This window comes from Nocardioides terrae, from assembly GCF_900112345.1.
In the GTDB taxonomy this organism is placed as follows: Bacteria; Actinomycetota; Actinomycetes; order Propionibacteriales; family Nocardioidaceae; genus Nocardioides; species Nocardioides terrae.
Window position 1 is genome coordinate 1 of the sequence record NZ_FOLB01000003.1, and the last position, 55309, is coordinate 55309.

Here is a 55309-nt window from a genome sequence, read left to right on the forward strand (position 1 = left end):
GGCCGCACGGCGGAGGACCTCGTTCTCCTGCTCCAAGAGTCGGATCCGCTTGTTCGCTTCACGCAGCTGCTTGCGCTCGTCCTCGGTGATACCGGGACGGTTGCCGTCCTCGATGTCGGCCTGCTTCAACCAGTTGGTCAGCGAGCCTTCGGAGACGCCGAAGTCCTTCGCGATCTGTGCCAGCGGCGCCTGGCCCTTGCGGGCCACGGCCACGACGTCGTCGCGGAACTCCTTGGGGTAGGGCTTTGCCACGGGGACATCCTTCCGCCTGAGGCCGAAACCTCAGAGGTCAGGTGTCAACCAAACTCGGGGCAGACCCGCAGGAGACCTACGTGCCCGTCACTGCAGCAACGCACGCCCGACTGCAGGCCATCGCCCGGCACAGACTCCGCCCGTCCGTCCCACTGCCTGGCACCGATCAGCCCGACGGACGCTGGAGCCGCGCCGAGATCCAGGCCGCTCTTATCCATCGACCGTCACATCGGAACGCGCCCAGATTGTAGGTCGTTCCTAGGGGGCTGAGCTTGGCCGTTGGCAGCACCTATTGATGCCCACCTACGTCAGCGGTTCACCGACCAGACCTGCAAGCAGGTCATTGGCCCGTTCGACAGCTTCGTAGCCTGCCTCAACCGCAACGTCCTGCTGGCCCGCGTCGCCGCCTTCGAGTAGGTGGACCACACGACACCGACAACGGGTTCGCCTGCCACGCGCGTCCGTTCGAGCTGCGCGACGATCTTCTGGAGCCGACATAGTCGCGCACCCAGTCGGGTGCAATCCTCACGCGCAAATGCGTTGAGTCGACTTCGGGAGGCCTACTCCCGCCCGGCCATGAATCGCCGTGAGAGCGTCGACCACTTGCTTGACCGTGGCCGGGTGGTCGAACCAAGCCACCTCGCCGTTGCCGACAGGTCGGTACTGCAGACCGATGTGGACATCCCGGGGCGCCGCCGACTCGACATCGCGGGTGCTGACGCCCGAGTAGCGCCGATCTGCTGCAGCGGCCACGAACAGAGGACGCGGGTGGCCTCGCTTGGCCTGCCGTGTGCACCTATGCAGTACGACCACCCCTCAAACGGAAGACCCAGATCATGCGCAAGGCACCCGCCGACACGGCCACGAACCCGTACCTGTCGCTCACCGACGCCGCCGAGATCGTCGGCCAGTCCGTGAAGACGCTCCGCCGTCGGATCTCGGCCGGCACCTTGCCGGCGTACCGCTTCGGACCCCGCTCGATCCGGGTCCGCTTCAACGACCTCGAGGCCACCGGCCACCGGATCCCGAGCGCCCGGACCGGCGAGTGAGCCCAGGTACATCCGATGCATATCCGATGCAAGGTCCAACGAGAAGGGCCTCCGACTTGCGTTTCCGCAGGTCAGAGGCCCTTTTCTTCGGTGGGCGATACTGGGTTTGAACCAGTGACCTCTTCCGTGTCAAGGAAGCGCGCTACCGCTGCGCCAATCGCCCAAGTCTTGAATTGTTGTTCGGGTTGGAGGTGGGTACGGGATTTGAACCCGTGTACACGGATTTGCAGTCCGTTGCCTCGCCTCTCGGCCAACCCACCGCGGAGGCTGTGCACCTCAGAGCGGACGACGAGACTCGAACTCGCGACCCCAACCTTGGCAAGGTTGTGCTCTACCAACTGAGCTACGTCCGCATGCTGCCGTTCGGCCCTTGCGGGCTGTCCTGGCAACGACGAGAACACTAGCGGACCACCCAGACGCCGCCAAATCGGGGTCGGCGGGGGCGTGATCCACGCTCACCAACCCCACCGGCCTCGACCGAAACAGCAGCCCCACCTCACTAGAGTGAGGGCCATGCGCGCCTGGCTCGACGGACACCTGCTCGACGACCCGACCTCCCCCGCCCTCCGCGTTGACGACCATGGGGTGACCGTCGGCGACGGCGTCTTCGAGGCGCTCAAGGTGATCGACGGGCTCCCGTTCGCGCTCGACCGGCACCTGGAGCGGCTGCACCGCTCGGCCGCCGGCCTCGGGCTCGGCCCGGTCGACGACGCGGCGCTGCGCCAAGGCGTCAAGGAGGTCCTGCTCGACCCACTGCCGCTCGGCCGCATCCGGATCACCGTCACCGGCGGACCCGCCCCGATGGGCTCGGGGCGCGGCGACAGCGCCCCGACGGTGATCGTCACGGCCGACGTACTCACGCCCTTCCCGCCCGAGACCTCCGTCATCACCGTCCCGTGGCCGCGCAACGAGCGCGGGGCGCTGGCCGGCCTCAAGACCACGTCGTACGCCGAGAACGTGATCGCGCTCGCCGAGGCCAAGCGCCGGGGCGCGACCGAGGCGGTGTTCGCCAACACCGCGGGCAACCTGTGCGAGGGCACCGGCACGAACGTGTTCTACGTCGTCGACGGCGAGCTGCGCACGCCGTCGCTGGCGAGCGGCTGCCTGGCCGGGGTGACCCGCGGCCTGATCATCGAGTGGTACGGCGCCCGGGAGGTCGACGAGCCGATCGAGGTCGTCGACCGCGCGAGCGAGGTGTTCCTGGCCTCGACCACCCGAGACGCGCAGGCCGTCGTGCGCTGGAACGAGCGCGAGCTCGCGCCCGGCCCGGTCACGCAGGCGGTGCTGGACGTCTGGCGGAACCGGGAGCCGGAGCTCCTCGGTCACTGAGCGGGCAGGGGCGCGAGTTCACTCGGCGTCAGCGCCGAGCAGCGCCGCGATGAGCCCGTCCATGTCGAGGTGCTTGTCCTCGGCGCCGACCGGCACGAGCTGGAAGGTGCGCGCGAGGAACGACTGCAGCGCCAGCGAGTCGGCCTGCGCGATCAGCCGGCCGTCCGGCGAGCAGAAGTCGAGGATCGTGACCGCGCGGGCGTCCTCGTCGATGCTCGGGTAGACCTTGACGTCGCCGTCGCCGGTCGGTGCCGCGAGGCCCTGCAGCAGCAAGGTGCGCGACACGACCCACTCGACGTCACCGGAGGCGGAGTGGAAGACCAGCGAGACGGCGTAGGGGTCGTCCGGGCGGTAGCCGAGCGTCGTCGGCACGTCGACGACGCGGCCCCACGGGTCGATGCAGGAGAGCATCACCGGCCGGGTCAGACCACTGTCGGTGCGGTGTATCGGCTGCTGCGTCATCTCTACTGATCCCCCTTGTTGGTTTCGCCCTCGCTCTGATAACGAGACGGAAGCCCGGAGGATCCGGGCGGAAAGTCACCAGTTTTCGTCCTTGAGTGGCGCGGCACAGGACAGCGGTACCCAAGACCGGCCGGAATGTGAGTCCCGCGCGGCGATGCGCTAGTGTTACCGACCGCATCACCGGTCCCACCGATGACGCGAACGATGGGTGATTGGCGCAGTGGTAGCGCGCTTCGTTCACACCGAAGAGGTCACTGGTTCGAACCCAGTATCACCCACAACACAGCCCCCTGACCTGCGGAGACGCAGGTCAGGGGGCTCTTTCGCTCCGTCAGCCGAGGCGCACCCGGGGCCCGAGCGGCAGCGCCGGCGTGGCCGCGGAGACCTGGCCGGCGTCGACCGCGCCGACGTCGGCGATGTCGATGGTGCCGTCGGCCTCGGCCTCGTCGGTCATCGGATCGAAGTCGTCGTCCGCCATAGTGGCGACCATCGACGGGGTCGTGATCAGGGCGGCACCGGCCTGGGCCCAGCGCGGGGCGCCGAGGCAGCGGCGCGGGATCACCGCCATCACGAGGCCCTTGGCCGGGCGGAACCGCATCCACAGCCCCGGGCAGGCGACGATGTCGGCCTCCCCGCGGGTCATCACCGCCATCCGCATGCCGATGTCGGCGGTGCCGTTGAAGAAGTACGTCGGCCCGGTCGGCCCCGTCCTCACCTTCGCGATCATGACCGCCTGCTCGAGCGACAGGTGGCGGGCCTGGATCCTGATCCGGACGTTCTTCGCGCCGTGCGAAGTCGTGACGGAGACGATGTCGCCGTTCGGGCCGGCGACCTTCGTCGGCGTCTCGGCGGTGAGCGAGTAGACGTCGTCGGTCGTGTCGCGGACCGTCTTCGAGGCGGCGGAGGCGGCCGGGGTGCTGGTCAGGGCCACGCCGACGACGCAGGACAGGACCCCGAGGGTGCGCGCGGCGCTGGCGCGCAGGGAGGTGGGCATGACGCGGACCCTAGTGACTCACCGGGCTCCGCGGCGGCGAACACTCCGCATCCGGGGCCTCAGAGCCGCAGGACCCGCCCGGCGATCACGAGGTGGACCTCGTCGCAGACCGCCGCCACCTGCTGGTTGACGGTGCCGAGCAGGTCGCGGAACAGCCGCCCGGAGCGGTACGCCGGCACCACCCCGAGGCCGACCTCGTTGGTCACCAGCACCACGTCGTGCCGCGCGCTCGCGACGGCCGCGCCGAGGCGCGCCAGCTCCTCATCCACGACCGCGGCGACCTCCGCCGACGGCGCCTCCCAGAGCCCAGCCGCGTCGATGGTCGCCGTGAGCCACGTGCCCAGGCAGTCCACCAGCACGGGGCCGACGGCCGCCGCGATCACAGTGGCCACGTCGGTCGTCTCGTGGGTCGTCCAGTGCGCCGGCCGCGCGGCGCGGTGGGCCGCCACGCGGGCGGCCCAGTCAGCGTCGTCGGCAACGGGCGACGGTCCCGGGGCGACGTACGCGACCGCGGCATCGGGCGGCAGCAGCGACTCCGCGTGCCGTGACTTGCCGGACCGCACTCCCCCGGTGACCAGCGCCCTCATCCGCCCAGCCCCCACTCGGCGAGCGTGCGGCAGCCGTGGTTGGCGTACCACTGCAGGCTGATCCGGTCGGCCCGGCACCGCGCGGGCACGAGGTCACCGAGCGCGACGCGCGTCTCCTCCACCGTCACGCCGCCGAGCAGGTGGTCGAGCGTGAGGTGCGGGACCGGCTCGAAGGCGCCGTCGTAGGGCGCGCACTGCGGGAAGGCCGCGACCAGCTCGGCGGTCAGCGCCGCGAACGGCGGGGCGGGCTGCGGCGTGAGGTGGATGGTGCCGCCGGCGAAGACGTCGAGCTCGGCCAGCACGAAGTCGAACGGCCCGGTCGCGGCGGCCAGCTTGGCCACCCGGTCCAGGTCGTCGTCGCTCGGCTCAGCCAGCCACGGCGCCAGCAGCGTGATGTGCGCGTGCACGAACGACGGGTCGGCGGAGAGGAACGAGTCGTCGTAGTGACGGGTCCGCTCGACGACGTACGGCTCCAGCTGCGGCACGGGCACGACGAGCACGCTGTGCCCCTGCTCCCGACCCATGGACGACAGCCTAGGGTCACCTCTCGTGACGCAGACGCCCGCCGACCTGCCCCCCGATCTGCTGAGCCACGCCCTGGCCGCGACCGGATTCATGCCGCCGGAAGAGGGCGAGCTCCTGTTCCGGTACGCCGTCCAGCGACTCCCCCACGGCCCGGCGCTCGAGGTCGGCACCTACTGCGGCAAGTCGGCCGTCTATCTCGGCGCGGCGGCGCGGGAGGCCGGCGGGACCGTCTTCACCGTCGACCACCACCGTGGCTCCGAGGAGAACCAGGCCGGCTGGGAGCACCACGACCCGACCCTGGTCGACCCGGAGACCGGGCTGATGGACACGCTGCCGGTCTTCCGGCGCACGATCCAGCGCGCCGGGCTCGAGGACGTGGTCGTCGCCATCGTCGGGCGGAGCACCACGGTCAGCCGCTGGTGGGCGACGCCGCTGTCGCTGCTCTTCATCGACGGCGGCCACGGCGAGCAGCCCGCGCGCGACGACTACGCCGGCTGGGCTCGCCACGTCATGCCGGGCGGGCTCCTGATGATCCACGACGTCTTCCCCGATCCGGAGGACGGCGGCCGGCCGCCGTACGAGCAGATCTACCTGCCGGCCTTGGCCAGCGGCGACTTCGAGGAGGTCGAGGCGCTCGGCTCGATGCGGGTGCTGCGGCGGCGCTGAGGCGTGAGTCGACGCTGTCGAGCGATCGCGGGACAAGCATCGGGGCGGCTGCCTAGCCTGGGCACATGTCGGGATGGACGGGCTCCAGCGGTGTGGAGCCGCGCGACGCCACCCTCGCCTCCGACGCCGACCGCGACCGGGCCGTCCAACAGCTCTCCGAGGCGTTCGCGCAGGGCCGGCTCGCGACCGCCGAGCTCGACGAGCGCACGAGTCGGGCGCTCGCCGCCCGCACCTACGGCGACCTCGACCAGGTCCTCGCCGGCCTCGGCGGCCTCGAGCTCGCGACGAGGCGACACCCGGCGCGGACCGTCGTGCTGTGGCTCGCGACCGTGCTGTTCTCACCGTTCGTGCTGCTCAGCGGGCTGTTCGTGCTGTTCGGCGGCGACATGACCACCCGCGTCATGGGCATGATCTTCCTCGCGCTCACCGGCACGCCGCTGTACTGCGTGTGGCGCTGGTCCCGCGCCACGCCCTGACGCTCAGCGCTCCTGCGCCACCGACGCGCAGCCGCACTCCAGCGCCAGCTCGGGGAACGCCGGCGCCAGCGAGGTCCCGCGCATGATCCCGGAGCCGGGCGTGCAGCCGCCGTACCGCTCCCCCAGCGCGTCCACCGCGAGCACCACCGCAGCGGCGGTGAAGGTCGTCTGCTCCTGGGGCCAGTAGACGTCGGGGTTGTCGTTGGCGTAGCCGGGCTCCTCGAAGACCCAGCCGGTCCAGTAGGAGCCGTTCTCGTGGCGCAGGTGCTGCATCTCGCGCAGCAGCCCGAGCGCCCGCTCGTGCTCGCCGACGTTGTCCAGCGCCATCGCGAGCTCGGACGTCTCCGCCCCGGTGACCCACGGGTTGGTGTGGACGCAGCGCGCGCCCAGCCCCGGCACCACGAACCGGTCCCACTTCGAGGCGATCAGGTCACGACCGTCCTCGCCGAGCACGGCGCCGCCGAGGACCGGGTAGTACCAATCCATCGAGTACGTCGACTTGTCGGCGAACAGGTCGGCGTGCCGCCTGATCGCATGACCCAGCCGCCCGCCCGCGAGCTCCCAGTCGGGCTGCGGCTCGTCCACCAGGTCGGCGAGCGCCACGCCCGCGCGCAGCGAGTGGTGGATCGACGAGCAGCCGGTCAGCAGGCAGAAGTCGTCGACGGGCGTCCAGGCGATCCCGCCGAACGGCTGCTGCAGCGAGACGACCCAGTCCAGCCCGGCACGGACGGAGGGCCACAGCTCGTGCACGAGGCCGAGGTCGCGCCGCACCAGCCAGTGGTGCCACAGGCCGACGGCGAGGTACGCCGACATGTTGGTCTCACCGCGGTCATCCTCGACCTCGCCGGCCACGATCTTCATCGGCCACGAGCCGTCCGGCTTCTGCAGGGTCGGCACCCAGCGCAGTGCCCGCTCGGCGGCCTCGACCTCGCCGCCGACGAGCAGCGCCATCGCCGCCTCGACGTGGTTCCAGACGTCGACGTGCCCGCCGGTCGTCCACGGGATCGCACCGGACGGCTCCTGCACGGCCGCGATCGAGGCGGCCGTGCGGGCGACCTGCTCCGCGGACAGCACGCCGTCGACGTACGGCACCGCCACCTGCTGCGTCACGAAGCGTCCGGCTTGTGGAAGTAGAGGACCATGCTCTTGCCGATGAGCGGGTCGAGCACCTTGCCGGCGAGCTGGAGCGCCTTGGGGTTCTTCATGATCTCCCAGACGAGGAGCTTGTGGTACGCCTTGGCGAGCGGGTGGTCGTCGTTGCGGACGCCGACCGCGCACTTGATCCACCAGTACGGCGAGTGCAGGCCGTGCGCGTAGTCCTTGCCGTCGAAGACGAGGCCGGCCTTGACGACCTTGTCGCGCAGCTCCTCCTCGGTGTAGATCCGGATGTGGCCGCCGGGGTTGTTGTGGTACTCCTCCGACAGCTTCCAGTTGACGATCTCCGGGAACCAGCGCGGGACGCTCACCGCGAGCGTGCCGCCCGGCCGCAGCACGCGGACCAGCTCGGCGATCGCCTGGATGTCGGCCGGGATGTGCTCGAGCACCTCGGCGGCGATGATGCGGTCGAACTCACCGTCGCCGAAGGGCAGCGCCAGGGCGTCGCCCTCCTTGACGTCGGCCTCCGCGCCCGCGGGGACCTCGCCGGCGTCCTTCATCGCGGCGAACCACTCGCGCACCTTCCCCAGCTCGTCGGTGTCCTGGTCCAAGGCGATCACGTCGGCGCCCCGGCGGTAGGCCTCGAACGCGTGCCGTCCGGCGCCGGCGCCCATGTCGAGCAGCCGCTCACCGGGCTGCACCCCCAGGCGGTCGAAGTCAACGGTGAGCACGGGTGGCCTCCTGGGAGTCGGAAATGAGGTCTTCGAGTACGGCGGCGGTCTGCTCGGCCACCGCGCTCCAGCTGAACAGCTCGCGGACCCGCAGCCGGCCCGCCTTCCCCATGGCGGCCCGTCGCTCGGGGTCGTCGAGCAGCGCGGCGATCGCGGCGCCCAGCGCACCGACGTCGCCGGGCTCGACGACGTCGGCGCAGAGCCCGTCGGGGCCGACCACCTCGGGGATCGCGCCGGCCCGGGACACCACCAGCGGCGTCTCGCAGGCCATCAGCTCGGCAGTGGGCAGCGAGAAGCCCTCGTAGAGCGACGGCACGCAGGCCAGCTCGGCCGACCCCATCAGGGTGACCAGCTCCTCATCGGTGAGGCCGCTGGCGAAGCGGACCCGGTCCGCGATGCCCAGCCGGTCGATGAGCCGCTCGGTGACCCCGCCCGGCTTGGGCTTGGTCACGAGCACGAGCTCGAGGTCGCGCTCGGTGACGAGCTTGGCGAAGGCCTCGAGCAGGACGGAGATGCCCTTCAGCGGCGCGTCGGCGCTCGCCATCGCGAGCAGCCGACCCGGGACCCGCGGTCCGGCCGGCGGGGTGAACCGGTCGTCGACGCCGAGCAGGACGGTGGTGATCCGGGCCTGGTCCACGCCGAACTCGCGCACGACGTCGTGGCGCGACGACTCCGACGGGGTGATCACCGCCCGCATCCGCGGCGCGACCCTCTTCTGCATCCGCAGGAAGCTGTACCAGCGCCACACGCCCAGCTTCTTCATGACCCAGGGCGCCGCCCGGAGCTCGATGCGCCGGTCCATGGTGATCGGGTGGTGGATGACCGAGGCCAGCGGGAGGCCGAGCCGCTCCACCTCCAGCAGCGGCGTGGCGAGCGTCTGGTTGTCGAGGACGACGTCGAAGTCGTCGACGCGGTCGCGCAGGAGCCTGACCACCCGGCGGGCGAAGGTGAGCGGCTCCGGGAACGCGCCGCTGCGCATGCGCAGCCACTCCTCGACGTCGACCAGGTCGCGGAACTCGCTCGGCCGGGGGTTCCGGAACTCGTCGCCGGGCCGGTAGAGGTCGAGGCTCGGGACCTTGGTGAGGGCGACCCCGTCGTCGAGCTCGGGGTAGGGCTGACCGGAGAAGACCTCGACGGTGTGCCCCTGCTCGACGAGCGCCCGGCTCAGCCGCTGGACATAGATCCCCTGGCCACCCACGTGGGGCTTGCTGCGGTAGGACAGCAGCGCGATCCGCATGTCGACCCTTTCACGGCCCCGAACGAGAACGGGTTGTCTACTAGCAGGTAGCCAGCGCGGCCAAGCGTAGCTGCGGCGCTGTCACGCCTCGCTGGAGTGTCCGGGGAAGACGTGCGCCGCCGGGTCGATCACCGCGGCGGCGTTGTTCACGGCGGTGGCGGCCTCGCCGAAGCCGACCGCGATCAGCCGCACCTTGCCCGGATAGTCGGTGACGTCCCCGGCAGCGAAGACCCGCGGCACACTGGTGTGCATCGCGTGGTCGACGACGATGTGCCGCTTCGACGTCTCCATCCCCCACTCCTGCAGCGGCCCGAGGTCGGCCACGAACCCGAGCGCGGCGATCACCGCCTGCGCCTTGCGGGTCACCGGCTCGCCGGCCACGGACAGGTCGACCTCCTCGACCACCGGGTCGCCGCGCAGGGCGGTCACCTCGGCGTGGGTGATGATCTCGACGCCGGCCGCGCGGACGGCCGCGACGGTCCGCTCGTGGGCGCGGAACGCGTCACGGCGGTGCACCAGCGTGACCGAGGCCGCGACCGGCTCGAGGTGCTGCGCCCAGTCGAAGGCGGTGTCGCCGCCGCCGACGATGACGACGTCCTTGCCGGCGTACGGCGCGAAGGAGGGCACGAAGAACTCCAGCCCGCACCCCAGCCAGCCGTCGCCGGCCGGCAGCGGGCGCGGCGTGAACTTGCCGATCCCCGCCGTCACGAGCAGCGCCTTGGCGACCACGACGCCGCCGTCGTCGAACCCGACCCGCAGCTCGTCCTCGCGGTGGTCGAGGCTGGTCGCGGTGCGCCCCAGCAGGTACGTCGGCTCGGCCGACGCGGCCTGCTCGACGAGCGCCTCCACCAGCTCGCGGCCCCTGATCGACGGGAAGCCCGCGACGTCGAAGATGGCCTTCTCCGGATACATCGCGGTGATCTGGCCGCCCAGCTCCGGCAGCGAGTCGGCCACCGCCACCCGGAGGCCGCGGAACCCGGCGTAGTAGGCGGCGAACAGGCCGGTCGGTCCGGCTCCGACCACGAGCAGATCGGTGTCGACGTGGGGGCCAGGCCGATCGGAGGCGGTCACCTTCGCGATCCTGCCGTTCCCGCGTCCGCGGCTCAAGGGGCTGGGGATCTAGGGTTGGCCGCGTGGAGCAGTCCAGGACGAGGCACGCCGGGCAGGTCCTGCGCGCCCACCCGTCGGCGATCCTGCTGGCCGGCCAGCTGGTGGTGGTGCTGAGCTGGCCGTTCCTCGACGGATCGACACCGGGCCGCGCGTCCCTCGGCGTCATCCAGCTCCTCGTGGTGCTCAGCGCCGTGGCCGCCGTACGCCTCACCCCCGCGCTGACCTGGGTGGCGCTCCTGCTCGGCGCGCCGGCGACGGTCTTCGCCGTCTGGGAGGCGGTCTCCCCCGGGTCCGACTGGGTCGTGCTGACCTCGGCGATCTTCCACGTGCCGTTCTACGGCTTCGTCTCCTACGCGATGATCCGCTACCTCTTCGACGACGACCGGATCACCCGCGACGAGATCTTCGCGACCGGCGCCGCGTTCACGGTCGTCGCGTGGGGCTTCGCCTATCTCTACGCAGGCGTCCAGGTCGTCTGGCCGGGCTCGTTCGGCCCGCACCGCGACTGGTACGAGCTGCTCTTCCTGTCCTTCAGCACGATGAGCAACACCGGCCTGTCCGACCTGGTGCCGAGCCTGGGCCACGCCCGCTCGGTGGTGATGGTCGAGATGGTCGTCGGCGTCTTCTACATCGGCCTGGTGATCGCCCGCATCGTCGGCCTCGCCGGCCGGCCGCGGGCCTGACCGCTCGGCCGGCTCGGCGGCGGGATCGGCGGCGGGATCGGCGGCGGGATCGACGGCGGCTAGCATCGACGTCCGATGGGCGGCGAACGGACGCGGGCGCAGGGTCTCGCACTGGTGCTGGGCGTCACCGTCGTCGCGAGCGTCGTCTTCCAGCTCGCCGGCCTGCCGTCGGCGGTCATGTTCGGCTCCCTGCTCGGCGGCATCGTCCATGCGTTGACCTCCGAGACCGACCTGCGGCTGCCGCCGTCCTCCTTCCGCCTCGGCCAGGCGTTGGTCGGCGTGATCGTCGGCTCCTCCGTCAGCCTCGACGCGCTGCGCGCCATGGGCCACCAGGCGGTGGCGATCGGGCTCGTCACGGTCGGCACGACGCTGATCAGCCTCGCGGCCGGCGCCCTGCTGGCGCTGCGCCGCGACGTCTCCCGCGTGACCGGCGCGTTCGCGATGATCGCCGGCGGCGCCTCCGGCGTGGTGGCGCTCGCGCGTGACCTCGGCGCGGACGACCGGGTGGTCACGGTCGTGCAGTACCTCCGGGTCCTGCTCGTCCTGCTGATGATGCCGCTCATCACCACCGTCGTCTTCCACCCCGAGCACGGGGTCGGGACGCTCGGGACGGAGCAGACGCACCTCGGCCCCGACCTCGCGTACGTCGTCGCGACACTGGTCGTCGGCGTCGCCCTGGCCCGGCTGATCCCGATCACCAGCTCGATCCTGCTCGCACCGCTGGCCGTGGGTGCGGTGCTGGCGTCGTCGGGCTGGCTGGGCACGGTCGAGGTGCCCGTGCCGCTGCAGTGGCTGGCCTACGCGCTGATCGGCGTCCAGGTCGGGCTGCGGTTCACCCGGTCGAGCGTCGCCTCGATCACCCGGATGCTGCCGGTCGTCGTCCTGCTCATGGTCGGCATGATCGTCGCGACCGCCCTGATGGGGTCGCTGCTCGCGCTGCTCACCCCGGTGGACGGGCTGACCGCCTACCTCGCGACCACGCCGGGCGGGCTCTTCGCCGTGCTCGCCACCGCGGCAGACTCCGGGTCCGACACCACCTACGTCATGGCGGTCCAGCTGGTCCGGCTCCTGGTGATCCTGGCCTTCACGCCGCTGCTGGCCCGGATGCTCGGCCGCGGGGTGCGGGACTGAGCCGGTCGACCGGACCGGTCACGCCTCCGGCGTACGCGCCGTCGTGACGAGCGACGAGCGGGAGATGACGGCTCGGGTGCGGCGGCGGTAGCGCACGATCTGCGCCAGGCCGACGGCCCAGAGCAGGTATTGCAGCGACATCGCCCAGCCGAACGCGTCGGGGGTGTAGGCCGAACCGCTGCCCGGGGTGCGCCAGTCGAGGACCCAGCCGATGGCGAGCACCAGGAGCAGGGTCGCGATGAAGCCGCCCTGGTTGACGATGCCGCTGGCGCTCGCGAGCCGGTGGCCGGGGTTGACCGTCCGCGCGACGTCGAAGCCGATCATCGACGCCGGCCCGCCCGTGCCGACCACGATCACCAGCAGCGCGATCAGGCCGAGCGGTGCGTCGCCCGGCCACAGCAGCACGGCGGTCCAGACGACGACCTCGCCACCGATCACCCACAGGCTCAGGGTCGAGCGGTGCCACGGCTCGCGGCCGATCGCCCAGCCGAGCAGCGGCCCGACGAACATGACCGTGAGCGTCATCAGGGTCAGCAGCAGGCCGGCCTCGTGGTCCGTGCGCCCCTCCCCGCGGACGAAGAACGGCAGCCCCCAGAGCAGGCCGAGCGCGTTGGCGCTGAAGGGGGTCGCGAAGTGGATCCAGAAGCCGAGCCGGGTGCCTGGGTGGCGCCACGACTCACCGAGGCCGCGCAGGATCTCGCCGAGGGTCTGGCTGACGCCGCGCACGTTCGGCCGGCCGGGTGCGTCGTGCAGCAGGAAGAGCCCGACCAGCGCCACGACGGGGCCGGCCAGCGACGCGCCGACGTAGGCCTTCGTCCAGCCGAGGTTGCTCAGCGCCCACGTCATCGGGATGGCCGCGACGATCGCGCCGAGCTGGCCGACCGTGCCGCACAGGGTCGTCATCAGCGGGATCCGCCGCAGCGGGAACCAGGCGGCGATGATCCGCAGCAGGCAGATGAAGATCATCGAGTCGCCGATGCCCACGCCGATGCGCGCGACGAGCGCCAGCGAATAGCTCTCGGCGAACGCGAAGCCGCTCTGCGCGACCGCCATCACCAGCGTCCCGGTCAGCATGACCGTGCGCGGCCCGAACCGGTCGACCAGGATTCCGACGGGGACCTGCATGGCGGCGTAGACGATCAGCTGGAGCGTGGTGAACGTCGCCAGCTGCGCGGCCGAGATCCCGAACCGGTCCGCCGCAACCAGGCCGGCGACCGCGAGCGAGGAGCGGTTGAAGACGGCGAGGAAGTAGGCCGCGATGGCGATCCCCCACACCAGCCAGGCACGCCGTCCGACGGTCTCACTCACTCCCGCGAGGGTACGCCGGTGACGCGCCTCACTCGGCGGCGCGTCCGGGCGTAGTCTCGCGACCATGGCCGAGCCGGTCGAGGAGGGGCGCCGGGCGTACGACGCCCGCCTGTGGCCGACGTGCGTCGCAGCCCTCTCCGAGGCCGAGCAGGAGTCCGCGCTCGAGCTGTCGGACCTGCGCCGGCTCGCCGTCGCACTGTTCCTCACCGGAGACCCCGTCCGGAGCCTGGACGTTCTCGCGCGTGGGCACCGTGCCGCGCTGGCCCAGCGCCAGTGGACGGCCGCCGCGGAGACGGCGTTCTGGCACGCGTGGACGCTCTACATCGCCGGAGAGCACGCCCGCGCCGCGGGCTGGCTCGCACGCGCCTGCACGATCGCCGAGGAGCACGACGTGGATGAGGCGGTGGCCGCGTTGCCGGCCACCGTCGAGGCGCGCCACCTCGTCGAGACGGGGAGGTCGGAGGAGGCTCTCGCGCTCGCGACGCAGGCAGTGGCATCAGGTCGTCGGCTCGACGCGCCGGACCTGCACGTCCTGGGGCTGCTGGGGGCGAGCATGGCGCTCATCCGGCTCGGTCGCGGCGCTGAGGCGATCCCTCGGCTCGACGAGGCGATGGCGACCGTCGAGGCCGACGAGCTGACGCCCACGGTCGCCGGTCTGGCCTACTGCGCGGTCCTCGCGGCCTGCCTGGCCCTGCATGACGTCCAACGCGCCGCGCAGTGGACGACCGCGCTCGCCGGCTGGTGCGAGACACAGTCGGGCCTGGTGCCCTACCGCGGCCAGTGCCTCGTCCACCGCACCCAGGTGCTCACCCTCGAGGGGGCGTGGCCGGCGGCCGACGCCCAGGGTCGGATGGCCTGCGCCGCGCTGGTCGGGCCACCCCAGGGCGACGCGTGGTACCACCTCGGCGAGCTGCAGCGGATGCGCGGTGACTTCACGGCGGCCGAGGACGCCTACCGTCGGGCGAACACCGCGGGCCGCCAGCCCGAGCCCGGGCTCGCCCTGCTCCGGCTCGCCCAGGGCCGGGCCGAGGTGGCCGCTGCCGGGACCCGCCGGCTGATGGGGGAGCCAGGCCGCCTCGACCGGCCCGACGTCCTGGTCGCGCACGCCGAGGTGATGACCGCCGTCGGCGACCTCGACGCCGCCCGGGAGGCGGTGGAGGAGCTGGCCGCACTGGCCGGGCGGCTGGACTCGCCGGTGCTCACCGGGCGTGCGGCCGCGCTCCAGGGCGCGGTCGTGCTCGCCGACGACCAGCCGGCGCTCGCGCTCACCTGCTTGCGCAAGGCTGTCCACGTCTTCACCGAGCTCGGGCTCCCCTACCTCGCTGCACGGGTGCGCCCCCAGATCGCCCGGGCCCTCGACCTCCTCGGTGACCCCGAGGCCGCGGCCTTCGAGCGCGACGCCGCCCGGGCCGTCTTCGAGTCGCTCGGTGCGGCGGCCGACGCAGCGGCGCTGCGCGGTGAGGAGAGCCGCCCGGACGGTCTGACCGCCCGCGAGGTCGAGGTCATCCGGCTGATCGCCTCGGGCCGCTCCAACAAGGCGGTGGCCGAGACGCTGGTGCTCAGCGAGAAGACCGTCGCTCGCCATCTCGCGAACATCTACACCAAGCTCGCCATCTCCTCCCGCTCCGCCGCCACCGCCTACGCCTACGACCACGGGCTGGTCGGGTGACCCTGCACAATTCGAACCATCGGGCCCGTGGCCGCAATGGGCATCCCGGCCGACGCGGTGGGTGACCCGCCGCTCCTAGCGTCCCCTCATGGATATCGACACCCGACACGTTCAGACCGTCATCGTCGGAGCCGGCCAATCCGGCCTCGCCACCGCCCACCACCTGCGGCGCCTCGGCGTCGAGTGCGTGCTCGTCGACGGGCACGCCCGTGTGGGAGACCAGTGGCGGGAGCGCTACGACTCGCTGCTGCTCAACTCGCCCGCCTACCGCGACGGCCTGCCCGGACGCCCCTTCCCGGCGCCCAAGTGGTCATACCCCAGAGGTCGCGACATGGCCGACTACCTCGAGGCGTACGCCGAGGGGATGGACCTCCTCCTCGGGACGACCGTGACCTCGGTCGAACGCCGCGAGGACGGCGGCTTCCGTGTCGACTGCGGCGACACGGTCCTCCTGGCCGACGCCGTCGTGATCGCGACGGGCGGCGAGCGCAACCCTCGGGTGCCCGAGGTGGCAGGAGCCCTCGATCCCGGCATCCGCCAGCTCCATGCCAGCCAGTACCGGGCCCCTGACCAGCTCCTCCCCGGCCCGGTCCTGATCGTCGGCGCCGGTCAGTCCGGCGCAGATCTGGCGCTGGAGGCCGCCGCTGCCGGCCATGAGACCTGGCTGTCCGGGCCGATCCGGAAGGAGGTCCCGGTCGACATCGGCACCTTGGGGTTCCGCCGCATCTTCCCGGTCCTGTGGTTCGTCTGGAACCACGTCCTCACCACAGCCACCCCGGTCGGCCGCCGTGCGCAGCCCAAGGTCCGCAACGGCGCCGCCCCTCTCGTGCGGGTGAAGTCCAAGCACCTCCGGGCGGCCGGGGTGCGCCACCTGCCCGCGCACACGACGGCGACGACCGATGGGCTCCCCACGCTCGAGGACGGCACGGTGGTCGAGGCGGCCAACGTGCTGTGGTGCACCGGCTACCGGCAGGACTTCTCCGTGCTCCGCATGTCCGTCACCGGGCCGGACGGCTGGCCCACCGACGTCAACGGTGTCATGCGTGACCTGCCCGGGCTCTACTTCATGGGCCTGCTGTTCCAGCGGGGCTTCTACTCGATGCTCATCGGTGGCGTCGGCCGGGACGCCGAGCGGATCGCCGCGCACATCGCGGGGTACGTGCGGGGCACTTCGTCGCCGAGGCTCACTTGGTCGCCTCCATCATCTGCCGCAGCTCCTTCTTGAGGTCGCCGATCTCGTCGCGCAGGCGCGCAGCGACCTCGAACTGCAGCTCGGCGGCGGCGTTCCTCATCTGGTCGGTCAGCTCCTGGATGAGCTGGGCGAGGTCGGCGCTGGGCAGCCCGACGAGTCCGTGCTCGCGGGCCTCGGCGGCGGCGTCGCCGAGCACCGGCGTCGGCGACTTCTTGCGTACGCCGCCCGCTCGGCCCTTCGCCTCGGTGCCGGCCCAGGTCTCCAGCAGCGCCTGGGTGTTCTCGTCCTCGCGGGCCAGCATCTCGGTGATGTCGGCGATCTTCTTGCGCAGCGGCTGCGGGTCGATGCCGTTGGCCTGGTTGTAGGCGATCTGCTTGGCCCGGCGCCGGTTGGTCTCGTCGATCGCCGCCTCCATCGAGCGGGTGATCCGGTCGGCGTACATGTGCACCTGGCCGGAGACGTTGCGGGCCGCTCGGCCGATCGTCTGGATGAGCGACTTGTCCGAGCGCAGGAAGCCCTCCTTGTCGGCGTCGAGGATGCTCACCAGCGACACCTCCGGGAGGTCGAGGCCCTCACGGAGCAGGTTGATGCCGACGAGCACGTCGTACTCCCCCATCCGCAGCTCGCGGAGCAGCTCGATGCGGCGCAACGTGTCGACCTCGGAGTGGAGGTAGCGGGTGCGGATGCCGGCGTCGAGGAGGTAGTCGGTGAGGTCCTCCGACATCTTCTTGGTCAGCGTCGTGACGAGGACCCGCTCGTTGCGGTCGGTGCGCAGCTTGATCTCGTGGATGAGGTCGTCGATCTGGCCCTTGGTCGGCTTGACCACGACCTCGGGGTCGATCAGGCCGGTCGGTCGGATGATCTGCTCCACGACGTGCGGCGCGGCGGAGCCGCCGACCTTGTCGAGCTCGTAGTCGCCCGGCGTCGCGGAGAGGTAGATGGTCTGCCCGATCCGGTCGAGGAACTCCTCCCACCGCAGCGGCCGGTTGTCCATCGCGCTCGGCAGCCGGAAGCCGAAGTCGACCAGGTTGCGCTTGCGGGACATGTCGCCCTCGTACATGCCGCCGACCTGAGGCACGGTCACGTGGGACTCGTCGATGACGAGGATGAAGTCCTCGGGGAAGTAGTCGAGGAGGCAGTTGGGCGCGCTGCCGCGCGGGCGGCCGTCGATGTGCATGGAGTAGTTCTCGATGCCCGAGCACGACCCGACCTGCCGCATCATCTCGACGTCGTAGGTCGTGCGCATGCGCAGCCGCTGGGCCTCGAGCAGCTTGCCCTGCTTCTCGAAGTTGGCGAGCTGGTCCTCGAGCTCGAGCTCGATGCCCTTGATCGCCCGCTCCATCCGCTCCGGGCCGGCGACGTAGTGGGTCGCCGGGAAGACGTGGAGCTCCTCGTCCTCGGTGAGCACCTCGCCGGTGACGGCGTGCAGCGTCATCAGCCGCTCGATCTCGTCGCCGAAGAACTCCACCCGCACGGCGTGCTCCTCGTAGACCGGGAAGATCTCGAGGGTGTCGCCGCGGACGCGGAACGTGCCGCGCGTGAAGGACATGTCGTTGCGGGTGTACTGGATCTCGACGAGGCGACGCAGGATCGAGTCGCGGTCGTGCTCCTCCCCGACCCGCAGCCGCAGCATCCGGTCGACGTACTCCTGCGGCGTGCCGAGACCGTAGATGCAGGACACGGTCGACACCACGATGACGTCGCGGCGGGTGAGCAGGCTGTTGGTCGCGGAGTGCCGCAGCCGCTCGACCTCCTCGTTGATCGAGGAGTCCTTCTCGATGTAGGTGTCAGTCTGCGGGACGTAGGCCTCGGGCTGGTAGTAGTCGTAGTAGGAGACGAAGTACTCCACCGCGTTGTCGGGGTAGAGCTGGCGCAGCTCGTTGGCGAACTGAGCGGCGAGCGTCTTGTTGGGCTGCAGGACGAGCACCGGGCGCTGGACCTGCTCGGCGACCCAGGCGACCGTCGCGGTCTTGCCGGTGCCGGTCGCGCCGAGCAGGACGATGTCCTTCTCACCAGCCTCGATCCGCCGCGAGATCTCCTTGATCGCCGCGGGCTGGTCGCCGCTCGGCTGGAAGTCGGAGACCACCTTGAAGGGCGCGACACGCCGCTCGAGATCAGTCACAGGTCGCATGGCGTCGAGCCTACGTGGGGCCGCCGACAGTCCTGCGCGTGTGCCGCTAGCCTGTCACCGTGCGACGGCCCTCCCCCTTCACGGTCGACCGGCTCGTCACCGTGCTGCGGCGGACGCTGCTGGCCATGTTCGGGATCCCGATCGTCCTCGCGATCGTGATGTCGCTGGTCGACTCCTACCGCCGCCGCGGTCGCCGGCCCAAGCCCTTCCCGACCACCCGGCCGCGCACCATCGCCGTCGGCGACGGCGAGCTGACGACGTACACGTTCGGGCAGGACCTGTACGACGACATGATCGCCGCCATCGAGAAGGCCGAGCGACAGGTCCTGCTGGAGACCTACATCTGGAAGGCCGACGCCGTAGGCGAGCGGTTCAAGCGGACCCTCATCGCCGCCGCCGAGCGGGGCGTGGACGTCTACGTGATCGTCGACAGCTTCGCCAACCTCGTCGTGGCGCCGCGGTTCATGCAGTTCCCGCCGTCGGTCAAGCTGCTGCGCTTCCCCGTCTACCCGGCCGGCTGGCGGTTCTTCGACTTCTCGCGCTACGGCCGGGACCACCGCAAGATCCTCGTCGTCGACGACACGGTCGGCTTCGTCGGCGGCTACAACATCGGGTCGACCTACGCCACCGAGTGGCGCGACACCCACCTGCGGATCACCGGCCCCGGCGTGTGGGACCTGGAGCGGGCGTTCGCCGACTTCTGGAACCTCAACCGGCGCAAGCGGTTCCGCGACAGCGCCCGCCCGCTGCTGCTGGAGACGCCGTCGGTGTGGGAGCCGCGGATCCGGTTCCACCGCAACGTGCCGCGCCTGTGGATGTTCCCGATCCGGTCGATGTACCTCGAGGCGATCGCGCGGGCGACGAGCAACATCTACCTGACGACCGCCTACTTCACGCCCGACCAGGACTTCGTCGACGCGCTCAAGGAAGCGGCGGGACGCGGGGTCGACGTCCGCATCCTGGTGCCGCTCAAGTCCAACCACATCGTCACCGACTGGATCTCGCGCGGCTACTTCTCCCAGCTGCTCGAGGCAGGGGTGCGGATCTTCCGGTTCAGCGGCGCGATGATCCACGCCAAGGCGGCGACCGTCGACGGCACGTGGGTGACCATCGGCACGGCCAACATCGACCGGCTCAGCCTGACCTTCAACTACGAGATCAACGTCGAGATCATCGACGAGGCGCTCGCGAAGGTGCAGGAGGAGATCTTCGAGCTGGACTCCTCCAACTCGCTCGAGATGACCCGCGCCGAGTGGGAGGCGCGCGACATCCACCGCAAGTTCACCGAGTTCGTGCTGCGGCCGCTGCGTCCGCTGCTGTAGCTCTCGTTCCGTCGCCGGTCAGCGCTGGTCAGCGCTGGTCAGCGCGGGTCAGCGCCGGTCAGCGCGGCAGGTGGACGCGCGGCGCCATCCGCGGTCCGCGGCGGGGCCGGCGGGCGCCGATGATGCCGAGCAGCGCGACCACGCGACCGCGGTGCGGGCGGAACCGCTCGAGGAACGCGGCCATCTCGTCGTCGTCCCACGGGCGGCCCTCGATCGCCCAGCCGACGTCCTTGGCGATGTGGTAGTCGCCGAAGCTGACCGCGTCGGGGTCGCCGTGGGCGCGCTGGCGCACCTCGGCCGCGGTCCACACGCCGATGCCGGGGAGGCTGGTCAGTCGGCGCTCGACCTCCTCGCCCGGCAGCCCGATCGTGCGCTCCAGGCTGTCGGCCACCCGCGCCGCGGTCACGACGGCGCGCGAGCGGGCCGGGTCGACCGGCATCCGCAGCCACTCCCAGGACGGGACCTGCCGCAGGGTCTCCGGCGCCGGCTGGACGAACAGCGTCTCGTGCGGGCCGGGCGCCCGCTCGCCGTACCTTCGGACCAGGCGACGGAAACCGGCGAACGCCTCCTGCCCGGTGACCTTCTGCTCGATGATCGCCGGCACCATCGCCTCCATCACCAGCCCGCCGCCGCCGAGCCGCACCTCCCCCACGACCCGCGCCGCCTCGGCGAGCACGGGGTGGTCGGGGACGAACCCGCTCGGGTCGTCGAGCTGACCGAGGAGGCGGGGCACGGAGTCGAGCGCCCACCGCGCGCCGGGGCCCCACGCCTCGCCGTGCACGAGGCCGTCGCGGTCCTGGTGCAGCACGAGCGCGGCCGGGCCGTCTGGCGTCCGCAGGCCGCGCCAGTGGCGCGCCCGGTCCCCCACACCTTCCAAGCGGTACGTCGGGTCGCCGGCGCCGCGCCGGCGGCCGAGCAGCATCCGGCCCAGCGGGACCGGGTGGGCCAGCCACCAGGTCTGCGTGAGGCTGGGCTCGGTCACGATGCGACGGTACGGCACGGCGCCGACGTCGACCGAGTCGTCCGGCTCGCGCCGGGTGGTCCGGGGCCGTCGGTGCCGCGGTGTTCACTGTTCCCATGCTGCTCGCCGACCTGGTCGCCACCTCCGCTGCCGTCGCGGCGACGCGCTCGCGCAAGGCCAAGACGGCCGCGATCGCGGAGCGTCTGGCCCAGGCCGATCCGGCCGAGCTCGAGGTGGTGACGTCCTACCTCGCCGGTTCGCTGCGGCAGCGCCGGACCGGCCTCGGCTGGCGCTCGCTGGCGACGCTGCCCGCGGCGGCCGCCGAGCCGTCGCTCACCGTGCTGGAGGTCGACGCGGCCTTCCGGCGGATGCAGGCGCTGAGCGGGCCCGGGTCCGCTGCTGCTCGCACCGCGGCCGTGGGCGAGCTCTTCCGCCGGGCGACCCCTGACGAGCAGGGCTGGCTGCGCGGCGTCGTCACCGGCGAGGTGCGCCAGGGTGCGCTCGACTCGCTGGTCCAGGAGGCGCTCGCTCTTGCTGCGGGTGTCCCCCTCGCCGACGTCCGGCGTGCAGCGATGCTGGCCGGCTCCACGGTGGCCGTCGCCGCCCGTGCCTTCGCCGGGTCGGACGCCCTCGCCGAGGTCGGGCTCGAGGTGGGCCGACCGGTGCTGCCGATGCTGGCCTCGAGCGCGCCGACCGTGGCCGAGGCGGTCGCCAAGGTGGGCGGGCGGGTCGCCGTGGACACCAAGCTCGACGGCATCAGGATCCAGGTCCACCGGGACGGTGACGAGGTGGTCGTCGCGACCCGGACGCTCGACGACATCACCGGCCGGCTCCCCCAGGTGGTCGACCTGGTCCGATCGCTGCCGGCCGAGCGGCTCGTGCTCGACGGCGAGGCGATCTCGATCGGCGACGACGGTCGGCCGCGGCCGTTCCAGGAGACCGCCTCGCGCACGGCGACCCGCACCGGCGTCGGCACCCACGTGTCGGCGTACTTCTTCGACCTGCTGCACCTCGACGGGCGCGACCTGCTCGACCAGCCGCTGGCCGAGCGGCTCGCCGCCCTCGACGCTCTGGTCCCCGAGCCTCATCGGGTCGCCCGGGTCATGACCGAGGACGCCGACGAGGCGGCGGCGTTCGCCGCGCGCGTGCTGGAGTCAGGGCACGAGGGCGTCGTCGTGAAGAGCCTGGCCGCTCCGTGGGAGGCCGGCCGGCGCGGCGCGGGTTGGATCAAGGTCAAGCCGGTGCACACCCTCGACCTCGTCGTGCTGGCCGTCGAGTGGGGCTCCGGCCGCCGTCGCGGCTGGCTCTCCAACATCCACCTCGGCGCGCGCGACCCCGAGACCGGCGGCTTCGTCATGCTCGGCAAGACGTTCAAGGGCATGACCGACGAGATGCTGCGCTGGCAGACCGAGCGGTTCACCGAGCTCGCTGTCGACGGCACCGACGGCTGGGTCGTCCCGGTGCGGCCCGAGCAGGTCGTGGAGATCGCGCTCGACGGGGTGCAGCGGTCGACGACCTACCCCGGCGGCGTCGCCCTGCGGTTCGCGCGGGTCCTGCGCTACCGCGACGACAAGCCACCGCACGAGGTCGACACGATCGGCACCGTCCAGGCGATGCTCGGCGGCTGACCCCGGCGCTGTTCACCCAGGACACCTGACCCCTTCACGGCGCGCTTTCTTTACTTTAGCGAGAACTCACCTAGGGTGCCTGCATGCCTCGTCGACCTCTCGCGGCCCTGTTCACCCTCGCCCTGGTACCCCTCGCCGGGGCCGGACTGGTCGCCGGAGCATCTCCGGCCTCGGCCAAGATCGTGCACGTCCGGGCGCCGCACGTGTCCGGCGCGCTGCCGATCGGGAACGAGCCGGTCACCATCAGCGGCAACCTCGGCCGCAGCGTGGTCCGCACGGTCCGCCTGCAGCGCCTCTACGGCGGCGGGTGGCACACGGTGTCCCGAGCGACCGCGGGTGCGCGGCACGGGCACTACCACTTCCGCGTGGCCACGCCGGGCCCGTCCTCCCGCTGGCGCGTGACGGCTCCGCCGGTCAACAGGGACGGCAAGCGCTACCAGCGCCGGCTCACCGGCAGCATGCGCCTCAACACCGCCGTCCAGACCGCGAGCGTCTCGGCCGCCCGCTCGGTGCGGATCGCGACGCCGCTCGCCGTCTCGCTCGCGTTCGCGCCGGCCCGGCCGGGTCGCGGCGCGGCCCTCGAGATCAACGACGGGTCGGGTTGGCGCTCGCTGGCCGGCCTTGCGCAGGACGGCGCCGGCCACGCCGCCTTCAGCTACACGCCGCCGGCATCGGGCGTCGTCCAGCTGCGTGCGGTCGCGGCCGCCTACCACGGAGCCGCGGCAGTGGCCGGCCCGCCGACCACCCTCTACATCCTGCCGGCCAAGCGGATGAAGGTCGCGGCGCACCGCGGCTACTCCGGCTACTACCCGGAGAACACGCTGGCGGCGTACACCGGCGCACTCGACCAGTCGGCTCCCTCGGCTCCCGCCGACTGGCTCGAGACCGACTTCCAGAAGACCGCGCCCACCCCCGTCGACCAGACCTGCGACGACGGGACGGCGACGGTGGCGGGCAAGTCCTACTGGGTCGCCCTCCACGACGCCGACCTCGCCCGCACCACCAACGTGGAGTCGGCCTTCCCGCGGGCCACCAACCCGACCAAGTACGACGCCCAGGGTCGGCCGCTCGTGGGCCTCTTCACGCTCTGCGAGATCAAGAAGCTCGACGCCGGGTCGTGGAAGAGCTCCAAGTGGGCGGGGACGCGGGTTCCCACCCTGGAGCAGACGCTCGACCTGCTCGTCGGTAGCAGCGCGACAGACACCCAGCTCCTCGTCGAGCCGAAGCACGCCACCCCGACCGAGGCGATCGAGCTCTACGACGCGATCAAGGCCTACGACACCGCGCACGCCGGACCCGGCTACCAGGAGCTCCTGCCCGCCGACCCCGCCGTCCACACCGACCGGGCCGTGTTCAACACCTTCAACGACGCCGTCGTCGCCGCGCTCAACGCCCAGCGCCCGGGCGCCGAGGTCGCCATGGTCGCCGACGAGCCGGGCGAGGTGGCCCCGCGCACCGACCGGACGACCATGGGCATCTTCCTCCGCGACGACCTGGCCACCCAGGCGAACATCAACCTCGTCCACGCCGCCCACCAGCAGGTCTTCGTCTGGACCGTCAACGACCGGGACCGCTGGCTCGAGCTCGATGCCCGCGGCGTCGACAACCTGGTCACCGACGCCTCCAAGCCCGCCCGGGAGCAGCTCACCGGCACCGAGTGACCGGCCGGTTCTGCAACTGACAGTTACACACGTCGTACCCTGGGATGCATGACCACCCGCGCACCCGAGACCGACGGTCGCCGGTCCGCCGCCGCTGCGCGGCGGCGGGCCCGGGAGGCCGAGATCATCGCGGCCACCCGGCAGCTCTTCGACGAGCGCGGCGTGCGTGACGCGCAGATCGAGGACATCGCCCGGGCGGTCGGCATCAACCGTGCGATCGTCTACCGGCACTTCACGGGCAAGGAGGAGATCTTCGCCCTGACGCTGGTGGGCTACCTCGACGAGCTGCGCGAGCAGCTCGCGGCCGCGCAGGAAGGGCGGACGGAGCCGCGGGACCGGCTCAGCGCAGCCGTCGGCGCCTTCGTGGAGTACGGCGTCGCGCACCCGGCCTTCACCGACTGCGCCCTCGCCCTCATGCGCCGGAACTGGACCGAGCTGCTCGACGAGATCTCCGAGAGCGCGCTGCTGCGGCTCGGCCGCGCCATCACCGGCTGCCTCTCGATCCTGGTGACGATCCTCGAGGACGGCAACGCGTCCGGCGACTTCGCCGTCGCCGACCCCTCGCTGCTGGCCAACACGCTCTACGCGAGCGGACTCGGCACGCTCCAGCTCGCCCGGGTCGGCATCCTCGTCACCGAGGCCGCGCCGGGCGTCCCGCGCGTCGGCGAGGTCTCGGTCGAGCAGGTCCGCGACCACCTGGTGACCGCGGCGCTGGCGGTCACCCGCTGATCAGTGCCGCTTGCCGTGACCCTTCCCCTTGCCGTGGGTCTGCGGCCGGTGATGGCTCTTCGCATGGGCCGATCGAGTCGCGTGGCGCACGCGGACGTGGCGGCGCGCATGGTGGGTGACGCCCCGTGGCGCCGGTACGGCGAGCGGCGCCGTCGGAGTCGCGACGGGCGCTGACGCCGGGGCGCTCACCGACGCCGCCTCCGTGGTCGCGGCCGTGGACGCGAGCGCCGCCCCCACTGCCGCACCCGCCCGGGACGACGTGTTCGCCCCCGCCGCTGCCGGCGCCGGGCCCGGTCCGCCGTCACCGACGACCAGGCAGACGCCCAGCACGGCCACCGCGGCCACGACGGCCGCCGCCAGCCAGCGCCGCCGCCGGTGCTCCGGCCCGGGCTCGGCGAGGGAGACCGTCGCGCCGATCGCGGCGCGGGCGAGCCGGGCCGCGGTGGCCGCATCGGCCGGTCGCCGGCGCGGGTCGCGGGCGGTGAGCCGGTGCACGAGGTCACGCACCGGCTCAGGGAACGTCCGCGGGAGAGCCGGGACGTCCTCGTTGACGTGCGCCAGCACCGTCGCGACCTGGGTGTCCCGCCGGAGCGGACGCTCGCCGGTCAGGCACTCGTAGGCCACCAGACCGAGCGCATAGAGGTCCGAGAGCGGCGTCGCGCCGGCGCCACCGGCCTGTTCGGGGCTGATGTAGTCGACGGTGCCGACGATCGTTCCGGTGAGCGTGACCGGGTCGATGTCCTGGCTCCGGGCGATGCCGAAGTCGATGAGCGCGACGGTTCCGCTGGGTCGCACCAGGATGTTGCTCGGCTTCACGTCGCGGTGGACGATCCCGACGGCATGGGCCACGGCGAGCGCGTCGGCGAGCTGCGCGACGATGCCCATGACCCGGTCGGGCGCCATCGGTGCCTGGTCGTGCAGCACGTCGCGCAGCGACGCGCCGTCGACGTACTCCATGACGAGGTACGGCGCGACCTGCCCGCCGATCTCCTCCTCGCCGAAGTCGTGCACCCGGGCGATGCCCGGGTGTGCGAGCAGCCCGGCGAGGCGTGCCTCGATCCGCAGCCGCGCATGCGCGTCGGCGTCGGCACCCGGCCGCATCGTCTTCACGGCGACGACGCGGTCGAGCACGCGGTCGTGGGCGCGGAAGACCGTCCCGGAGCCGCCGGCGCCGATCTGCTCGCCCAGCTCGTATCGGCCGGCGACCACCGCACCCTCGACGTCCCTCACGCGGCCGCTGGTACCCCCAGGGGCAGGGCGACGAACGCCGCCCCGGCGGGTCGCCCCTCAGCAGCGCCCGGCGCTCAGCGCTCCAGGATCGCGACGACGCCCTGGCCGCCCGCGGCGCAGACCGAGATCAGCACGCGTCCCGAGCCCTTGGTGGCGAGCAGCTTCGCGGCGTTCGCCACGATGCGGCCACCGGTGGCGGCGAAGGGGTGCCCGGCGGCCAGCGACGAGCCCTTCACGTTGAGCCTGGTGCGGTCGATCGACCCCAGCGGCGCGTCGAGCCCGAGGCGCTCCTTGCAGAAGATCGGGTCCTCCCACGCCTTCAGCGTCGCGAGCACCTGGGAGGCGAAGGCCTCGTGGATCTCGTAGTAGTCGAAGTCCTGCAGGGTCAGGCCGTGGCGGGCGAGCAGCCGCGGGACGGCGTACGCCGGCGCCATCAGCAGGCCCTCCTTGCCGTTGACGAAGTCGACCGCGGCGACCTCGGAGTCCACGAAGTAGGCCAGCGGCTCCAGACCGTGCGCCTGCGCCCACTCCTCCGAGGCGAGCAGGACCGCCGAGGCGCCGTCGGTCAGCGGCGTGGAGTTGGCGGCGGTCATGGTCGCCGCCTCGCCCTTGCCGAAGACCGGCTTGAGCTTGGCGAGCTTCTCGACGGAGGAGTCCGCGCGCAGGTTGTTGTCGCGCTCGAGCCCGCGGAACGGCGTGACCAGGTCGTCCTGCCAGCCCGCGTCGTACGACGCCGCCAGCTTGTGGTGGGAGGCGACCGCGAGCGCGTCCTGGTCTTCGCGGGCGATCTGCCACTCCACGGCGGTCAGGGCCTGGTGCTCCCCCATCGACAGGCGGGTGCGCGGCTCGCCGTTCGACGGGACGGCGAGGCCGATGTCGCCGGGCCGGACCGAGGCGAGCACGGCCAGGCGGTCCTTCATGGTCTTGGCGTTGTTGAGCCGGATCAGCTTCCTGCGGAGCTTCTCCGAGATCGCGATCGGCGCGTCGGAGGTGGTGTCGACGCCGCCGCCGATGCCCGACTCGATCTGGCCGAGGGCGATCTTGTTGGCGATGTAGTTGATCGCCTGGAGGCCGGTGCCGCAGGCCTGCTGCAGGTCGACCCCGGGCGTCTCGGCGGCGAGCCGGGTGCTGAGCACCGACTCGCGGACGAGGTTGAAGTCGCGGCTGTGCTTGAGGACCGCGCCGCCGGCGACCTCGCCGAGACGCTCGCCAGCGAGGCCGAACCGGGCCACGAGGCCGTCGAGCGCGGCGGTGAGCATCTCCTGGTTGGACGCCGCGGAGTAGGCGCCGTTGGAGCGGGCGAACGGGATCCGGTTGCCGCCGACCACGGCGACGCGTCGGGGGGTCCCACCGTTGGAAGCAGTCATGGGCTCATCCTTGCCTCGAGCGCGGGCGGAGAGAAGGGTATGAGAGCGACACCACGAAATGTGGACACCGAGTTACACGTCTAGTTACATCGTCTGTCGGACACCGTGGCGACGACCAGGGCCCGACACCGGCGGCTGCTGCGCCCCACCAGGACAAGGACGGATCACAGGCATGAGCGACAAGTACCTCACCTTCACGAAGAGCGCGATCGGCCGGCTGCTCGTGAAGAACCTCGGCCTCCCGGAGCCCGTCGCGCTGGAGCGGTACGCCGACGGCGACCCGCTCGTCACGGGGACCGTCCTGCTCGGCGGCCGCGGCCGGCTGGCCGAGTCACTGGCGGGCATCCTCGGCACACTCGGCGTCGAGACCGCCGACGGCCGGACCGACGGCACGCGCTACAAGGGCCTCGTCTTCGACGCGACCGGCCTGACCTCGGTCGACCAGCTCGTCGAGCTGCAGGAGTTCTTCACGCCGGTCATGCGCAGCCTGGAGACCTGCCCGCGCGTCGTGGTGATCGGCACGCCGCCCAGCCAGGTCGAGGGTCCCGAGCGGATCGCCCAGCGGGCGCTCGAGGGCTTCACCCGGAGCGTGGGCAAGGAGATCGGCCGGGGCGGCACCGTCCAGCTCGTCTACGTGGCCGCGGGCTACGAGTCGTCCCTGGCCTCGACGCTGGCCTTCCTGCTGAGCCCCAAGTCGGCGTACGTCTCGGGGCAGGTCGTCCGGGTCGGCACCCACGCCGAGGAGAAGGCGGCGACGGTCACCGACTGGACCCGCCCGCTGGCCGGCAAGGTCGCCCTCGTCACCGGCGCCGGCCGCGGCATCGGCGAGTCCATCGCCCGCACGCTGCACCGCGACGGCGCGACCGTCGTCGGCCTCGACGTGCCCCAGGCCGCCAGCGAGCTCACGAAGGTCATGGGCGAGATCGACGGCGACTGGCTGACCCTCGACATCACCGCGCCGGACGCGCCGCAGCGCATCGCGCGGCACCTCGCCGAGAAGCACGGCGGGGTCGACATCGTCGTGCACAACGCCGGCGTCACCCTCGACAAGAAGCTCGCCAACCAGAGCCCCGACCGTTTCGGCAAGGTCATCTCGATCAACGTCGACGCGCCGCAGCGGATCACCGCCGAGCTGCTCGCCCAGAAGGTCGTCAACCCCAACGGACGCATCGTCGGCGTCTCCTCGATCGCCGGCATCGCGGGCAACCTCGGGCAGACGAGCTACGCCGCCTCCAAGGCCGGCGTGATCGGCTTCGTCGACTCGCTGAGCGACGAGCTGACCGACGGCATCACGATCAACGCGGTGGCGCCGGGCTTCATCATCACCCAGATGACGGCGGCCGTCCCGTTCGCGACCCGCGAGGTCGGACAGCGGCTCAACGCGATGTCGCAGGGCGGCCTGCCGATCGACGTCGCCGAGACCATCGCGTGGTTCGCGAGCCCCGGCTCGACCGCCGTCAACGGCAACGTCGTCCGGGTCTGCGGCCAGATGATGCTGGGCGCCTGAGATGGCGTTGCCCGTCCTCGTGAAGGCGGCGCTGCCGTCGCTGCCCGGTCTCAACCAGCTGCCCGGCGTCAAGAAGACCGCGACGACGCTCCCCGACGTGACCCTGCACCGCGACGACGTGGCGGTGGAGCGGTCCGAGGTCGAGCGGTACGCCGCGATCTGCGGCTTCCCGAATCGCGACGTCGCGCCGGTCCCCTACCTGCACATGCTCGCGTTCCCGCTGCACATGGAGCTGATGACCGACCCGCGGTTCCCGTTCCCCGCCATCGGCTCGGTGCACCTGGAGAACACGATCGTCCAGCACCGCCCGATCGCCGTCGGCGAGCGCGTCTCGCTGGCGCTGCGCGCCGCGAACCTCAGGGCCTCGACCAAGGGCCGCGCCTGGGACATGGACGTCACGGCGACGATCGGCGACGAGGTCGTCTGGGAGTCGACGTCGACGTACCTGCGGGTCGGCAGGGGCGACCCGGACAGCCGAGCACACGGCGACCCGGGGATGCGGCTCGACAGCGTGGACGTGAAGGGCCCGGTCTGGAGCCTGCCGAGCAACCTCGGCCGGGCCTACGGCGCGGTCTCCGGCGACCGCAACCCGATCCACCTCTACCCCGTGACCGCGAAGGCGCTGGGCTTCCCGCGCCACATCGCCCACGGCATGTGGAGCAAAGCACGCTGCATCGCGGCGCTGGAGAACAGGCTCCCCGACGCGGTGAAGGTCGAGGTCGCCTTCAAGAAGCCGATCTTCCTGCCCGGCAAGGCGCAGTTCGGCGCCGAGGAGACCGCCGTCGGCTGGCGCTTCGCGCTGGTCAACCCGTCGTCGGGCGCCCCTCACCTGCTGGGCCGTACGACGGCGATCTGACGGCATCGTCGACTCTTTCGCTGGTCGAGTAGCGAGCGCCAGCGAGCGTATCGAGACCACCTCCCCATGGTCTCGATACGCCTCCGCCTAGCGGCTCCGGCTACTCGACCAACGAAGACCGGGGTCCGGCTACTCGACCAACGAAGGACGACTCTTTCGCTGGTCGAGAAGGACGACTCATTCGCTGGTCGAGTAGCGAGCGCCAGCGAGCGTATCGAGACCACGTCGCCGTGGTCTCGATACGCCTCCGCCTAGCGGCTCCGGCTACTCGACCAGCGAAGACCGGGCTCCGGCTACTCGACCAGCGAAGACCGGCGGCCGCGGGCTCAGTCGCGCGGGGGTCGGATGAGGCCCTCCTGCGCGACGGTGGCCACGAGGCGCCCGTCCTGGCTGAAGACCCGGCCGATGGAGAGGCCGCGCCCGCCCTGTGCGGACGGCGAGACCTGGTCGTAGAGCCACCACTCGTCGGCCCGGAAGGGGCGGTGGAACCAGATCGCATGGTCGAGCGAGGCCATCTGGACCTTGCCATGGTCGAGCGTGTGCGCGGCGAGCGAGGCGCTCAACAGCGAGACGTCGCTCGCCCAAGTGAACGCTCCGAGCTGGATCTCGGGGTCGTCCGGAAGCGTGCCGTTGATCTTGAGCCACACCCGCTGACGGGACGGGTGGGCGGGGTCGTCCTCGAGCCCGCCGCCGAGCGAGTGACCGACCGCGCGCGCCTCGATCGCCGCCCACTCCTGCGCGAGCCGCCTGCCCTCGGCGTCGGTCCGGTCCCGCATCCGGGCGAGGACGTCGACCCCTTCCTCGGGCGGCATGACCTCCGGCATGACGTCCTGGTGCTCGAACCCCTCTTCGTGCTTGTGGAAGTTCGCCGTCATGTAGTAGATCGGGCGGCCGTGCTGGCGGGCCACGATGCGACGGGTGAGGAACGAGCGCCCGTCACGGATCCGCTCGACGTCGTAGACGATCGACTCGGTCGGGTCGCCGGGGAGGAGGAAGTAGGAGTGCGCGGAGTGCACGAAGAACTCCTCGGGCACCGACCGCATGCCGGCCATCAGCGCCTGCGCGGCGACCTGACCCCCGAACGAGCGGCCGCGACCGTTGTCCTCGGAGTGCCCGCGGAACAGGTCGTCGTCGATCTCCTCCAGGTCGAGGACGTCGACCAGAGCCTTCACGGCCGTCTCGTTGAGATCGGTCACCGGGCCGGCCCCTCGGAGTCGTCGCCGCCGTCGCCGGGTTCACCGGACTCGTCCGGCTTGTCGTCGGCCGGACCGTCGTCGGCACGTCGCGGCCCGTCGTCGAGACCGGCCAGGAATCGCTCGAACTCGCGCCCAAGCTCCTCACCCGTCGGCAGCGGCTGGTTGGGCGCCAGCAGGTTGGACCCGGAGTCCTCGGAGCGCTGGAAGGCGTCGTACTGCCGCTCGAGCGCATGCACGACCTCGGCGACCTCTGCGTTGCCCTCGAGATAGCTGGTGATCTCGGCGTCGCGGCTGTCGGCCTCGGCGCGCAGGTCCGTGAGGTCGATGGTGAGGCGCCCGGCCAGCTCGACCTGCTCGAGCAGCGCGACGGAGGCGTGCGGGTAGTCGAGCTGGGCGAGGTAGTGCGGGATGTGCGCGACGAAGCCCTGCGCGTCGCGACCCCAGTCCTTGAGCCGGAGCTCGACGAGGACCTGCGCGCTCGACGGGACGCGGAGCTCGCCGGACCACGGGCTCTCGACGGTGACGAGCTCGGGGTTGTTGGCGTGGTGGGTCAGCGTCAGCGGACGGGTGTGCGGCACCGCCATCGGCACGGAGCCGAGGCTGATGACCTTGTCGACGCCGAAGCGCTCGACCACGTCGCGCACGGCGCGGGCGAAGGCCTCCCAGCGGTTGTCGGGCTCGGGTCCGTGCAGCAGGAGGTACGGCGTCCCGCCGGTGTCACGCAGCAGGCGGACGACCAGGCGCGGGGTCTCGTAGTCCTCGTAGTGGTCGCGCGCGAAGGTGACCGGCGGCCGCCGGGCGCGGTAGTCGTGGAACGCGTCGACGTCGAAGGTCGCCACGACCGGCGCCGACGTCGAGGCGTCGACGAGGTGCTGCGCCGCCAGCGCGGAGGCGTTGCCCGCGTCGAGGAAGCCGTCGAGCACCTGGACCATGACGAGCGGGCCTACGTGGTCGTCCAACGCGGGGACGCTGTCGACGATGTGCACCAGCTTGGACCTGGCCACCCGGTGCTCTCCCGTCCTGTCGACCTGCGCTCGTGTGCTCGCGAGCTCCTGCTGTTCGCCGCGCCGGCTCCTGAAGATGTTCCACATGGCGCTGGCGCAGCGCCGCGAGGGTCAACGATATTCCCCCGTCACCGGTGTTGCGCGGTCCGGCACACCGACGGGGGCGGCGTGATCGTCGACACCTAGGACCCGGGACGCTCGGCGAGCGCCGTCTCGCGGCCCACCCGGCTGCGGCGGTAGCCGTAGCCGAAGTAGATGACGAAGCCGAGCACCATCCACACCAGGAACCGCAGCCAGGTCTCGATGCTGAGGTTGAGCGCCAGGTAGACGCAGATGACCGCGGCGAGGATGGGCAGCCAGGGGCTGAGCGGCACTTTGAAGGCGCGCTCCAGGTCGGGGCGCGTTCGCCGCAGCACCGGGACCGCGATCGACACGAGGGTGAACGCTGTCAGCGTTCCGATGTTCACCATCTCCTCGAGCTTCGCGATCGGCGTGAGGCCGGCGACCACCGCGACAGCGAGGCCGACCACCACCGAGATCCGGACCGGCGTCCCGGTGCGCGGGTTCGTCCTGCCGAAGCCGTGGGGGATCAGCGCGTCACGGCTCATCGCGAACAGGACCCGGACCACGCCGATCATCAGGGTCATCACCACCGTGGTCAGGCCGGCGACGGCGCCGGCGGCGACCAGCGTCGCGAAGCCGTCGCGGCCCACGTCCTGGAACGCGGTCGCCAGCGCGGCGTCCGGGTCGATCCTGTCGTAGCGGACCATGCCGGTGATGACGAGCGCCACGGCGACGTACAGGACCGTGCAGATGACCAGCGAGCCGATGATGCCTCGGGGCAGGTCTCGCTGCGGGTTGCGCGCCTCCTCCGCCGTCGTCGCGACCACGTCGAAGCCGATGTAGGCGAAGAAGACGACCGACGCTGCCGACACGATACCGAGCACGCCGAAGGTCTGCTGCTCCAGGCCGAACGCCCACTGGATGAGGGGCTGGGTCAGGCCGGTGGACTCGAGCGGGTCCGACGCCGGCGGGACGAACGGGTCGTAGTTGGCGCCGGTGACGTAGAAGAGGCCGGCGATGATCACGAACAGCACGATGAAGAGCTTGATCGCGACCAGGACCAGGTTGACCCGGAGCGACTCCTTGATGCCGACGGTGACGAGCGTGGCCAGCACGAGGACGAGCAGGACGGCGGGCACGTTGACGTGCCAGGAGAAGTCGCTCGTCGCGGCCGGGCCGATGGAGTCCGGCCAGCTCATGCCGAGCTCGTCGAGCAGCGTGACGAAGTAGGTGCTCCACCCCTGGGCGACGACGGACGCGCCGAGCATCAGCTCCAGGACGAGGTCCCAGCCGATGATCCAGGCGACCATCTCGCCGAGGGTCGCGTAGGAGAACGTGTACGCCGACCCAGAGACCGGGACGGTGGAGGCGAACTCGGCGTAGCAGAGCGCCGCCAGCCCGCAGCAGATGCCGGCGAGGACGAAGGAGAAGACCACGCCGGGACCGGCGTACTCGGCGGCCACCCGGCCGGTGAGCGTGAAGATGCCGGCGCCGATGATGACGCCGATGCCGAAGACCGTCAGGTCGATGGCGCTGAGCTGCTTCTTGAGCTGGTACTCCGGATCGTCGGTGTCCGCGAGGGACTGCTCGATCGACTTGGTCCGCAGGACGTCCATGGTGACCTCGTTCTCCGGGGTCGCGCCCCTCAAACGCATCGGGATGCTCGGCTGAGAGCGACAATAGCGCCATGAGGCGCCTCGCGATCGGGCTCGCTGCCCTGCTCCTGACCGGCCTGGCCGCGCCCGTCGGCCCGGCCGGTGCGACCGGCCCTGAGTCCCGGGCAGCGGCTCGTGCCGCGGGCCGGACGTGGGTGCGCGAGGCCCAGCGCCGACTCGACGCGCTGCACTGCGACGCAGGCCAGGCGGACGGCCACGTCGGACTGCACACCCGCTCGGCCGTCGTACGGCTGCAGAGCCGGAACGGTCTGCACGTCGACGGCCATCTCGGCCGCACGACCCGCCGCCTCCTCCTCTCCGGCGCCGCCCAGCGCTGCGACCGGCGGCCGGTGCCCGCGCACTCGGGCCGCGGACGCCGCATCGTCGTCGACCAGCGCCAGAACTGGCTCTGGCTGGTCGGCTCGGGCGGCCGGGTCGTCGCCCAGGCCGGGATCGTGGACAACCCGGCGGTGCTGCACGCGGGCACCTGGCGCACCGGCTCCTACTGCGGCCGGCCCGCCCGGGTCGTGAAGAACCAGTCCGGTGCGGTCTACATGGACCACTTCGTGCGGTTCGCGCCCTGCGGCATCGGCTTCCACCGGATCCCGACCTACAAGACCACCGGGGCGCAGATGCACCCGGACTGGTACCTCGGCACCGACCTGACCGGCGACTCGCACGGCTGCGTGCGGCTCTCGGCCCGGATGGCCACCCGGGTGTGGGACTTCACCGCGGGCCGGACGACGACCGTCAAGGTGCTCTGACCCCGCCGATCTCTCGGGGCGGTCAGGCGCGCGCGGGCGCCGTCTCGTGCTCGGCGAGCTCCTCGATGACGCCGAGCGCGATCGCCTGCGGCGTGAGCCCGATCCGCTCCAGGATCTTGCCGCGCTTGGCGTGGTCGAGGAACTGCTGCGGGATGCCGTGGATCCGGACCGGCGTGGTGACCCGCGCGGCGGACAGCTGCTGGAGGAAGACCGCGCCGACGCCGCCCACGACGCCGTTGTCCTCGATCGTGACCACCAGCCGGTGGTCGCGGGCGAGGTCGACGAGCGCCTCGTCGAGCGGCTTGACCCAGCGCGGGTCGACGACCGTCACGCCGAGCCCCTGGGCGACCAGCCGCTCTGCGACGCCCACGCCGATCCCGGCGGTGGCACCGGCCGCGACGACCAGGACGTCCTTGCGCCCGCTTCGCACGAGTACGTCGGCCGAGCCGGCCTTGCCCACGGCGGGGATGTCGTCGGGCGGCGGACCCTTGGGGAACCGCACGATCGTCGGCGCATCGGAGACGTCGACGGCCTCGCCGAGCAGCTCGCGCAGCCGGGCACCGTCGCGCGGGGCGGCGATCCGCAGACCGGGTACGACCTGGAACACCGACATGTCCCACATGCCGTTGTGCGAGGCGCCGTCGTCGCCGGTCACCCCGGACCGGTCGAGCACGAAGGTGACACCGCAGCGGTGCAGCGCGCAGTCCATCAGCACCTGGTCGAAGGCGCGGTTGAGGAAGGTCGCGTAGACGGCGACCACGGGGTGCAGCCCGCCGAGCGCGAGGCCGGCGGCCGAGGTGGCGGCGTGCTGCTCGGCGATGCCGACGTCGAAGGTCCGCTCGGGGAAGCGGGCCTGGAAGTGGTGCAGGCCGACCGGGTGCATCATCGCGGCGGTGATGCCGACGACGTCGGTGCGCCGCTCGCCGATGTGGACCATCTCGTCGGCGAAGACGTCGGTCCAGATCCGCGTCTTGGGATGCTCGTCGCCGGTGTGCACGTCGAAGGGGCCGGGGCTGTGGAACTGGTCGGCCTCGTGACGCTCGGCGGCGTCGTAGCCGAAGCCCTTGCGGGTGATCGCGTGCACGATGACCGGACCGCCGAACCGCTTGGCCTGCGCGAGCACCTGCTCGACGGCCGCCCGGTCGTGCCCGTCGACGGGGCCGACGTACTTCAGGCCGAGGTCCTCGAAGAGGCCCTGCGGGGCGAGGGCGTCCTTGAGGCCCTTCTTGACGGCGTGGAGCACCTCGTAGGCGCTGCCGCCGCCGGGCAGGGCGGGCAGCCGCCGCTTGATCAGCTCGAGCACCCGCTCGTAGCGCGGGTTGGTGCGCAGGGACGTGAGCGCGGTCGCCAGGCCGCCGACGGTCGGCGTGTAGGACCGGCCGTTGTCGTTGACGACGATGACCAGACGCGAGCTGTTGGCGATCGCGATGTTGTTGAGCGCCTCCCAGGCCATGCCGCCGGTCAGCGCCCCGTCGCCGATGACCGCCACCACGTGGCGGTCCTCGCCGCGGATCGCGTAGGCCTTCGCGAGGCCGTCGGCATAGCTCAGGGCGGTCGAGGCGTGCGAGTTCTCCACGATGTCGTGGGGCGACTCGGCCTGGCTGGGATAGCCGGAGAGGCCGCCCTCCTGCCGCAGGCCGTCGAAGTCGCCGGCGCGGCCGGTGAGCATCTTGTGCACGTAGGCCTGGTGGCCGGTGTCGAACACGACCCGGTCGCTCGGGGAGTCGAAGACCCGGTGGATCGCGAGGGTCAGCTCGACGACGCCGAGGTTGGGGCCGAGGTGGCCGCCCGTCCGCGCGGTCGTGGTGACGAGGAGGTCGCGGATCTCAGCCGCGAGCGCGGTGAGCTCGCTGTCGCTCAGGCCGTCGAGATCCCGCGGCGTCGCGACCTGGTCGAGAAGAGCCATAGCCGCGAGGTTACCCGTCGGTGAGCCTGAACGATGCAACCGCGGGCTCGTGCAGCGACCCCAGCCACACCACGCCGTCGCGCTCGCGCACGCCGGTGACCATGTGGAACCGCTGGGTGTCGATGTCGATGTCGTGGACCAGCGCGCCTCGGTCGTCGTACGCCTGGACGCGGACGGTGCGCCGGGGCTTGGGCTGGACCTTGTCGGGGACCCGCGTGATCGAGCGCTGGACCCAGCCCGGCGCCTGCTGGAGCCGCTCGACCAGCGGATCGACCGGGCTGGCCAAGGACACCCAGATGAGTCCGTCGCTCCCCCGCGCGATGTTGTCCGGGTAGCCCGGCAGGTCACCCACCAGCAGGTCGTCGGGCCGCCCGTCGAGCCAGTGTCGTACGACGGTCCGACCGGCCGTCTCGGCGACCGCGACGAACGCCTCGTCGCTGCTCAGCGCCACACCGTTGGCGAAGGAGAGGCCCTCCACCTCGACACTGGTCTCGCCGTCCGGCGCCAGCCTGACGAGACGGCCCGTGCGGGTGGCCTGGACCATCTCGTCCTTCCAGCTGTCGATGCCGTGGTGGGCCGACGAGTCGCTGAACCACACGGTGCCGTCGGCGGCGATCGCAGCGTTGTTGCAGAAGACCAGCGCCCGGCCGCCGGCCTCGGCGGTGAGCTGCTCGACGGCGCCCGAGGCGGTGTCCATGCGCAGAACGCCGCGGCGGGCGTCGCAGATCAGCAGCCGGCCGTCACCGTCGAGCTCGAGGCCGAGCGGCCGCCCGCCGGTCCTCCCCACCAGGTCCACGCGGCGCGCGTCGTGGCTGATCCGCCAGATGCTGCCGTCGACGGTGCCGGTGAAGACGGCGCCCTCGTCGCGTCCGCCGGTCCCCACGACGACGTCCTCGGCACCGCCGGCAGGGACGGGGATCACCTCGAAGCTGCTCACCATGGTGACCGAACCTACTGGTCCCGGGCGGCCGCGGGCACCCGTCGGGCACACTGGTCGGCATGGCGAAGAAGCTCACCCAGCGGCAGGCCCGCATCGTCGGCATCGCGGTGGTCGTCCAGTTCGTGATCGGGGCGCTCACCCTGCGCGACATCTCCCGTCGCTCCTCCGACCAGGTGCGCGGCCCGAAGTGGCTGTGGCGCATCCTCGGCACGGCCAACACCTCCGGCTCCGCGGCGTACTGGCTCATCGGCCGTCGCCGCTGAGCGCTGCCCCTCGCTCACCCCGCGAGGAAGCTGAACCTCACCTCGCGGGTGGCGTTGTCGACGTTGAGGTCGACCAGGCAGATCGACTGCCACGTGCCGAGCGCGAGCCGTCCGTCGAGCACGGGGACGGTCGCGTACGGCGGCACCACGGCCGGCATCACGTGTGAGCGGCCGTGCCCCTGGCTGCCGTGGCGGTGTCGCCAGCGGTCGTCCTTGGGCAGCAGGTCGTCGAGGGCGGCCAAGAGGTCGTCGTCGCTGCCGGCCCCGGTCTCGATGATGGCGAGCCCGGCGGTCGCGTGCGGGACGAACACGTGCAGGAGCCCGTCGCCGCGGCCTTCGGCGAACTCGGCGGCGGCGCTGGTGATGTCGAGGACCACCTCGTGGCCGCCGGTCTGGAAGGAGCGCGTCTCGGAGTCCATGCCCCCGATCGTAGGAGCCGGGACGTGCTACGGACGCCGCCCGGTGGGACAGGCGGCGCCCGTAGGCTCGGGGTCCGGCCCAGGTGGCGACCGCGCCACCGGCGAGGGACCGGGATGTGGTCCTGATGTCCTGTTCCTGTCGCCGGACGCCGTGGGCGTTACACGCCGCCCGGAAAAGCCGGCAGGAGTCAGACGGGCGTGCCGTCCGGCTCCCGACCGCCGTCGGGATCCGTCGCCCCGCCGGCGCACGAAGCCGCGGGCTCCGGCGCCGTCTCGCCGTGGCCGAACGTCGCGATGAACTGCTCGAGCCGGGTGTCGTCGGCGCCGGCGAGCCTGAGCTGACGGCCCCAGACGGTCACGACGACCGGTGCGGGCAGACCGGGGTACGGCGCCATGATGCCGTTCTGCGGGAGCCGGCTCTCAAGCCGGCGGACGTCGGCGCCGCTCAGGTCGGGGTCGTAGGAGATCCAGACGCTGCCGTGCTCGAGGTCGTGCACGGCGTTCTCGTCGCGCAAGGGCACGTCGTAGGCGCCGCACTCGAGCCAGACCGGGTCGTGTGGACCCCCGGCGGGCGGCGTCATCGGGTAGTCGACACGGTCCTCGGTGTGCTGGACGCTCAGGCCGGCGTACGTCCGGACGGCGCCGAGGCCCTGCTCGCTCGCCGTGGCGCGCCGGGGCTCGTCGTCGGTGAGCATCGGCAGCGCGACGGCCGCGGCGACGAGCATCACCGCGAGGGTGACGACGGCCGCGACGACGTAGCGCCGCGTCGGGGGCTGGGGCGGGGTGGGGCCGAGGGAGACGACCGAGGGCAGTCCGTCGGCCGGGACGTGGCCGGTGGGCTGCTCACTCACCCAGGGCTCGCTCGACCCGCTCGACCTTGGCGGTCAGCTGCCCGGTGAAGCCGGGCCGGATGTCGGCCTTGAGCACGAGGCTGACGCGGGAGGAGTACGCCGCCACGGCGTCGACCGCCTGCTTGAGCACGGCCATGACCTCGTCCCACTCCCCCTCGACGTTGGTGAACATCGCATTGGTCTCGTTGGGGAGCCCGGACTCGCGCACGACCCTGACGGCGGCGGCCACCGCCTCGGCGACGCTGCCGGTCTCGTCGGAGGTGCTGGGAGCGATCGAGAAGGCGACGAGCATGCTCCCGAGCCTAGTGTCCCCACCTGTGCGGCTCGGCGGGGACACCAGGCTCAGCGCCCGGTCAGCGGCGACCCGTCACCGGAAGGGGGTGGTGCGGGCGGCCTGCAGCAGACGCTTGCGCGAGAACGACTTCCCGTTGCCGGCGCGCCAGGGGCGGCCGACCCAGACGAAGGCGTCCACGTAGGTGGCCAGGCGGGCGTTCTGCGTCGCGTTGAGGTGGAGCTTGCGGCTGTAGGCCGTGACGTTGGTCGTCGGCGGGACGCCCAGCGTCACGCACACCCGCTGGCGCTTCCGCTTGCAGGTGATCGGCGTGAGGAAGCTCTTGTGGGAGTGGTGCTTCCGGTAGCGCTGGTAGGTGAACGGGTGGCCGTTGTCGGCGGTGTCGAGCACGGCGGTCTTGCCCGGGTAGCCGCGGGCCGCGAGCCCGGAGGCGATCGCTGCCGCGTAGTTCACGTCGGCGCCGACGCTGGTGTGGTGGGTCCCGCCGAGGGCGAAGCCCCGGGTGTAGCCGATCCCCGCGTCGATCAGCAGCTGGGTCGCGGTGGAGGCCTTCAGCCAGTCCGGAGCGCCGGCCTCGAGGTAGACGGTGGCGTTGGGGAGGCTCGAGAGCCGCTGGGCGGCGTACCGCACGAGCGAGAGCCGGACGGCGGGGTCGGCGGTGTGGCCGCCGGGGGCGTCGAGGGCGAGGTCGGGCTCGAGGATGATCATCACCCGTCGGTTGCCGATGGTCTGCGCGACGGTGTCCATCCAGCTGCGGTAGGCCGCCTGGTCGGCCGCGGTGAGCGGGACGTGGCGCCTGGCCTCACGATCCGGCCACTGCCGGAACAGCGCGAACTGGACGAGCTTGTTGGGATCGCCGTGCTGGGTCCGCTCGATGTACCGCTCGAGGCTTGTCGAGATCGAGTGGGTGTGCGCGGTGAACCAGGCGGCGTGCGGCCGGAGTGCGACCTTGCCGTACAGGCGCTTCTTGTGGCCGTGGGCGTGCTGGTAGGCCGGATAGGTGTTGTCCCACTTGCCGGTGTGCACGCCCCAGTTGCCGACGAGTGGATTGGCTGGTGTGGCTCCGGCTGGTGGCGCCGAAGCGAGGGTGAGGCCGACGACGGCGGCCACGGAAGCAGCAAGGACCCGCTGAGTGAGGGAGCACAGACTCATGCAACGGACGGTAACCGGCGGTCTACATTCGTACACATTCCGCGCGACGACGCCCCCGGCCGCGCGGGGCGGCCGGGGGCGTCGGGAGCGATGCGATCAGCTGTTGAGCAGGTTGCGCAGGACGTACTGCAGGATGCCGCCGTTGCGGTAGTAGTTCGCCTCGCCGGGGGTGTCGATGCGGACGACCGCGTCGAGCTCGACGACGTCACCGTCGGCGGGCGTCGCCGTGACCTTGACGGTCTTCGGCGTACGGCCGTCGTTGAGCTCGGTCACGCCGGTGATGGAGAACGTCTCCTCTCCGGTGAGGCCCAGCGAGTCGGCGGTCTGGCCCTCGGGGAACTGCAGCGGGAGCACGCCCATGCCGATCAGGTTCGACCGGTGGATCCGCTCGTAGCTCTCGGCGATGACCGCCTTGACGCCCAGCAGCGCGGTGCCCTTGGCGGCCCAGTCGCGCGACGAGCCGGAGCCGTACTCCTTGCCGGCCAGGACCACCAGCGGCGTACCGGCCGCCTGGTAGCTCTGCGAGGCGTCGTAGACGGACGTCACCGGCGCGTCGGACGGGTCCGAGCCCTGGGTGAAGTCGCGGGTGAAGCCACCCTCGGTGCCGGGCGCGATCTGGTTGCGCAGGCGGATGTTCGCGAACGTGCCGCGGATCATGACCTCGTGGTTGCCGCGGCGCGAGCCGTAGGAGTTGAAGTCCCGCTGCTCGACGCCGTGCTCGAGGAGGTACTTGCCGGCCGGCGAGTCCTTCTTGATGTTGCCCGCCGGGCTGATGTGGTCGGTGGTGACCGAGTCGCCGAGCTTCAGCAGGACCCGCGCACCCTCGATGTCGGTGACCGGCGAGGGCGTCTTGTCCATGCCGTCGAAGTAGGGCGCCTTGCGGACGTAGGTGGAGTCCTCGTCCCACGTGAACGTGTCGCCGGTCGGGGTCGGCAGGTTCTGCCAGCGCTCGTCGCCGGCGAAGACGTCGGCGTAGCCCTTGGTGAACATGTCGGAGGCGATCGCCTGGCCGATGACCTGCTCGACCTCGGCCGGGGTGGGCCAGATGTCCTTGAGGAAGACGTCGGTGCCGTCGGAGGCCGTGCCGATCGGGTCGTTGAACAGGTCGATGTCCATCGTGCCGGCCAGCGCGTAGGCGATGACCAGCGGCGGGGACGCCAGGTAGTTCATCTTGATGTCGGGGTTGATGCGGCCCTCGAAGTTGCGGTTGCCCGAGAGGACCGAGACGACCGCGAGGTCCTTCTCCTGGACGGCGGCGGAGACCTCGGGGATCAGCGGGCCCGAGTTGCCGATGCAGGTGACGCAGCCGTAGCCGACCAGGTTGAAGCCGAGCTTCTCGAGGTACGGCGTCAGGCCGGACTTGTCGTAGTAGTCGCTGACGACCTGCGAACCGGGGGCGAGCGTCGTCTTGACCCACGGCTTGCGGGCCAAGCCCTTCTCGACGGCCTTCTTGGCCAGCAGGGCGGCGCCCAGCATCACCGACGGGTTCGAGGTGTTGGTGCAGGAGGTGATCGACGCGATCGTGACCGCACCGTGGTCGAGCGTGAACGTCGTGCCGTCCTCGAGGGTCACCTCGACCGGGTCGCTGGCTCGACCGCCGTCCGCCGGCGCCGCCGACAGGTGGTCGCTCGGCGCGGGCGACTTGCCGTTGCCGCCCGAGTACGACGGCGCGTCACTGCCCGGGAAGGACTCCTCGACGGCCTCGTCGTACCCGGTGGTGTCCTGCGCCTCGCCGGCGTAGTCGACGAGCGCGCCACGGAACGCCGGCTTGGCGTCGGTCAGCGCGACGCGGTCCTGCGGGCGCTTGGGGCCGGCGATGCTCGGGACGACCGTGGACAGGTCGAGCTCGAGCTGCTCGGAGAAGCGCGGCTCGACGGCCGGGTCGTGCCAGAGGCCCTGCTCCTTGGCGTAGGCCTCGACGAGCTTGAGCTGCTCCTCGCTGCGGCCGGTGAGCTTGAGGTAGCTGATCGTCTCGTCGTCGATCGGGAAGACGGCGATGGTCGACCCGAACTCGGGGCTCATGTTGCCGATCGTGGCGCGGTTGGCCAGCGGCAGCGCGGTGACGCCGGCGCCGTAGAACTCCACGAACTTGCCGACCACGCCGTGCTTGCGCAGCATCTCGGTGATGGTGAGGACCAGGTCGGTGGCCGTCGAGCCCTCGGGCAGGTCGCCGTGGAGCTTGAAGCCGACCACGCGCGGGATCAGCATGCTGACCGGCTGGCCGAGCAGGGCCGCCTCGGCCTCGATGCCGCCGACACCGAAGCCGACGACGCCGAGGCCGTTGACCATCGTGGTGTGGGAGTCGGTGCCGACGCAGGTGTCGGGATAGGCCTGCAGCACGCCGTCGACCTCACGGGTGAAGACGGTGCGGGCGAGGTGCTCGATGTTGACCTGGTGGACGATGCCCGTGCCCGGCGGGACGACCTTGAAGTCGTCGAACGCGGTCTGGCCCCAGCGCAGGAACTGGTAGCGCTCCTTGTTGCGGTCGTACTCGATCTCGACGTTGCGGGCGAACGCCTCCGGCGTGCCGAAGGCCTCGGCGATGACCGAGTGGTCGATGACCATCTCGGCCGGGGCGAGCGGGTTGATCTTGGAGGCGTCGGCGCCGAGCTCGGCGGCCGCCTCGCGCAGCGTGGCCAGGTCGACGATGCACGGCACGCCGGTGAAGTCCTGCATGATCACCCGGGCCGGAGTGAACTGGATCTCCTTGTCGGGCTGGGCGGTCTCGTCCCAGCCGGCCAGCGCCTTGATGTCGTCGGCGGCGATGTCCGCGCCGTCCTCGGTCCGCAGCAGGTTCTCGAGGAGAACCTTGAGGCTGTACGGCAGGCTGGCGACGTCGAGGCCCTCGCCGACCACCTTGTCGAGACGGAAGATCTCGTAGGACTTCCCGTCGACGTCCAGGGTGCTCTTGGCACCGAAGCTGTCCTTGCTGGCCAACGTCGTCATCTCCTCTGTCGTGTGTCTGCACGAGCAACGTCGAGGTCCATCCTGCCGCGCAGGCAAACACGCCCGGAAGTAAGGCTGGCCTTCTTCGACCCCGATATTGTCTCGACATCAAGATACACGATGTCGAGGGGAAGTGGGAGGCGGGACCGCGCGGTCAGCGACCGGCGGTCAGGACCTCGGCGTGCACGTCGACCTCGGAGTGGAAGTGGTCGCCCGGCTCGGCGAACGGCCCGTAGACCACCAGCTCGTCGAAGCCGAGCTCCTCGGCGCGACCGATCGCGTCGCGGTAGGCCTCGACGGACGCAGTGGGCCGTACCGACCCGAACCCGAGCAGCAGTGAGTGGCGCATCGACGCCGGGTCGCGCCCCTCGGCCCCGCAGGCGTCCTCGAGGCGCCGGGACTGGTCGCGTACGGCGCCCCAGAACTCCTCGGGTGCGAGCACCGTCGAGCCCGGCCCGCCGTAGGTGTTCCACCCGTCGGCGTGGCGGGCGGTGAGCGCCAGTGCCTTGGGACCGTGCGCCGCGAGCAGGAGGAACGGCCGCTCGACGCCCGGTGGCAGCGGCGTGGTCTCCACGCCCGAGAAGCCGGTCGCCCGGCCGCGCCACTCGGTCGCGCCGCCCCACACCGCGGCCAGCCCCTCGACCACGTCGACCAGCCGCGCCGACAGCTGCCCGCCCGTGACGGTCTCGTCGCGGTCGGCGAGGGCGCAGCCGGGGGCGCCGGCCCCGAGGCCGAGTACCAGCCGCCCACCGGAGACGTCCTGCACGGTGGCCGCCAGCCGCGCCAGCGCCACCGGCGAGTGCAGCGCCCCCGACGCGACCAGCGGACCCAGCTCGATGCGCTCGGTGACGCCCGCGGCCGCGGCCAGCGTGGTGAAGCCGTCGCCGAGCCAACCCCCTGCCGCGGTCGGGTGGGTGAGGTGGTCGTAGACGTAGGCCGCGTCATAGCCCAGCTCCTCGACGAGCCGGAAGTCCGCCGCGAGCTGTCGCCACGGCCGGGTCTGCATGACGACGACACCCAGTCTCATGCGGCCCACTCTTCCGCGGTCAGGCTCGGAGCACCAACCGCACGTCAGGCCCCGTAGGGAACAGCGACCCGGTCGTGCACGCCGGACCAGGTCAGGTCGAAGGTCCAGCATCCGGGGCGGGGCATGTCGATGATGGAGGGGCCAGGCCCTCCCGCAACGGTCTGATCGGCTGTCACGGACGTGCCGTCGAGCCGCGCTGCGATCGTCAGCTCGGGAGGCGTGCCGGCCTTGCCCGCGTTGCTGACCCACAGGATCTTGTTGTTGCGACCGTCGTTCGGAGCGGGCGCCCTGAGCGGGTAGCCGAAGACGACGCCGACGATGTGCCCGGTCTCGCCGATCACGTAGCGCACGTCCTGGTCGGGCGGGGTGAAGCCGGCCCGGGCCCACTCGGGCAGCGGCCCGAAGTGGACCGACGTCTCGCACGACATCGGCGACGCGGTCGCGGAGCCGGACCGCTCCTTCACCCGGTCGTCGGAGCCGCTCGAGCAGCCACCGAGCGCCGTCAGGACGAGGGCAGCCGCGGCGGGCAGGATCACCCGCACGGCGCGCGGCTCGGTCATGGTCCGACGCTACTCCGGTGAGGGCAGCTCGGAGCGTGCCCGCCCGCCGGCACGTTCACGAGGACCCCCGCGCCCGGTAGACCAGCAGGGCGATCTGGACCCGGTCGGTCGATCCGGTCGTGGCAGGGCGATCCTCCGGGCGTGCGGGCTCAGTCCCCTCGCGCGCAGGCGCCCGTTCGTGCTTCGGTGGGATGACCGTGCCGGGCTCACGAGGCGACCGGCAGATGGGAGGAGGACCCATGAGCGACCAGAGCTCCTGGAGCGGCGTGGTGGTGAAGAAGTCCCGCGGTCTGCTCGACGGATCGAATCTCTACCGGCGCCTGACCATCCGCCACGACGACGGGACCGAGTCGAAGGTGCGGGTGGGCCGGGCGCTCTGGAACCAGATCGACGTCGGCGACCGGGTGCTCAAGGAAGCGGGCGGAGATCCGCACCGGACGTGACCCCTGCTCCCCTCCTGTGCCTCAGCGCAGGAGGGGAGCCACCAGCCGGATGCCCTCCTCGATCACGCGATCGGGCGTGTTCCCGAAGCCGATCACCAGCTGCGGCGGCCCGGTCGCCGGCGCGGATCGGTATCGGCCCATGCCGTAGAGCCCGACGCCCGCCTGCCGCGCTCGTGCGACGACGTCCTCCTCCTCAGCGCCCTGGCCCAGGTGGGCGACGGCGTGGAACCCCGCCGCCAGCCCGGTCAGGGATACCTGCGGGGCGTGCTCGGCCAGCGTCTCGACGAGCACGCGCCGGCGCCCGGAGTAGACCGCCCGCATCCGGCGCAGGTGCCGGTCGTATCGACCGGACTCCACCAGGAGCGCCAACGCCACCTGGTCCAGACCCGGGGCGCCGCGGTCGGCGGTCTGCTTGGCCACTCCGACCGGCTCGGCCAGCCAGGGCGGCAACAGGGCCCAGCCGAGACGGATGGTAGGCGCGAGCGACTTGCTGACAGTGCCCAGGGAGATGACCCGGTCCGGGGCCAGTCCCTGGAGGGAGCCGATCGGCTCCCGGTCGTAGCGGAACTCGGCGTCGTACTCGTCCTCGATGATGACCCCGTCGCGCTGGTGCGCCCAGGCGACGAGGTCGCGGCGACGCTCGGCCGTGAGCACCACGCCGGTCGGCCACTGGTGCGCCGGCGTCACGACGACGACCGTCGCGCCGCTTGCGGCGAGCGCGTCGACGTCGAGGCCCGACTCGTCCACCGGGATGGGGATGCAGTCGCCTCCGGCCGCCCGGGCGAGTGCGGTGACGGTGCCGATCGAGCCCGGGTCCTCCACCGCGACACGGGAGTGGCCACGTAGGACGAGGACGCGGAGCGCGAGGGCCAAGCCCTGCTGGAACCCGGCGCATACGACGATCCGAGAGGCACTCGCATCGGCGGCGCGCACGCGGCGGAGGTAGGCCGCCAGCACGTCACGCAGGTGCGCGTCACCCCGCGGGTCGCCGTAGTCGAAGGCGTTGTTGGACGCGGTGCGGCAGGCCTCGCGGACCGCCCAGGCCCAGAGCTCCCGCGGCGCCAGCCCGAGATCGGGTACGCCGGCCTGGAAGTCGGCGACCAGCGCGGGAGCGGACGGCGGCGCCGTCGGGGCGGTCGGGCCCGGCCGGTCCGGTCGCTGCCTGGCCACCGATGCCACCCGGGTCCCGGATCCCGCCCGCGAGACGAGGTAGCCCTCTGCGATGAGCTGGGCGAAGCACTCCTGGACGAGGCCCCGTGAGAGCCCCAGGTGGAGCGCGAGCGCGCGCGTGCTCGGCAACCGCTCACCGTGTGCCAGCCGACAGGTCCGCACGGCTTCGCGAAGCCGGTCCTCGAGCTGGACGCGCAGCGGTGCTGCCCCCTGCCGATCGAGGGACACCAACAGGTCGGGCGCTGAAGTGGACCACTCCACTGCCACGGAAGTGGACCTTAGCAGGAGGCCACCTCGGATCTAGCGTCGCACGCATGAGCCCTCTGATGACCCGCCCGCTGCTGTTCCGCCTCGTCAGCGTCGTCGCCTGTGCTGTCGGCTTCTACCTGCCGCTCGCCGTCGTACCGATGTTCGCCGGCTCCGCGGGCGCTGAGTCATCCGCCGGGTGGGCGAACGCGGCCCTGCTCCTCGCCACGGTGGCGACGGAGATGGCCACCCCCGCGATCGTGTCTCGCTTCGGATACCGCCGGGCACTCGTCGCCGGTCTGGCTCTCCTCGGAACGCCGATCCTGCTGCTCCTCACTCCGGCCGGGACAGCATTGGTCGTCGTGCTCGCGGTCAACGTCGTGCGCGGCGCCGGGTTCGCGATCTGCGTCGTCGCCGGTGGGGCGCTCACGGCGGCGCTGATCCCGACCGAGCGCAGGGGCGAGGGCCTGGCCCTCGTCGGGCTGGTGGGAGGCGTACCGGCACTGCTGGCGCTGCCACTCGGAACGTGGGCCGCGCCGCACTGGGGTTACGGCGCGGTCTTCGTCGTCACTGCTCTGGTCCCGCTCGCCGCGGTCGTCACCGTGCCCGCGCTGCCGGCTCGGGACGCGTCCTCCGAGGCTTCCCACGGCCTCGGGCGAGGTCTGCGGCGTGCGGCCCTGGTCCGACCCGCCGCCATCTTCGCCGCCTCGGCCTCGGCGGCCGGCGTCGTGGTGACCTTCCTGCCGCTCGCCGTCGCCGACGAGGCCGGCTGGGTCGCTCCGACGGCCCTGCTGCTGCAGCCCGCCGCCGCGACGCTGGCCCGGTGGGCGGCCGGACGCCTGGGCGACCGGCGCGGCCAGACCCGACTGCTCGTGCCCGGCGTGTCACTGTCCGCGATCGGCATGGCCGCGATGGCTGCGACAGGCAGCGGGATCCTCGTCACCATCGGAGCAGCCGTCTTCGGCGGCGGCTTCGGGCTGCTGCAGAACGCCACCCTGTCCCTGATGTACGCCCGCGTGGCGGAGCAGGACTACGGGACCGTCAGCGCGATCTGGAACGGCGCCTACGACCTCGGCATGGGAGCCGGATCCATCGGGGTCGGAGCGGTGCTCAGCGTCAGTGGCTTCGGCGTCGCCTTCCTCCTCGTCGCAGCGACGATCCTGCCGGCCCTCGTCCTGGCCCGCAGCGAGGGGCGCCCCGCACGTCGGCCGGCTGGACACCGCACGGGCCACGTTGCGGTCGCCGCCTGACCGGCGCCGATCCGTCGGGTATTTGCTGCAGGGCCTCGACCACCTCAGACGGCGTCGGTCCGACGACGGCCGGACCCCGTCTTCTCCAACAGCGCGACGCACTCGAAGTGGTGCGTCATCGGGAAGAGGTCGAAGGCCCGCAGAGCCGCGAGTCGATAGCCGTGCTCGGCGAAGATCGCCACGTCGCGGGCCAGCGCGGCCGGGTCGCACGCCACGTAGGCGACGGCGTGCGGCGTCCGGGCCGCGACCTGCTCGACGACGGCGCGCCGGGCTCCCTCGCGGGGCGGGTCGAGCACCACGAGGTCGACCGGGTCGTCGTACGACGTGGCGAGGATCTGTCCGACGTCGCCGGCGGTGACCTCGGCGGCCGGGACGTTGACGCGGGAGAGCTCGCTCGCCCGGCGGTCTCCCTCGATCGCGACCACGCGGCCGTCCGGGCCGACCCGCTCGCTGAGGAAGGCGGCGAAGAGCCCGACGCCGGCGTAGAGGTCGAGCACCGACTCCCCCGGCCGCGGGTCGAGCAGCTCCAGGACCGTGGTGACCAGGGTCGGCGGCGCACCCGGGTGGACCTGCCAGAAGCCGTCGGCCGCGACGGTGAACTCCTTGCCGAGCACGAGCTCGGTCACCGTGCCGGGCGCCGGCTCGCGGGCGTCGGTGCGGGCGATGACGCAGTCGTCGATGGGGATCACGTCGTGGGAGCGGTGCAGGCGCATCGCCCGCTCCCCCGAGGGGGTGCGGGCGTAGGACTGGCGGGTGCGCCAGCGCAGCCCGTCGGGAACGGCAGGACCGCTGGGGTCGGCGGGGTCCGCCGGCACCGGCTCGACAGGCGTGTCGAGCAGCGGGTCGGCCGGGTCGAGCCGGGCCAGCCGGAGCAGCTGCTCGCGCAGCACCGCCGTCTTCAGCTCGAGCTGGGTGCTCGGCGCGACGTGCTGGAAGTCGCAGCCGCCGCACTTGTGCGGGCCGGCGTACGGACACGGCGGGACCACCCGACCGGGCGCCGCCTCGAGGACCTCGACGGCGTCACCGCGCCAGAAGCGGTCCCCGTCGGTGCCCTCGGTGATCTCGAGGACGACCCGCTCCCCCGGCAAGGCGTGCCTGACGAAGACGACGCGGGACTCCGGCTCGCCGTCGTCGGCCGAGCCCGTCGGAACGCGTACGACGACGTGGCCGCCGTGCGCGATCGGCCCGGCCATCGCCTCGAACCGCTCCCCGACCCGGGAGCGACCGCGGGCCTGCTTGGGTCGCGGCGTCCGGGAGGGGCGGCGACGGCGCTGCGTCACCACTGCCCCACCACCGGCCCCACCACCGTCACCGGGTCACCGGCCGATCTGCCCGCTGCGACGGCTCGAGACGCCGTCGCGATAGCTCGGCCGCACCCAGTCGTCGGGCTTGTGCTCGATGGAGGAGCGCAGCTGGTAGGGGACCGAGATGACCATGACGCCGGGGGTGAACAGGAGCCGGCCCTTGAGGCGTAGGGCGGTCTGGTTGTGCAGGAACTGCTCCCACCAGCGGCCGACGACGTACTCGGGGATGTAGACCGCCACCACGCCGCGCGGGTTGGACTTGCGGATCGCCGACGCGTAGTCGACGACCGGCCGCACGAGTTCGCGGTAGGGCGAGTGGAGCACCTTCAGCGGGAGGTCGAAGTTGCGCTCGTCCCACTCCTGCAGCAGCCGCCCGGTGGACTCGTCGTCGACCGAGACGGTGACGGCCTCGAGGATGTTGGGACGCGTGGCGCGCGCGAAGGCGAGCGCGCGCAGCGTGGGCTTGTGCAGCTTGGAGACGAGCACGATGGCGTGCACGCGGGTCGGCATCACCTTGTCCTCGTCACCGGCCGCGAGCTCCGCCTCGACGCGGTCGTAGTGCTTGCGGATGCTGCGCATGAGGATGAAGAAGAACACCATCGCCAGGATCGCGATCCAGGCGCCCGCGAGGAACTTCGTGAGCAGGACGACCACGAAGACCACGGCCGTCATCCCCAGGCCGAAGGCGTTGATGATCCGGGAGCGCTGCATGTGCCGGCGTACGGCGGGGTCGGTCTCGGTCTTCAGGTGTCGGGTCCAGTGCCGGATCATGCCGAGCTGGCTGAGGTTGAACGACACGAAGACGCCGACGATGTAGAGCTGGATCAGCCGGGTCGTCTCGGCGTTGAAGGCCTGGATGAGGACGATCGCGAGGACGGCCAGGAAGAGGATGCCGTTGCTGTAGGCCAGCCGGTCGCCGCGCGAGCCGAGGGCGCGCGGGGCGAAGCCGTCGCGGGCGAGGATCGAGCCGAGCACCGGGAAACCGTTGAACGCGGTGTTGGCGGCCAGCACGAGGATGATGCCGGTCATCGCGACCACGAAGTAGAAGCCCGGCGTGAAGTCGTGGAAGACGGCCCGGGCCAGCTGGGCGACGACCGTGTGCTGGTCGTAGTTCCCAGGCAGCCGGCTCCCGTCCGGGTTGCGCAGCCGGTCGATGTCGCCGGGGTCGACGTACTTCAGGCTCATCCGGTTGGCCAGCAGGACGATGCTCATCAGCATCGTGATGGCGATGGCGCCGAGCAGGAGCAGGGTGGTGGCGGCGTTCTTCGACTTGGGTCGTCGGAAGGCCGGGACGCCGTTGCTGATCGCCTCGACGCCGGTGAGCGCGGCACAGCCGGACGAGAAGGCGCGCGCGAGCAGGAAGATCAGGCCGAGCTGGGTCAGGTCGCCCTGGTGGCCGGCGTCGGGTAGCACGGTGAGGTCGGCGCTCTCCACCGGGTTGAGGTTGCCGGTGACGTCCTGCAGGAGGCCGAACAGCCCCATGCCGATGATCGCGGCCATGAAGCCGTACGTCGGGATGGCGAAGAACGTCCCGGACTCGCGTACGCCGCGCAGGTTCACCGCCGCGAGCAGGATCACCAGGATGGTGGCGACCGTCGCCTCGTGACCTGAGATGAACCCGATCGCCGAGGCGGCGTTCTGCACTCCCGACGAGATCGACACCGCCACGGTCAGGACGTAGTCGACGAGCAGCGCGCTGGCCACCGTGATGCCTGCGTTCGGGCCGAGGTTGACCGTCGCGACCTCGTAGTCGCCACCGCCGGACGGGTAGGCGTGCACGTTCTGGCGGTAGGACAGCACCACGGTCAGCATCACCAAGGCGACGGCGATGCCGATCTTCCATGACCAGACGTAGGCCGAGGCGCCGGCCAGCGACAGCATGATGAAGACCTCGTCCGGTGCGTAGGCCACGGACGAGAGCGCGTCGCTGGCGAAGACGGGCAGCGCGATGCGCTTCGGCAGCAGCGTCTCTCCCAGCTGGGAGCTCCTCAGCTTGCGGCCGAGAAGGATCCGCTTGGAGACGTCGCCTACACCCACGAGCGGAAGGCTACGGGGTGGAGCCGCCCAGTGTCGCCGCGGCTCGCACGCCACGTGGCGCCGTGCACTCCGGGTGCCGCTACCGTGGGCGCGTGCACGTAGTGATCATGGGGTGCGGCCGGGTCGGCTCGACGCTCGCGAGGAGTCTCGAGGACCGCAACCACACGGTCGCCGTCATCGACAGTGAGCCGGACGCGTTCCGCCGCCTGGGCCCCGGCTTCAACGGGGACAAGATCACCGGGATCGGCTTCGACCAGGAGGTCCTGGACAAGGCCGGCATCCGCCGCGCCGACGCCTTCGCCGCCGTCTCGAGCGGCGACAACTCCAACATCATCGCCGCGCGGGTCGCCCGGGAGACCTTCGGCATCCAACAGGTCGTCGCCCGCATCTACGACCCCGGCCGCGCCGAGGTCTACCAGCGCCTCGGCATCACCACCGTCGCCACGGTGAAGTGGACGGCCGACCAGGTGCTGCGGCGGCTGCTGCCGGCCGGGGCCGAGCCCGACTACCGCGACCCCTCGGGCACGATCCGGCTCGACCAGCTCCCCGTCACGCCCGCCTGGATCGGCCACCGCACGGTCGAGCTCCAGGAGGACTCGCGGTGCCGGATCGCCTGGATCGACCGGCTCGGCGAGGGCGTGCTGCCGACGAGGGACAGCGTCATCCAGGAGGGCGACCTCCTGCACGTCGTGATGCGCGAGGAGAACGCGCAGCACGCCTACCAGGTCTTCGCCCGCGGCCCCCAGGAGCACTGACATGAGAGTCGCCATCGCCGGAGCCGGCGCTGTGGGCCGTTCGATCGCCCGCGAGCTCATCGCCAACGGCCACGAGATCCTGCTCATCGACAAGGACCCCGGCTCGATCAAGCCTGAGCGCGTCCCCGACGCGGAATGGCTGCTGGCCGACTCCTGCGAGCTCTCCTCCCTGGAGGAGGCCCGCCTGGACCGGTGCGACGTGGTCATCGCGGCCACCGGCGACGACAAGGTCAACCTGGTCACCTCGCTGCTCGCGAAGACCGAGTTCGGCGTGCCGCGCACGGTGGGCCGGGTCAACCACCCCAACAACGAGTGGCTCTTCACCGAGGCGTGGGGCGTCGACGTCAACGTCTCGACCCCGCGGATCATGTCGGCCCTGGTCGAGGAGGCCGTCACGGTCGGCGACCTGGTCCGGCTCTTCACGTTCCGTCAGGGCAACGCCAACCTGGTCGAGCTCACCCTCCCCGCCAGCAGCCCGTTCGTCGGCAAGCCGGCCGGCCTGATCCCGTTCCCCGAGAACTGCGCGCTCGTCACGATCCTGCGCGACGGGATGGTCTACACGCCCGACCCCGAGCAGCCCGTCGAGGCCGGTGACGAGCTGATGTTCGTCGTGCCCTCCGAGAACGAGGACGAGCTCCAGCGGGTGCTCGCGCCGAGGTCGCACGGCGGTTGAGCCGCACGTCCTCGGCTCGGCTGAGCACTGGGCTCAGGCGGCGTCGGGTTCCTGCTCGATCGGCGTGCCGTTGCGGGCGAGCAGCCAGACCATCGCGCCCCAGGACGCGATCCGCAGCGGCCAGCCGAGGCCGAGCCGGAGCGTGGCGATGACGGCGACGGCGGTGTCCGTGTCGATGGTGCCGGAGTGGCCGAGGAGGTAGACCGGGCCCTGCAGCAGGACGCCGATGGCGCCGGGCGCGAGGAAGAGCCAGGTCAGCCGGGAGCAGAGCCGCACGATCTGCGGGTCGCCGTGCCAGGCGGTCGGGTCACCGGCCACCGAGCCGACCATGAAACCGATGAACGGCCAGCCGACCAGGCACGACGTCACCATCAGGACGGTGTAGACGCCGCTCCAGATGATGCCCGGCAGGAAGTAGGCGAGCGCCTGCTCGGCCTCGGTGCCCCCGGTGCTGGCCGCGAACCGGACGAAGGCCCAGCCGATGGCGATGCCGACGATCGCGTTGACGACGTACTGCACCGTGGAGCGCTGGACCAGCCGCACCGCCAGCGCGACGCCCGCGACCGCGGCCGCGGAGATCAGCGCGAGCCGGAGGTCCTTCGTGGTGAGCCAGAGGAGCGTGAAGATGAGGCCGGGTACGCCGGCCTCGACCATGCCGCGCCGGCCGCCGAGCGACTGCGCCATCTGACGGCGTACGACGGCCTCGACCGTCTCGACGGAGGGGGCGTGCTCGGGCTCGGTCACGGGACTCGCTGCATGGTGGGCCTCGCTCACGGGATCAGCTCGTAGCGCGGGTTGTAGAGCGTCCGCACGCCGTCGTGCAGCCCGATCCGGCCTTGCACCTGCAGGGACCGGCCGGGGCTGATGCCGGCGATGTGGCGGCGGCCGAGCCAGACCAGCGTCAGCATCGCGCTGCCGTCGAAGAGCTCGGCCTCCAGCGCGGGGACGCCGCCGCGGGGACGGAGGGTGACCGTGCGCAACGTGCCGCGCAGCCGGACCATCTCGCGGTCGGGGGCGTCGGCGATGCAGACCACGTCCTTCGCGCCGTAGGCGGTCCGCAGGTCACGGGCCTCCTGGTCCGCGGTGTCGGCCCAGTGGCTGATCCTCTCGCGCAGGCGACCCATCACTGCACCCGCTGCGCCTGTGGCGGCAGCGTGAGCGGCAGGGCCTCACCGACGGGCATCGCGCCCTCGCCGCGGCGGACGACGACGTCGGTGAGCCCGTCCTCCCACGGTTGGGCGTACTCCTCGTCGACGGCGGGGCGGCCGAGCAGGGTGGCGCGCAGCAGCCAGCGCGGTCCGTTGATGCCGATGATCCGGGAGACCTGGGTGCCGGACTGGCCGTCGGCGAGCTGGACGCCCAGCTGGCACAGCAGCTCCGGGCCCCACCGGCCCTCGCGCTCGGCGACCTGGCCGCCGCGGGCCTGCACGTCGGCGGCGAGCTGGGGGCGCACCTCCGACCAGAGGTCCCCGTTGCGAGGAGCGGCGAACGCGCGCAGCTCCAGGGCGCCCTCGTCACTGGTCAGCAGGGCGGCCTGGACCGCGCCGGACGCCTCGTCCACCTGCAGCCGCAGCTCGCGGCCGGGGAACGGCGCCAGCGCGATCGAGCCGAGGTCGACACGCTCGAGGGCCGCGAGCTCCTCGGGCAGCTCGTCGGCGTCCCACGGGCCGGCCGGCTCGGGGTCCTCGCCCGGGAGGCCGGAGGCGCCGGAGGTGTCAGCCCCCTCGAGGAGGTCGGCGGCGTCGTCGGCGACGCTCGCAGGATCGGCGGACTTGCGGCGGAACTTCACCTGGACTCTTCCCTCATGACTTCGCGGGCCCGGTGCTGCCGAACCCTCCGGTAGAACCGTAACCCCCGGCGCCTCGCACCGACTCCGGCAGGACGTCGACCTCGACGAACGCCGCCCGCTCGACCCGCTGGATGACCAGCTGCGCGATCCGGTCGCCGCGGGCCAGCTCGATCGGCTCGTGCAGGTCGTGGTTGATGAGCAGCACCTTGATCTCGCCGCGGTAGCCCGCGTCGACGGTCCCGGGCGTGTTCACGATCGACAGCCCGTGGCGGGCGGCGAGCCCCGAGCGGGGGTGCACCAGGGCGGCGTACCCCTCGGGCAGCGCGATCGCGACGCCGGTCGGGACCAGCGCCCGCTCCCCCGGCGCGAGGTGCACGTCCACGGCCGTCACGAGGTCGGCGCCCGCGTCACCGGGATGGGCGTACGCCGGCGGAGGCAGATCGGAGTCGAGCCGGTGCAGCGCCACCTCGAGCGTCGGGTCGGCGGTCGGGACCGTCGCGGTGGGGTCGGAGATTGGATCAGGCACGCGCGGGACCCTATCGTCAGGTCCGGACGCCCTGATGAAAAACTCTTCCCTCGTGACCGCCTCCGCTCCCGACAGCACCGGGCCGATGCCCGCCTACCGGGAGCGTCTGTCCGTGCCCCTGCGCTGGTGGGTGCAGGGAGTGATGTTCGTGGCGACCCTGTGGCTCGCCCTGATCGTGGCGATGCCGGCC

General features: G+C 71.8%; 54 protein-coding genes and 4 tRNA genes (1 of these 58 cut by a window edge). 22 read left to right on the plus strand and 36 right to left on the minus strand.

Annotated features, from left to right (window positions below):
• Nucleotides 1-252, minus strand: a 252-nt coding sequence (locus BM236_RS04765) for a transposase (RefSeq protein WP_217645233.1), incomplete at its 3' end; no start/stop codon positions are given.
• Between the two features lie 836 nt (nucleotides 253-1088).
• Between BM236_RS04765 and BM236_RS04770 the strand changes: the two genes are divergently transcribed.
• Nucleotides 1089-1301 carry a helix-turn-helix domain-containing protein gene (locus tag BM236_RS04770; protein ID WP_091120867.1) on the plus strand — a complete coding sequence of 71 codons (213 nt, stop codon included), beginning with the start codon at nucleotides 1089-1091 and terminating at the stop codon, nucleotides 1299-1301.
• Between the two features lie 91 nt (nucleotides 1302-1392).
• Here BM236_RS04770 and BM236_RS04775 read toward each other — a convergent pair.
• From BM236_RS04775 to BM236_RS04785, 3 genes are all read right to left on the minus strand, one after another.
• Nucleotides 1393-1464: transfer RNA gene (locus tag BM236_RS04775), tRNA-Val, on the minus strand.
• 23 nt (nucleotides 1465-1487) lie between these two features.
• Nucleotides 1488-1561, minus strand: a tRNA-Cys gene (locus BM236_RS04780).
• A 20-nt stretch (nucleotides 1562-1581) separates the two neighbouring features.
• A tRNA-Gly gene (locus BM236_RS04785) sits at nucleotides 1582-1654 on the minus strand.
• A 160-nt stretch (nucleotides 1655-1814) separates the two neighbouring features.
• Between BM236_RS04785 and BM236_RS04790 the strand changes: the two genes are divergently transcribed.
• A complete protein-coding gene (locus BM236_RS04790) occupies nucleotides 1815-2630 on the plus strand; it encodes an aminotransferase class IV (protein ID WP_091120869.1) in 816 nt (271 codons plus the stop codon).
• A gap of 18 nt (nucleotides 2631-2648) precedes the next feature.
• Here the strand turns inward: BM236_RS04790 and BM236_RS04795 are convergent, their stop codons facing one another.
• Entirely contained in the window at nucleotides 2649-3092 is a 444-nt protein-coding gene (locus tag BM236_RS04795) for an SsgA family sporulation/cell division regulator (RefSeq protein WP_245750138.1), read from the minus strand.
• A gap of 206 nt (nucleotides 3093-3298) precedes the next feature.
• Here BM236_RS04795 and BM236_RS04800 point away from each other — a divergent pair.
• A tRNA-Val gene (locus tag BM236_RS04800) sits at nucleotides 3299-3370 on the plus strand.
• Nucleotides 3371-3423: 53 nt separating this feature from the next.
• Here the strand turns inward: BM236_RS04800 and BM236_RS04805 are convergent.
• The 3 genes from BM236_RS04805 to BM236_RS04815 are packed head-to-tail and all read right to left on the minus strand — an operon-like array spanning nucleotide 3424 to nucleotide 5197.
• Nucleotides 3424-4086 carry a hypothetical protein gene (locus BM236_RS04805; protein WP_091120874.1) on the minus strand — a complete coding sequence of 221 codons (663 nt, stop codon included), beginning with the start codon at nucleotides 4084-4086 and terminating at the stop codon, nucleotides 3424-3426.
• A gap of 59 nt (nucleotides 4087-4145) precedes the next feature.
• Nucleotides 4146-4673: a bifunctional adenosylcobinamide kinase/adenosylcobinamide-phosphate guanylyltransferase gene (cobU, locus tag BM236_RS04810; RefSeq protein ID WP_091120876.1), complete on the minus strand. Its 528-nt coding sequence runs from the start codon at nucleotides 4671-4673 to the stop codon at nucleotides 4146-4148.
• On the minus strand, nucleotides 4670-5197 hold the full coding sequence (locus BM236_RS04815) for a 2'-5' RNA ligase family protein (RefSeq protein WP_091120878.1): 528 nt from the start codon (nucleotides 5195-5197) through the stop codon (nucleotides 4670-4672). The genes cobU and BM236_RS04815 overlap by 4 nt, the downstream gene beginning before the upstream one ends.
• A 25-nt stretch (nucleotides 5198-5222) precedes the next feature.
• Between BM236_RS04815 and BM236_RS04820 the strand changes: the two genes are divergently transcribed.
• Together BM236_RS04820 and BM236_RS04825 are read left to right on the plus strand one after the other, a co-directional pair.
• The gene (locus BM236_RS04820; protein WP_245750139.1) at nucleotides 5223-5864 is read left to right on the plus strand and encodes a class I SAM-dependent methyltransferase; all 642 of its coding nucleotides are present in this window, start codon (nucleotides 5223-5225) and stop codon (nucleotides 5862-5864) included.
• 65 nt (nucleotides 5865-5929) lie between these two features.
• Nucleotides 5930-6340 (plus strand): DUF1707 SHOCT-like domain-containing protein, encoded by a 411-nt coding sequence (locus tag BM236_RS04825; protein WP_091120882.1) that lies wholly within the window; start codon nucleotides 5930-5932, stop codon nucleotides 6338-6340.
• 3 nt (nucleotides 6341-6343) lie between these two features.
• Here the strand turns inward: BM236_RS04825 and BM236_RS04830 are convergent, their stop codons facing one another.
• The 4 genes from BM236_RS04830 to BM236_RS04845 all read right to left on the minus strand — a co-directional run bounded on the left by BM236_RS04830 (nucleotide 6344) and on the right by BM236_RS04845 (nucleotide 10474).
• Nucleotides 6344-7450, minus strand: a complete 1107-nt coding sequence (locus tag BM236_RS04830; protein ID WP_091120884.1) for a prenyltransferase/squalene oxidase repeat-containing protein — start codon at nucleotides 7448-7450, stop codon at nucleotides 6344-6346.
• The gene (locus BM236_RS04835) at nucleotides 7447-8166 is read right to left on the minus strand and encodes a class I SAM-dependent methyltransferase (RefSeq protein WP_091120886.1); all 720 of its coding nucleotides are present in this window, start codon (nucleotides 8164-8166) and stop codon (nucleotides 7447-7449) included. The genes BM236_RS04830 and BM236_RS04835 overlap by 4 nt, the downstream gene beginning before the upstream one ends.
• Entirely contained in the window at nucleotides 8153-9403 is a 1251-nt protein-coding gene (locus tag BM236_RS04840) for a glycosyltransferase family 4 protein (protein WP_091120888.1), read from the minus strand. Before BM236_RS04840 ends, BM236_RS04835 begins: the two co-directional genes overlap by 14 nt.
• A gap of 81 nt (nucleotides 9404-9484) precedes the next feature.
• The gene (locus BM236_RS04845; RefSeq protein WP_091120891.1) at nucleotides 9485-10474 is read right to left on the minus strand and encodes an NAD(P)/FAD-dependent oxidoreductase; all 990 of its coding nucleotides are present in this window, start codon (nucleotides 10472-10474) and stop codon (nucleotides 9485-9487) included.
• 62 nt (nucleotides 10475-10536) lie between these two features.
• Between BM236_RS04845 and BM236_RS04850 the strand changes: the two genes are divergently transcribed.
• Together BM236_RS04850 and BM236_RS04855 are read left to right on the plus strand one after the other, a co-directional pair.
• A complete protein-coding gene (locus BM236_RS04850) occupies nucleotides 10537-11196 on the plus strand; it encodes an ion channel (protein ID WP_091120893.1) in 660 nt (219 codons plus the stop codon).
• Between the two features lie 75 nt (nucleotides 11197-11271).
• Nucleotides 11272-12327: an AbrB family transcriptional regulator gene (locus BM236_RS04855; protein WP_091120895.1), complete on the plus strand. Its 1056-nt coding sequence runs from the start codon at nucleotides 11272-11274 to the stop codon at nucleotides 12325-12327.
• Nucleotides 12328-12345: 18 nt separating this feature from the next.
• Here the strand turns inward: BM236_RS04855 and BM236_RS04860 are convergent, their stop codons facing one another.
• A complete protein-coding gene (locus tag BM236_RS04860) occupies nucleotides 12346-13635 on the minus strand; it encodes an MFS transporter (RefSeq protein WP_245750140.1) in 1290 nt (429 codons plus the stop codon).
• A gap of 64 nt (nucleotides 13636-13699) precedes the next feature.
• Here BM236_RS04860 and BM236_RS04865 point away from each other — a divergent pair, with 64 nt between their 5' ends.
• Together BM236_RS04865 and BM236_RS04870 are read left to right on the plus strand one after the other, a co-directional pair.
• Nucleotides 13700-15304: a LuxR C-terminal-related transcriptional regulator gene (locus BM236_RS04865; protein ID WP_091120899.1), complete on the plus strand. Its 1605-nt coding sequence runs from the start codon at nucleotides 13700-13702 to the stop codon at nucleotides 15302-15304.
• Nucleotides 15305-15392: 88 nt separating this feature from the next.
• The gene (locus BM236_RS04870) at nucleotides 15393-16529 is read left to right on the plus strand and encodes a flavin-containing monooxygenase (RefSeq protein ID WP_091120902.1); all 1137 of its coding nucleotides are present in this window, start codon (nucleotides 15393-15395) and stop codon (nucleotides 16527-16529) included.
• Here the strand turns inward: BM236_RS04870 and uvrB are convergent.
• Nucleotides 16489-18627, minus strand: coding sequence for an excinuclease ABC subunit UvrB (uvrB, locus tag BM236_RS04875; protein ID WP_091120904.1), 2139 nt, complete (start codon nucleotides 18625-18627; stop codon nucleotides 16489-16491). The genes BM236_RS04870 and uvrB overlap by 41 nt on opposite strands.
• A gap of 59 nt (nucleotides 18628-18686) precedes the next feature.
• Between uvrB and BM236_RS04880 the strand changes: the two genes are divergently transcribed.
• A complete protein-coding gene (locus BM236_RS04880; protein WP_245750141.1) occupies nucleotides 18687-19949 on the plus strand; it encodes a phospholipase D-like domain-containing protein in 1263 nt (420 codons plus the stop codon).
• A 58-nt stretch (nucleotides 19950-20007) separates the two neighbouring features.
• Here BM236_RS04880 and BM236_RS04885 read toward each other — a convergent pair whose 3' ends face one another.
• On the minus strand, nucleotides 20008-20931 hold the full coding sequence (locus BM236_RS04885) for a DNA-3-methyladenine glycosylase family protein (RefSeq protein ID WP_245750142.1): 924 nt from the start codon (nucleotides 20929-20931) through the stop codon (nucleotides 20008-20010).
• A 95-nt stretch (nucleotides 20932-21026) separates the two neighbouring features.
• On the opposite strand from BM236_RS04885, the gene BM236_RS04890 reads away from it, so the two are divergent.
• The 3 genes from BM236_RS04890 to BM236_RS04900 all read left to right on the plus strand — a co-directional run bounded on the left by BM236_RS04890 (nucleotide 21027) and on the right by BM236_RS04900 (nucleotide 24928).
• The gene (locus BM236_RS04890) at nucleotides 21027-22538 is read left to right on the plus strand and encodes an ATP-dependent DNA ligase (protein ID WP_091120906.1); all 1512 of its coding nucleotides are present in this window, start codon (nucleotides 21027-21029) and stop codon (nucleotides 22536-22538) included.
• 83 nt (nucleotides 22539-22621) lie between these two features.
• A complete protein-coding gene (locus BM236_RS04895) occupies nucleotides 22622-24199 on the plus strand; it encodes a glycerophosphodiester phosphodiesterase (protein ID WP_091120908.1) in 1578 nt (525 codons plus the stop codon).
• A 48-nt stretch (nucleotides 24200-24247) separates the two neighbouring features.
• Entirely contained in the window at nucleotides 24248-24928 is a 681-nt protein-coding gene (locus BM236_RS04900) for a TetR/AcrR family transcriptional regulator (RefSeq protein WP_091120911.1), read from the plus strand.
• On the opposite strand, the gene BM236_RS04905 is transcribed toward BM236_RS04900, so the two are convergent.
• Complete coding sequence (locus tag BM236_RS04905; RefSeq protein ID WP_091120912.1) at nucleotides 24929-26158, minus strand: serine/threonine-protein kinase; 1230 nt, start codon at nucleotides 26156-26158, stop codon at nucleotides 24929-24931.
• A gap of 74 nt (nucleotides 26159-26232) precedes the next feature.
• Nucleotides 26233-27525 carry an acetyl-CoA C-acetyltransferase gene (locus tag BM236_RS04910; protein WP_091120915.1) on the minus strand — a complete coding sequence of 431 codons (1293 nt, stop codon included), beginning with the start codon at nucleotides 27523-27525 and terminating at the stop codon, nucleotides 26233-26235.
• 172 nt (nucleotides 27526-27697) lie between these two features.
• Here BM236_RS04910 and BM236_RS04915 point away from each other — a divergent pair, with 172 nt between their 5' ends.
• Complete coding sequence (locus BM236_RS04915; RefSeq protein ID WP_091120918.1) at nucleotides 27698-29032, plus strand: 3-oxoacyl-ACP reductase; 1335 nt, start codon at nucleotides 27698-27700, stop codon at nucleotides 29030-29032.
• A 1-nt stretch (nucleotide 29033) separates the two neighbouring features.
• Nucleotides 29034-29888, plus strand: coding sequence for a MaoC/PaaZ C-terminal domain-containing protein (locus BM236_RS04920; protein ID WP_091120920.1), 855 nt, complete (start codon nucleotides 29034-29036; stop codon nucleotides 29886-29888).
• A gap of 326 nt (nucleotides 29889-30214) precedes the next feature.
• Here BM236_RS04920 and BM236_RS04925 read toward each other — a convergent pair whose 3' ends face one another.
• The 3 genes from BM236_RS04925 to BM236_RS04935 form a co-directional block, all read right to left on the minus strand.
• Nucleotides 30215-31084 carry an acyl-CoA thioesterase gene (locus BM236_RS04925; protein WP_245750143.1) on the minus strand — a complete coding sequence of 290 codons (870 nt, stop codon included), beginning with the start codon at nucleotides 31082-31084 and terminating at the stop codon, nucleotides 30215-30217.
• Complete coding sequence (locus BM236_RS04930; protein WP_091121499.1) at nucleotides 31081-32088, minus strand: proteasome assembly chaperone family protein; 1008 nt, start codon at nucleotides 32086-32088, stop codon at nucleotides 31081-31083. The genes BM236_RS04925 and BM236_RS04930 overlap by 4 nt, the downstream gene beginning before the upstream one ends.
• Before the next feature lie 182 nt (nucleotides 32089-32270).
• A complete protein-coding gene (locus tag BM236_RS04935) occupies nucleotides 32271-33767 on the minus strand; it encodes an amino acid permease (RefSeq protein WP_091120922.1) in 1497 nt (498 codons plus the stop codon).
• A 71-nt stretch (nucleotides 33768-33838) separates the two neighbouring features.
• Here BM236_RS04935 and BM236_RS04940 point away from each other — a divergent pair, with 71 nt between their 5' ends.
• Entirely contained in the window at nucleotides 33839-34570 is a 732-nt protein-coding gene (locus BM236_RS04940) for a L,D-transpeptidase family protein (protein ID WP_091120925.1), read from the plus strand.
• 22 nt (nucleotides 34571-34592) lie between these two features.
• Here BM236_RS04940 and dxs read toward each other — a convergent pair whose 3' ends face one another.
• Nucleotides 34593-36476, minus strand: coding sequence for a 1-deoxy-D-xylulose-5-phosphate synthase (dxs, locus tag BM236_RS04945; RefSeq protein ID WP_091120928.1), 1884 nt, complete (start codon nucleotides 36474-36476; stop codon nucleotides 34593-34595).
• 10 nt (nucleotides 36477-36486) lie between these two features.
• Nucleotides 36487-37416, minus strand: coding sequence for an SMP-30/gluconolactonase/LRE family protein (locus BM236_RS04950; RefSeq protein WP_091120930.1), 930 nt, complete (start codon nucleotides 37414-37416; stop codon nucleotides 36487-36489).
• A gap of 59 nt (nucleotides 37417-37475) precedes the next feature.
• On the opposite strand from BM236_RS04950, the gene BM236_RS04955 reads away from it, so the two are divergent.
• The gene (locus tag BM236_RS04955; RefSeq protein ID WP_091120933.1) at nucleotides 37476-37679 is read left to right on the plus strand and encodes a hypothetical protein; all 204 of its coding nucleotides are present in this window, start codon (nucleotides 37476-37478) and stop codon (nucleotides 37677-37679) included.
• A 14-nt stretch (nucleotides 37680-37693) separates the two neighbouring features.
• On the opposite strand, the gene BM236_RS04960 is transcribed toward BM236_RS04955, so the two are convergent.
• The 7 genes from BM236_RS04960 to BM236_RS19220 all read right to left on the minus strand — a co-directional run bounded on the left by BM236_RS04960 (nucleotide 37694) and on the right by BM236_RS19220 (nucleotide 44926).
• Nucleotides 37694-38098 carry a secondary thiamine-phosphate synthase enzyme YjbQ gene (locus tag BM236_RS04960; RefSeq protein WP_091120934.1) on the minus strand — a complete coding sequence of 135 codons (405 nt, stop codon included), beginning with the start codon at nucleotides 38096-38098 and terminating at the stop codon, nucleotides 37694-37696.
• Nucleotides 38099-38286: 188 nt separating this feature from the next.
• Complete coding sequence (locus BM236_RS04965) at nucleotides 38287-38949, minus strand: thioredoxin-like domain-containing protein (protein ID WP_091120938.1); 663 nt, start codon at nucleotides 38947-38949, stop codon at nucleotides 38287-38289.
• Entirely contained in the window at nucleotides 38942-39241 is a 300-nt protein-coding gene (locus BM236_RS04970; RefSeq protein WP_091120940.1) for a thiamine-binding protein, read from the minus strand. The genes BM236_RS04965 and BM236_RS04970 overlap by 8 nt, the downstream gene beginning before the upstream one ends.
• A 75-nt stretch (nucleotides 39242-39316) precedes the next feature.
• Nucleotides 39317-40393, minus strand: coding sequence for a glycoside hydrolase family 6 protein (locus BM236_RS04975; protein WP_091120942.1), 1077 nt, complete (start codon nucleotides 40391-40393; stop codon nucleotides 39317-39319).
• Between the two features lie 96 nt (nucleotides 40394-40489).
• On the minus strand, nucleotides 40490-43339 hold the full coding sequence (locus BM236_RS04980; RefSeq protein ID WP_139230026.1) for an aconitate hydratase: 2850 nt from the start codon (nucleotides 43337-43339) through the stop codon (nucleotides 40490-40492).
• 154 nt (nucleotides 43340-43493) lie between these two features.
• Nucleotides 43494-44366, minus strand: a complete 873-nt coding sequence (locus BM236_RS04985) for an LLM class flavin-dependent oxidoreductase (RefSeq protein ID WP_091120944.1) — start codon at nucleotides 44364-44366, stop codon at nucleotides 43494-43496.
• A 44-nt stretch (nucleotides 44367-44410) separates the two neighbouring features.
• Entirely contained in the window at nucleotides 44411-44926 is a 516-nt protein-coding gene (locus BM236_RS19220; protein WP_217645234.1) for a hypothetical protein, read from the minus strand.
• 239 nt (nucleotides 44927-45165) lie between these two features.
• Between BM236_RS19220 and BM236_RS04995 the strand changes: the two genes are divergently transcribed.
• Nucleotides 45166-45369, plus strand: coding sequence for a DUF7489 domain-containing protein (locus BM236_RS04995; protein WP_091120945.1), 204 nt, complete (start codon nucleotides 45166-45168; stop codon nucleotides 45367-45369).
• A gap of 21 nt (nucleotides 45370-45390) precedes the next feature.
• On the opposite strand, the gene pdxR is transcribed toward BM236_RS04995, so the two are convergent.
• On the minus strand, nucleotides 45391-46806 hold the full coding sequence (gene pdxR / locus BM236_RS05000) for a MocR-like pyridoxine biosynthesis transcription factor PdxR (RefSeq protein ID WP_091120948.1): 1416 nt from the start codon (nucleotides 46804-46806) through the stop codon (nucleotides 45391-45393).
• A gap of 47 nt (nucleotides 46807-46853) precedes the next feature.
• Between pdxR and BM236_RS05005 the strand changes: the two genes are divergently transcribed.
• Entirely contained in the window at nucleotides 46854-48035 is a 1182-nt protein-coding gene (locus tag BM236_RS05005; RefSeq protein ID WP_217645235.1) for an MFS transporter, read from the plus strand.
• A gap of 44 nt (nucleotides 48036-48079) precedes the next feature.
• Here BM236_RS05005 and BM236_RS05010 read toward each other — a convergent pair whose 3' ends face one another.
• Both BM236_RS05010 and BM236_RS05015 read right to left on the minus strand, forming a co-directional pair.
• Nucleotides 48080-49315, minus strand: coding sequence for a class I SAM-dependent RNA methyltransferase (locus BM236_RS05010; RefSeq protein WP_245750144.1), 1236 nt, complete (start codon nucleotides 49313-49315; stop codon nucleotides 48080-48082).
• 36 nt (nucleotides 49316-49351) lie between these two features.
• Nucleotides 49352-51376 (minus strand): APC family permease, encoded by a 2025-nt coding sequence (locus tag BM236_RS05015; RefSeq protein WP_091120964.1) that lies wholly within the window; start codon nucleotides 51374-51376, stop codon nucleotides 49352-49354.
• Between the two features lie 92 nt (nucleotides 51377-51468).
• Here BM236_RS05015 and BM236_RS05020 point away from each other — a divergent pair, with 92 nt between their 5' ends.
• Together BM236_RS05020 and BM236_RS05025 are read left to right on the plus strand one after the other, a co-directional pair.
• On the plus strand, nucleotides 51469-52131 hold the full coding sequence (locus tag BM236_RS05020; RefSeq protein WP_091120966.1) for a potassium channel family protein: 663 nt from the start codon (nucleotides 51469-51471) through the stop codon (nucleotides 52129-52131).
• A gap of 1 nt (nucleotide 52132) precedes the next feature.
• Complete coding sequence (locus BM236_RS05025) at nucleotides 52133-52804, plus strand: potassium channel family protein (RefSeq protein ID WP_091120968.1); 672 nt, start codon at nucleotides 52133-52135, stop codon at nucleotides 52802-52804.
• Between the two features lie 33 nt (nucleotides 52805-52837).
• Here BM236_RS05025 and BM236_RS05030 read toward each other — a convergent pair whose 3' ends face one another.
• Genes BM236_RS05030 through dut form a run of 4 tightly spaced genes read right to left on the minus strand, consistent with a single transcriptional unit; the run spans nucleotide 52838 to nucleotide 55059 of the window.
• Nucleotides 52838-53548 carry a DUF3159 domain-containing protein gene (locus tag BM236_RS05030; RefSeq protein ID WP_245750145.1) on the minus strand — a complete coding sequence of 237 codons (711 nt, stop codon included), beginning with the start codon at nucleotides 53546-53548 and terminating at the stop codon, nucleotides 52838-52840.
• A gap of 26 nt (nucleotides 53549-53574) precedes the next feature.
• Nucleotides 53575-53928 (minus strand): OB-fold nucleic acid binding domain-containing protein, encoded by a 354-nt coding sequence (locus tag BM236_RS05035; protein ID WP_091120970.1) that lies wholly within the window; start codon nucleotides 53926-53928, stop codon nucleotides 53575-53577.
• On the minus strand, nucleotides 53928-54593 hold the full coding sequence (locus BM236_RS05040) for a DUF3710 domain-containing protein (RefSeq protein ID WP_091120972.1): 666 nt from the start codon (nucleotides 54591-54593) through the stop codon (nucleotides 53928-53930). Before BM236_RS05040 ends, BM236_RS05035 begins: the two co-directional genes overlap by 1 nt.
• A 13-nt stretch (nucleotides 54594-54606) precedes the next feature.
• Nucleotides 54607-55059 (minus strand): dUTP diphosphatase, encoded by a 453-nt coding sequence (gene dut / locus BM236_RS05045; protein ID WP_245750175.1) that lies wholly within the window; start codon nucleotides 55057-55059, stop codon nucleotides 54607-54609.
• 112 nt (nucleotides 55060-55171) lie between these two features.
• On the opposite strand from dut, the gene BM236_RS05050 reads away from it, so the two are divergent.
• On the plus strand, nucleotides 55172-55309 hold the 5' portion of the coding sequence (locus BM236_RS05050) for a DUF3093 domain-containing protein (protein ID WP_245750146.1). Its footprint extends 369 nt past the window's final position; 138 of the gene's 507 nt are visible here — the first part of the coding sequence; it begins with the start codon at nucleotides 55172-55174; its stop codon lies off the right edge, out of view.

Excerpts from the sequence above, each read along its gene's own strand:
- BM236_RS04770 (WP_091120867.1), top strand. The coding sequence starts at position 1,089 with ATGCGCAAGGCACCCGCCGACACGGCCACGAACCCGTACCTGTCGCTC.
- BM236_RS04790 (WP_091120869.1), top strand. The coding sequence starts at position 1,815 with ATGCGCGCCTGGCTCGACGGACACCTGCTCGACGACCCGACCTCCCCC.
- BM236_RS04795 (WP_245750138.1), bottom strand. The coding sequence starts at position 3,092 with ATGACGCAGCAGCCGATACACCGCACCGACAGTGGTCTGACCCGGCCG.
- BM236_RS04805 (WP_091120874.1), bottom strand. The coding sequence starts at position 4,086 with ATGCCCACCTCCCTGCGCGCCAGCGCCGCGCGCACCCTCGGGGTCCTG.
- cobU (WP_091120876.1), bottom strand. The coding sequence starts at position 4,673 with ATGAGGGCGCTGGTCACCGGGGGAGTGCGGTCCGGCAAGTCACGGCAC.
- BM236_RS04815 (WP_091120878.1), bottom strand. The coding sequence starts at position 5,197 with ATGGGTCGGGAGCAGGGGCACAGCGTGCTCGTCGTGCCCGTGCCGCAG.
- BM236_RS04825 (WP_091120882.1), top strand. The coding sequence starts at position 5,930 with ATGTCGGGATGGACGGGCTCCAGCGGTGTGGAGCCGCGCGACGCCACC.
- BM236_RS04840 (WP_091120888.1), bottom strand. The coding sequence starts at position 9,403 with ATGCGGATCGCGCTGCTGTCCTACCGCAGCAAGCCCCACGTGGGTGGC.
- BM236_RS04855 (WP_091120895.1), top strand. The coding sequence starts at position 11,272 with ATGGGCGGCGAACGGACGCGGGCGCAGGGTCTCGCACTGGTGCTGGGC.
- BM236_RS04865 (WP_091120899.1), top strand. The coding sequence starts at position 13,700 with ATGGCCGAGCCGGTCGAGGAGGGGCGCCGGGCGTACGACGCCCGCCTG.
- BM236_RS04870 (WP_091120902.1), top strand. The coding sequence starts at position 15,393 with ATGGATATCGACACCCGACACGTTCAGACCGTCATCGTCGGAGCCGGC.
- uvrB (WP_091120904.1), bottom strand. The coding sequence starts at position 18,627 with ATGCGACCTGTGACTGATCTCGAGCGGCGTGTCGCGCCCTTCAAGGTG.
- BM236_RS04890 (WP_091120906.1), top strand. The coding sequence starts at position 21,027 with ATGCTGCTCGCCGACCTGGTCGCCACCTCCGCTGCCGTCGCGGCGACG.
- BM236_RS04895 (WP_091120908.1), top strand. The coding sequence starts at position 22,622 with ATGCCTCGTCGACCTCTCGCGGCCCTGTTCACCCTCGCCCTGGTACCC.
- BM236_RS04900 (WP_091120911.1), top strand. The coding sequence starts at position 24,248 with ATGACCACCCGCGCACCCGAGACCGACGGTCGCCGGTCCGCCGCCGCT.
- BM236_RS04910 (WP_091120915.1), bottom strand. The coding sequence starts at position 27,525 with ATGACTGCTTCCAACGGTGGGACCCCCCGACGCGTCGCCGTGGTCGGC.
- BM236_RS04915 (WP_091120918.1), top strand. The coding sequence starts at position 27,698 with ATGAGCGACAAGTACCTCACCTTCACGAAGAGCGCGATCGGCCGGCTG.
- BM236_RS04920 (WP_091120920.1), top strand. The coding sequence starts at position 29,034 with ATGGCGTTGCCCGTCCTCGTGAAGGCGGCGCTGCCGTCGCTGCCCGGT.
- BM236_RS04935 (WP_091120922.1), bottom strand. The coding sequence starts at position 33,767 with ATGGACGTCCTGCGGACCAAGTCGATCGAGCAGTCCCTCGCGGACACC.
- BM236_RS04940 (WP_091120925.1), top strand. The coding sequence starts at position 33,839 with ATGAGGCGCCTCGCGATCGGGCTCGCTGCCCTGCTCCTGACCGGCCTG.
- dxs (WP_091120928.1), bottom strand. The coding sequence starts at position 36,476 with ATGGCTCTTCTCGACCAGGTCGCGACGCCGCGGGATCTCGACGGCCTG.
- BM236_RS04950 (WP_091120930.1), bottom strand. The coding sequence starts at position 37,416 with ATGGTGAGCAGCTTCGAGGTGATCCCCGTCCCTGCCGGCGGTGCCGAG.
- BM236_RS04955 (WP_091120933.1), top strand. The coding sequence starts at position 37,476 with ATGGCGAAGAAGCTCACCCAGCGGCAGGCCCGCATCGTCGGCATCGCG.
- BM236_RS04960 (WP_091120934.1), bottom strand. The coding sequence starts at position 38,098 with ATGGACTCCGAGACGCGCTCCTTCCAGACCGGCGGCCACGAGGTGGTC.
- BM236_RS04970 (WP_091120940.1), bottom strand. The coding sequence starts at position 39,241 with ATGCTCGTCGCCTTCTCGATCGCTCCCAGCACCTCCGACGAGACCGGC.
- BM236_RS04975 (WP_091120942.1), bottom strand. The coding sequence starts at position 40,393 with ATGAGTCTGTGCTCCCTCACTCAGCGGGTCCTTGCTGCTTCCGTGGCC.
- BM236_RS04980 (WP_139230026.1), bottom strand. The coding sequence starts at position 43,339 with ATGACGACGTTGGCCAGCAAGGACAGCTTCGGTGCCAAGAGCACCCTG.
- BM236_RS04985 (WP_091120944.1), bottom strand. The coding sequence starts at position 44,366 with ATGAGACTGGGTGTCGTCGTCATGCAGACCCGGCCGTGGCGACAGCTC.
- BM236_RS19220 (WP_217645234.1), bottom strand. The coding sequence starts at position 44,926 with ATGACCGAGCCGCGCGCCGTGCGGGTGATCCTGCCCGCCGCGGCTGCC.
- BM236_RS04995 (WP_091120945.1), top strand. The coding sequence starts at position 45,166 with ATGAGCGACCAGAGCTCCTGGAGCGGCGTGGTGGTGAAGAAGTCCCGC.
- BM236_RS05005 (WP_217645235.1), top strand. The coding sequence starts at position 46,854 with ATGAGCCCTCTGATGACCCGCCCGCTGCTGTTCCGCCTCGTCAGCGTC.
- BM236_RS05025 (WP_091120968.1), top strand. The coding sequence starts at position 52,133 with ATGAGAGTCGCCATCGCCGGAGCCGGCGCTGTGGGCCGTTCGATCGCC.
- BM236_RS05035 (WP_091120970.1), bottom strand. The coding sequence starts at position 53,928 with ATGGGTCGCCTGCGCGAGAGGATCAGCCACTGGGCCGACACCGCGGAC.